The organism is Acidovorax sp., from assembly GCF_027492855.1.
In the GTDB taxonomy this organism is placed as follows: Bacteria; Pseudomonadota; Gammaproteobacteria; order Burkholderiales; family Burkholderiaceae_C; genus Acidovorax.
Genome location: NZ_JAPUDY010000022.1, coordinates 1 through 54,627, shown reverse-complemented (window position 1 = coordinate 54,627; position 54,627 = coordinate 1). Strand labels below are relative to the sequence as shown.

General features: G+C 63.4%; 58 protein-coding genes and 3 tRNA genes (1 of these 61 only partly in view). 23 read left to right on the top strand and 38 right to left on the bottom strand.

The features are described from left to right. A protein-coding gene (atpD, locus tag Q0105_RS04075; RefSeq protein WP_298209012.1) for a F0F1 ATP synthase subunit beta crosses the window boundary here: on the top strand, positions 1–1,349 show its 3' portion. 58 nt of this gene lie to the left of the window's left edge; the window shows 1,349 of its 1,407 coding nt (coding positions 59–1,407); the start codon falls outside the window, past its left edge; it ends in the stop codon at positions 1,347–1,349. Between the two features lie 81 nt (positions 1,350–1,430). Then, positions 1,431–1,847 (top strand): F0F1 ATP synthase subunit epsilon, encoded by a 417-nt coding sequence (locus Q0105_RS04070; protein WP_298209010.1) that lies wholly within the window; start codon positions 1,431–1,433, stop codon positions 1,845–1,847. Between the two features lie 275 nt (positions 1,848–2,122). On the opposite strand, the gene Q0105_RS04065 is transcribed toward Q0105_RS04070, so the two are convergent. After that, positions 2,123–2,419 carry a DUF4148 domain-containing protein gene (locus Q0105_RS04065; protein ID WP_298209008.1) on the bottom strand — a complete coding sequence of 99 codons (297 nt, stop codon included), beginning with the start codon at positions 2,417–2,419 and terminating at the stop codon, positions 2,123–2,125. 352 nt (positions 2,420–2,771) lie between these two features. Here Q0105_RS04065 and Q0105_RS04060 point away from each other — a divergent pair, with 352 nt between their 5' ends. Continuing rightward, entirely contained in the window at positions 2,772–3,377 is a 606-nt protein-coding gene (locus Q0105_RS04060) for a hypothetical protein (protein ID WP_298209005.1), read from the top strand. A 169-nt stretch (positions 3,378–3,546) separates the two neighbouring features. Further along, complete coding sequence (locus Q0105_RS04055; RefSeq protein ID WP_298209003.1) at positions 3,547–4,152, top strand: RNA polymerase sigma factor; 606 nt, start codon at positions 3,547–3,549, stop codon at positions 4,150–4,152. Between the two features lie 22 nt (positions 4,153–4,174). On the opposite strand, the gene sctC is transcribed toward Q0105_RS04055, so the two are convergent. From sctC to Q0105_RS03945, 22 genes are all read right to left on the bottom strand, one after another. Then, on the bottom strand, positions 4,175–6,076 hold the full coding sequence (gene sctC / locus Q0105_RS04050; protein WP_298209001.1) for a type III secretion system outer membrane ring subunit SctC: 1,902 nt from the start codon (positions 6,074–6,076) through the stop codon (positions 4,175–4,177). 27 nt (positions 6,077–6,103) lie between these two features. Then, on the bottom strand, positions 6,104–6,517 hold the full coding sequence (locus Q0105_RS04045) for a hypothetical protein (RefSeq protein WP_298208999.1): 414 nt from the start codon (positions 6,515–6,517) through the stop codon (positions 6,104–6,106). Between the two features lie 24 nt (positions 6,518–6,541). After that, positions 6,542–7,600, bottom strand: a complete 1,059-nt coding sequence (gene sctU / locus Q0105_RS04040; RefSeq protein ID WP_298208997.1) for a type III secretion system export apparatus subunit SctU — start codon at positions 7,598–7,600, stop codon at positions 6,542–6,544. Positions 7,601–7,608: 8 nt separating this feature from the next. Further along, on the bottom strand, positions 7,609–8,418 hold the full coding sequence (sctT, locus tag Q0105_RS04035; RefSeq protein WP_298208995.1) for a type III secretion system export apparatus subunit SctT: 810 nt from the start codon (positions 8,416–8,418) through the stop codon (positions 7,609–7,611). Between the two features lie 39 nt (positions 8,419–8,457). Next, the gene (gene sctS, locus Q0105_RS04030) at positions 8,458–8,727 is read right to left on the bottom strand and encodes a type III secretion system export apparatus subunit SctS (RefSeq protein ID WP_298208993.1); all 270 of its coding nucleotides are present in this window, start codon (positions 8,725–8,727) and stop codon (positions 8,458–8,460) included. Positions 8,728–8,772: 45 nt separating this feature from the next. Then, on the bottom strand, positions 8,773–9,420 hold the full coding sequence (gene sctR, locus Q0105_RS04025; protein ID WP_298208991.1) for a type III secretion system export apparatus subunit SctR: 648 nt from the start codon (positions 9,418–9,420) through the stop codon (positions 8,773–8,775). Positions 9,421–9,428: 8 nt separating this feature from the next. Continuing rightward, complete coding sequence (sctQ, locus tag Q0105_RS04020) at positions 9,429–10,493, bottom strand: type III secretion system cytoplasmic ring protein SctQ (RefSeq protein ID WP_298208989.1); 1,065 nt, start codon at positions 10,491–10,493, stop codon at positions 9,429–9,431. Between the two features lie 88 nt (positions 10,494–10,581). Next, entirely contained in the window at positions 10,582–11,199 is a 618-nt protein-coding gene (locus tag Q0105_RS04015; protein ID WP_298208987.1) for a hypothetical protein, read from the bottom strand. A 129-nt stretch (positions 11,200–11,328) separates the two neighbouring features. Beyond that, on the bottom strand, positions 11,329–11,838 hold the full coding sequence (locus Q0105_RS04010) for a YscO family type III secretion system apparatus protein (protein WP_298208985.1): 510 nt from the start codon (positions 11,836–11,838) through the stop codon (positions 11,329–11,331). Next, the gene (gene sctN, locus Q0105_RS04005; protein WP_298209117.1) at positions 11,835–13,172 is read right to left on the bottom strand and encodes a type III secretion system ATPase SctN; all 1,338 of its coding nucleotides are present in this window, start codon (positions 13,170–13,172) and stop codon (positions 11,835–11,837) included. The genes Q0105_RS04010 and sctN overlap by 4 nt, the downstream gene beginning before the upstream one ends. A gap of 44 nt (positions 13,173–13,216) precedes the next feature. Beyond that, entirely contained in the window at positions 13,217–13,858 is a 642-nt protein-coding gene (locus Q0105_RS04000) for an HrpE/YscL family type III secretion apparatus protein (RefSeq protein ID WP_298208983.1), read from the bottom strand. Then, positions 13,828–14,514, bottom strand: coding sequence for a hypothetical protein (locus Q0105_RS03995; protein WP_298208982.1), 687 nt, complete (start codon positions 14,512–14,514; stop codon positions 13,828–13,830). Before Q0105_RS03995 ends, Q0105_RS04000 begins: the two co-directional genes overlap by 31 nt. Before the next feature lie 48 nt (positions 14,515–14,562). Beyond that, positions 14,563–15,345 (bottom strand): type III secretion system inner membrane ring lipoprotein SctJ, encoded by a 783-nt coding sequence (sctJ, locus tag Q0105_RS03990; protein ID WP_298208981.1) that lies wholly within the window; start codon positions 15,343–15,345, stop codon positions 14,563–14,565. Between the two features lie 44 nt (positions 15,346–15,389). Then, a complete protein-coding gene (gene sctI / locus Q0105_RS03985) occupies positions 15,390–15,830 on the bottom strand; it encodes a type III secretion system inner rod subunit SctI (RefSeq protein ID WP_298208980.1) in 441 nt (146 codons plus the stop codon). 15 nt (positions 15,831–15,845) lie between these two features. After that, on the bottom strand, positions 15,846–16,232 hold the full coding sequence (locus Q0105_RS03980) for a hypothetical protein (RefSeq protein ID WP_298208978.1): 387 nt from the start codon (positions 16,230–16,232) through the stop codon (positions 15,846–15,848). A gap of 37 nt (positions 16,233–16,269) precedes the next feature. After that, a complete protein-coding gene (locus Q0105_RS03975) occupies positions 16,270–16,755 on the bottom strand; it encodes a tetratricopeptide repeat protein (protein WP_298208976.1) in 486 nt (161 codons plus the stop codon). 22 nt (positions 16,756–16,777) lie between these two features. Continuing rightward, positions 16,778–17,641, bottom strand: coding sequence for a hypothetical protein (locus Q0105_RS03970; protein WP_298208974.1), 864 nt, complete (start codon positions 17,639–17,641; stop codon positions 16,778–16,780). Positions 17,642–17,666: 25 nt separating this feature from the next. Beyond that, entirely contained in the window at positions 17,667–18,809 is a 1,143-nt protein-coding gene (sctE, locus tag Q0105_RS03965; protein ID WP_298208972.1) for a type III secretion system translocon subunit SctE, read from the bottom strand. An 11-nt stretch (positions 18,810–18,820) separates the two neighbouring features. After that, a complete protein-coding gene (locus Q0105_RS03960; protein WP_298208969.1) occupies positions 18,821–19,330 on the bottom strand; it encodes a SycD/LcrH family type III secretion system chaperone in 510 nt (169 codons plus the stop codon). 46 nt (positions 19,331–19,376) lie between these two features. Continuing rightward, positions 19,377–19,913, bottom strand: a complete 537-nt coding sequence (locus Q0105_RS03955; RefSeq protein WP_298208967.1) for a hypothetical protein — start codon at positions 19,911–19,913, stop codon at positions 19,377–19,379. A gap of 37 nt (positions 19,914–19,950) precedes the next feature. Continuing rightward, positions 19,951–20,562, bottom strand: a complete 612-nt coding sequence (locus Q0105_RS03950) for a hypothetical protein (RefSeq protein WP_298208965.1) — start codon at positions 20,560–20,562, stop codon at positions 19,951–19,953. Positions 20,563–20,678: 116 nt separating this feature from the next. Beyond that, positions 20,679–20,972, bottom strand: coding sequence for a hypothetical protein (locus Q0105_RS03945; RefSeq protein ID WP_298208963.1), 294 nt, complete (start codon positions 20,970–20,972; stop codon positions 20,679–20,681). Between the two features lie 186 nt (positions 20,973–21,158). On the opposite strand from Q0105_RS03945, the gene sctW reads away from it, so the two are divergent. From sctW to sctV, 5 genes are all read left to right on the top strand, one after another. Continuing rightward, positions 21,159–22,262: a type III secretion system gatekeeper subunit SctW gene (gene sctW, locus Q0105_RS03940; RefSeq protein ID WP_298208961.1), complete on the top strand. Its 1,104-nt coding sequence runs from the start codon at positions 21,159–21,161 to the stop codon at positions 22,260–22,262. A 2-nt stretch (positions 22,263–22,264) separates the two neighbouring features. Beyond that, complete coding sequence (locus Q0105_RS03935; RefSeq protein ID WP_298208958.1) at positions 22,265–22,648, top strand: hypothetical protein; 384 nt, start codon at positions 22,265–22,267, stop codon at positions 22,646–22,648. 155 nt (positions 22,649–22,803) lie between these two features. Next, entirely contained in the window at positions 22,804–23,229 is a 426-nt protein-coding gene (locus tag Q0105_RS03930; RefSeq protein ID WP_298208956.1) for a hypothetical protein, read from the top strand. A gap of 75 nt (positions 23,230–23,304) precedes the next feature. Then, positions 23,305–23,637, top strand: a complete 333-nt coding sequence (locus Q0105_RS03925) for a CDC27 family protein (RefSeq protein WP_298208954.1) — start codon at positions 23,305–23,307, stop codon at positions 23,635–23,637. A gap of 12 nt (positions 23,638–23,649) precedes the next feature. Next, on the top strand, positions 23,650–25,773 hold the full coding sequence (gene sctV / locus Q0105_RS03920) for a type III secretion system export apparatus subunit SctV (RefSeq protein ID WP_298208952.1): 2,124 nt from the start codon (positions 23,650–23,652) through the stop codon (positions 25,771–25,773). A gap of 104 nt (positions 25,774–25,877) precedes the next feature. On the opposite strand, the gene Q0105_RS03915 is transcribed toward sctV, so the two are convergent. Next, entirely contained in the window at positions 25,878–26,210 is a 333-nt protein-coding gene (locus Q0105_RS03915) for an STAS domain-containing protein (protein WP_298208950.1), read from the bottom strand. Positions 26,211–26,332: 122 nt separating this feature from the next. Between Q0105_RS03915 and sctD the strand changes: the two genes are divergently transcribed. The 3 genes from sctD (at position 26,333) to Q0105_RS03900 (ending at position 28,376) form a co-directional block, all read left to right on the top strand. Further along, entirely contained in the window at positions 26,333–27,820 is a 1,488-nt protein-coding gene (sctD, locus tag Q0105_RS03910) for a type III secretion system inner membrane ring subunit SctD (RefSeq protein ID WP_298208948.1), read from the top strand. Then, a complete protein-coding gene (locus Q0105_RS03905) occupies positions 27,817–28,071 on the top strand; it encodes an EscE/YscE/SsaE family type III secretion system needle protein co-chaperone (protein ID WP_298208946.1) in 255 nt (84 codons plus the stop codon). Before sctD ends, Q0105_RS03905 begins: the two co-directional genes overlap by 4 nt. Before the next feature lie 65 nt (positions 28,072–28,136). Then, entirely contained in the window at positions 28,137–28,376 is a 240-nt protein-coding gene (locus Q0105_RS03900; RefSeq protein ID WP_298208944.1) for an EscF/YscF/HrpA family type III secretion system needle major subunit, read from the top strand. A gap of 79 nt (positions 28,377–28,455) precedes the next feature. On the opposite strand, the gene Q0105_RS03895 is transcribed toward Q0105_RS03900, so the two are convergent. Then, positions 28,456–29,946: a hypothetical protein gene (locus Q0105_RS03895; RefSeq protein ID WP_298208942.1), complete on the bottom strand. Its 1,491-nt coding sequence runs from the start codon at positions 29,944–29,946 to the stop codon at positions 28,456–28,458. On the opposite strand from Q0105_RS03895, the gene Q0105_RS03890 reads away from it, so the two are divergent. Next, entirely contained in the window at positions 29,941–30,591 is a 651-nt protein-coding gene (locus Q0105_RS03890) for a hypothetical protein (RefSeq protein WP_298208940.1), read from the top strand. The genes Q0105_RS03895 and Q0105_RS03890 overlap by 6 nt on opposite strands. 8 nt (positions 30,592–30,599) lie before the next feature. On the opposite strand, the gene Q0105_RS03885 is transcribed toward Q0105_RS03890, so the two are convergent. The 3 genes from Q0105_RS03885 to Q0105_RS03875 all read right to left on the bottom strand — a co-directional run bounded on the left by Q0105_RS03885 (position 30,600) and on the right by Q0105_RS03875 (position 34,890). Next, on the bottom strand, positions 30,600–31,049 hold the full coding sequence (locus Q0105_RS03885) for a type III secretion system chaperone (RefSeq protein ID WP_298208938.1): 450 nt from the start codon (positions 31,047–31,049) through the stop codon (positions 30,600–30,602). Positions 31,050–31,142: 93 nt separating this feature from the next. Next, entirely contained in the window at positions 31,143–32,213 is a 1,071-nt protein-coding gene (locus tag Q0105_RS03880; RefSeq protein WP_298208936.1) for an ABC transporter substrate-binding protein, read from the bottom strand. A gap of 28 nt (positions 32,214–32,241) precedes the next feature. After that, entirely contained in the window at positions 32,242–34,890 is a 2,649-nt protein-coding gene (locus Q0105_RS03875) for an MFS transporter (protein ID WP_298208935.1), read from the bottom strand. Between the two features lie 133 nt (positions 34,891–35,023). On the opposite strand from Q0105_RS03875, the gene Q0105_RS03870 reads away from it, so the two are divergent. After that, on the top strand, positions 35,024–35,752 hold the full coding sequence (locus Q0105_RS03870) for a GNAT family N-acetyltransferase (RefSeq protein WP_298208933.1): 729 nt from the start codon (positions 35,024–35,026) through the stop codon (positions 35,750–35,752). On the opposite strand, the gene Q0105_RS03865 is transcribed toward Q0105_RS03870, so the two are convergent. Genes Q0105_RS03865 through Q0105_RS03855 form a run of 3 tightly spaced genes read right to left on the bottom strand, consistent with a single transcriptional unit; the run spans position 35,731 to position 40,608 of the window. Further along, positions 35,731–37,815, bottom strand: a complete 2,085-nt coding sequence (locus tag Q0105_RS03865; protein WP_298208931.1) for a PP2C family protein-serine/threonine phosphatase — start codon at positions 37,813–37,815, stop codon at positions 35,731–35,733. The two genes, Q0105_RS03870 and Q0105_RS03865, sit on opposite strands and share 22 nt — an antisense overlap. 10 nt (positions 37,816–37,825) lie before the next feature. Then, on the bottom strand, positions 37,826–39,805 hold the full coding sequence (locus tag Q0105_RS03860) for a hypothetical protein (protein ID WP_298208929.1): 1,980 nt from the start codon (positions 39,803–39,805) through the stop codon (positions 37,826–37,828). Further along, positions 39,802–40,608 carry a hypothetical protein gene (locus tag Q0105_RS03855; RefSeq protein WP_298208927.1) on the bottom strand — a complete coding sequence of 269 codons (807 nt, stop codon included), beginning with the start codon at positions 40,606–40,608 and terminating at the stop codon, positions 39,802–39,804. The genes Q0105_RS03860 and Q0105_RS03855 overlap by 4 nt, the downstream gene beginning before the upstream one ends. A gap of 86 nt (positions 40,609–40,694) precedes the next feature. Between Q0105_RS03855 and Q0105_RS03850 the strand changes: the two genes are divergently transcribed. Together Q0105_RS03850 and Q0105_RS03845 are read left to right on the top strand one after the other, a co-directional pair. Beyond that, the gene (locus tag Q0105_RS03850) at positions 40,695–41,120 is read left to right on the top strand and encodes an ATP-binding protein (protein ID WP_298208925.1); all 426 of its coding nucleotides are present in this window, start codon (positions 40,695–40,697) and stop codon (positions 41,118–41,120) included. 148 nt (positions 41,121–41,268) lie between these two features. Beyond that, a complete protein-coding gene (locus Q0105_RS03845; RefSeq protein ID WP_298208923.1) occupies positions 41,269–41,709 on the top strand; it encodes a type III secretion system chaperone in 441 nt (146 codons plus the stop codon). A gap of 37 nt (positions 41,710–41,746) precedes the next feature. Here Q0105_RS03845 and Q0105_RS03840 read toward each other — a convergent pair whose 3' ends face one another. From Q0105_RS03840 to Q0105_RS03830, 3 genes are read right to left on the bottom strand one after another with little or no spacing between them, the layout of a single operon-like run. Beyond that, positions 41,747–42,301 (bottom strand): TPM domain-containing protein, encoded by a 555-nt coding sequence (locus Q0105_RS03840; RefSeq protein ID WP_298208921.1) that lies wholly within the window; start codon positions 42,299–42,301, stop codon positions 41,747–41,749. Positions 42,302–42,303: 2 nt separating this feature from the next. Beyond that, positions 42,304–43,221, bottom strand: a complete 918-nt coding sequence (locus Q0105_RS03835) for a TPM domain-containing protein (protein WP_298208919.1) — start codon at positions 43,219–43,221, stop codon at positions 42,304–42,306. Positions 43,222–43,258: 37 nt separating this feature from the next. Continuing rightward, the gene (locus tag Q0105_RS03830; protein WP_298208917.1) at positions 43,259–43,870 is read right to left on the bottom strand and encodes a LemA family protein; all 612 of its coding nucleotides are present in this window, start codon (positions 43,868–43,870) and stop codon (positions 43,259–43,261) included. A gap of 171 nt (positions 43,871–44,041) precedes the next feature. On the opposite strand from Q0105_RS03830, the gene Q0105_RS03825 reads away from it, so the two are divergent. From Q0105_RS03825 to Q0105_RS03815, 3 genes are all read left to right on the top strand, one after another. Continuing rightward, positions 44,042–44,491 (top strand): nuclear transport factor 2 family protein, encoded by a 450-nt coding sequence (locus tag Q0105_RS03825; RefSeq protein WP_298208916.1) that lies wholly within the window; start codon positions 44,042–44,044, stop codon positions 44,489–44,491. A 67-nt stretch (positions 44,492–44,558) separates the two neighbouring features. After that, entirely contained in the window at positions 44,559–45,572 is a 1,014-nt protein-coding gene (locus Q0105_RS03820; protein ID WP_298208915.1) for an alpha/beta fold hydrolase, read from the top strand. Next, a complete protein-coding gene (locus tag Q0105_RS03815; RefSeq protein ID WP_298208914.1) occupies positions 45,565–46,119 on the top strand; it encodes a DUF2946 family protein in 555 nt (184 codons plus the stop codon). Before Q0105_RS03820 ends, Q0105_RS03815 begins: the two co-directional genes overlap by 8 nt. Positions 46,120–46,242: 123 nt before the next feature. Here the strand turns inward: Q0105_RS03815 and Q0105_RS03810 are convergent, their stop codons facing one another. From Q0105_RS03810 to Q0105_RS03795, 4 genes are all read right to left on the bottom strand, one after another. Further along, positions 46,243–47,118, bottom strand: a complete 876-nt coding sequence (locus Q0105_RS03810; RefSeq protein WP_298208913.1) for a c-type cytochrome — start codon at positions 47,116–47,118, stop codon at positions 46,243–46,245. 143 nt (positions 47,119–47,261) lie between these two features. Next, on the bottom strand, positions 47,262–48,683 hold the full coding sequence (locus Q0105_RS03805; RefSeq protein WP_298208912.1) for an efflux transporter outer membrane subunit: 1,422 nt from the start codon (positions 48,681–48,683) through the stop codon (positions 47,262–47,264). Further along, positions 48,676–51,831 (bottom strand): efflux RND transporter permease subunit, encoded by a 3,156-nt coding sequence (locus tag Q0105_RS03800; RefSeq protein WP_298208911.1) that lies wholly within the window; start codon positions 51,829–51,831, stop codon positions 48,676–48,678. Before Q0105_RS03800 ends, Q0105_RS03805 begins: the two co-directional genes overlap by 8 nt. Before the next feature lie 13 nt (positions 51,832–51,844). Then, the gene (locus Q0105_RS03795; RefSeq protein ID WP_298208910.1) at positions 51,845–53,110 is read right to left on the bottom strand and encodes an efflux RND transporter periplasmic adaptor subunit; all 1,266 of its coding nucleotides are present in this window, start codon (positions 53,108–53,110) and stop codon (positions 51,845–51,847) included. Positions 53,111–53,309: 199 nt separating this feature from the next. Here Q0105_RS03795 and Q0105_RS03790 point away from each other — a divergent pair, with 199 nt between their 5' ends. The 4 genes from Q0105_RS03790 to Q0105_RS03775 all read left to right on the top strand — a co-directional run bounded on the left by Q0105_RS03790 (position 53,310) and on the right by Q0105_RS03775 (position 54,500). Continuing rightward, the gene (locus Q0105_RS03790; RefSeq protein ID WP_298208909.1) at positions 53,310–53,963 is read left to right on the top strand and encodes a TetR family transcriptional regulator; all 654 of its coding nucleotides are present in this window, start codon (positions 53,310–53,312) and stop codon (positions 53,961–53,963) included. A gap of 123 nt (positions 53,964–54,086) precedes the next feature. After that, positions 54,087–54,162 (top strand) — tRNA-Arg (locus Q0105_RS03785). 102 nt (positions 54,163–54,264) lie between these two features. Beyond that, positions 54,265–54,350, top strand: a tRNA-Tyr gene (locus tag Q0105_RS03780). 76 nt (positions 54,351–54,426) lie between these two features. Further along, positions 54,427–54,500: transfer RNA gene (locus Q0105_RS03775), tRNA-Gly, on the top strand. Positions 54,501–54,627: the final 127 nt, after the last annotated feature.

The following is a 54,627-nucleotide window of genomic DNA, read 5'->3' as shown; positions in this document are numbered from 1 at the left end:
TCCCACGCGACCAGATGCCTAAGATTTACGACGCTCTGAAGCTCGAAGGTTCGGCCCTGACGCTGGAAGTGCAGCAGCAGCTGGGCGACGGCGTGGTGCGAACCATCGCCCTGGGCTCGTCCGACGGCCTGCGCCGCGGCCTCATGGTGACCAACACCGGCAACGCCATCACCGTGCCCGTGGGCAAGGCGACGCTTGGCCGCATCATGGACGTGTTGGGTGCGCCCATCGACGAACGTGGTCCCGTGAGCCAAGAACTGACGGCATCCATCCACCGCAAGGCCCCTGCGTACGACGAACTGTCGCCCTCGCAAGAGCTGCTGGAAACCGGCATCAAGGTGATCGACCTGGTCTGCCCGTTCGCCAAGGGCGGCAAGGTGGGTCTGTTCGGTGGCGCCGGTGTGGGCAAGACCGTGAACATGATGGAACTCATCAACAACATCGCCAAGGCCCACTCGGGTCTGTCGGTGTTCGCTGGTGTGGGCGAGCGTACCCGTGAAGGGAACGACTTCTACCATGAAATGGCCGATTCCGGCGTGGTGAACCTCGAGAAGCTCGAAGACTCGAAGGTCGCCATGGTGTACGGCCAGATGAATGAGCCCCCAGGCAACCGTCTGCGCGTGGCGCTGACCGGCCTGACCATTGCTGAATCCTTCCGTGACGAAGGCCGTGACGTGCTGTTCTTCGTGGACAACATCTACCGCTACACGCTGGCCGGTACCGAAGTGTCCGCTCTGCTGGGCCGTATGCCTTCCGCCGTGGGCTACCAGCCTACGCTGGCCGAGGAAATGGGCCGCCTGCAAGAGCGTATCACCTCGACCAAGGTGGGCTCGATCACCTCCATCCAGGCCGTTTACGTGCCAGCCGATGACTTGACCGATCCTTCGCCTGCCACAACGTTCGCCCACTTGGATTCCACCGTGGTGCTTTCGCGTGACATCGCCTCGCTGGGTATCTACCCCGCCGTGGATCCGCTGGATTCCACCAGCCGCCAGCTGGACCCGAACGTCGTGGGCGAAGACCACTACGCCACGGCCCGTGCGGTGCAAGGCACGCTGCAGCGCTACAAGGAACTGCGCGACATCATCGCCATTCTGGGCATGGACGAACTGGCTCCTGATGACAAGCTGGCCGTGGCCCGCGCGCGAAAGATCCAGCGTTTTCTGTCGCAGCCATTCCACGTGGCCGAAGTGTTCACGGGCTCGCCAGGCAAGTACGTTCCCCTGGCCGAAACCATCCGTGGTTTCAAGATGATCGTGAACGGCGAGTGTGATCACCTGCCAGAACAGGCGTTCTACATGGTCGGTACCATCGACGAAGCCTTCGAAAAGGCCAAGAAGGTGGCCTGATGGGCCGGTGGCTGAGCAGCCCGCGATGGCGGCTCGGCCCTCTGCAGTCAAGCAACCCATCCCCTTTTCCTAGGAGCAATGATGAACACCATCCACGTTGATGTGGTCAGTGCCGAAGAGTCCATCTTCTCCGGTGAAGCACGCTTTGTCGCGCTGCCTGGTGAGTCTGGCGAACTGGGCATCTTTCCCCGCCACACCCCGCTGATCACGCGCATCAAGCCGGGCTCGGTGCGCATCGAAATGGCCGACGGCAGCGAAGAGTTCGTGTTCGTGGCCGGTGGCATTCTGGAAGTGCAGCCCAACCGCGTGACCGTGCTGTCCGACACCGCTATTCGCGGCAAGGACCTGGACGACGAGAAGGCCAACGCTGCCAAGGCATCGGCCGAAGAAGCGCTCAAGAACGCCAAGAGCGAAATCGACCTGGCCCGGGCCCAGTCTGAACTGGCGGTCATGGCTGCCCAGATCGCGGCCCTGCGCAAGTTCCGTCAGAAGAAATAATCCTGAAGACTCGCTTTTCTGGATACAAAAAATCCGGCGCTGCCGGGTTTTTTTATGGCCCTGAGATTTCTGCGCAGACGATGTAGAGAGCGCTGAACACATGTTTGCGAGGGATGGTTATGGCCATCTCGGAAGCGCAGAGACTCTGAACGCGCTTGTTCTTCCCGCCAAAGCAAAAGGCCGGAGCCCCTCGCGAGGCTCCGGCCTTTTTCATTGCATTTGTGCTCCTCAGCCTACCTGCATGCGTGCGGTTCGCATGCGGGCGGCAGGAGTTACTACATGATGCTGCCGATTTCGCCCGAAGGAATCTGGCCCGTGCGCACGGCTTCAGCAGCCTGGGCACGCACGGCAGAGCGGTCAGCCGTGGATTGGTATGTCGTCACACGCGAACCGGCTGGCTCGATGGAGCGGGTCTGGGCGACGGTAGAAGCTTCGGCAGCCACTTCAGCGCGGGTGCGGTTGGTTTCAAACTGGGTAGCGAATTGCGAGCCATCGGCTTCGTCAGCGTAGGCACCGAAAGAAGCGAAAGCGGCAACAGCGGCGATGGAGAGGAAACGTGCGGTCGTGTTCATGATCAAAGTCCTTAAAGTTAAAAAAGCGTCTCAAAAAAACCAGGGGCAAACCAACTAAGAAAACTGCCTCAACCCTGGGTTCGGTGAGTCGCCTTGCGGGTTCGGCTCATCGATGGGTTGAACTGTACGCCGATGGAGTTCAGAGAAAAACTACTCAGTCGCAAATTGACTGTTCCAATATTCGAAACAATGAAGTCAGGAACGCTGAGGTAAATCAGAAGATCAATTGCCAGTCGCCCTCAGACTCTCCGGGGCTTCGCGCCCCGACGATAATCGTTTGCAATCGGGTGGAACCACATGGAGCCTTCGGTTACTAAACTACCGACCCGCCCTTCGCCGCCATTTATTTTTTGTGAACGTCACCAATAGACTCTCTCCAGCAGATCCCGTTGCACGGCCTTCTTTGGATGCGTTCCAACAAGCCGCGCAGCAGGGTGACTGGGTTCACGTCAGCCGTGACGGGACGCAATGGACGGTGCTAGCGACAGGTACAACGCCATCACAGCGCTCGGTGGCCTGGATTGAACCCGAGACGGACTCCACTTCTGCTTTTGTGGGAGCTCTGGAGCAAAGTTTCTCTCAGGGCATCCGGGCATCCGTGGTGCGAGAACTGGGGTTGGATGCCGCGCCTGGTAAACCGCTGTCTTCCCGCACGGTCATGCAAGCCATCGACATGGCACAAACCAGCAGGCAAACCCTGCAAGGGGTGGATTTTCTGACTCAACTGACTTTGAGTGCGGTCGGGCAATCTTCTGGTTTTAAAGACATGTGCCAGGCCAGTGGTATTCCGCCGAGCGCGGTAGATGCCAAGCAGCGCGAAACGATCGATGCCGCGATGCAGATGCGATTCGAAGCAGCTGCCCGAGAGGGGGCATCCCCCGTCTCCATGCAGACAGCGAAGGACTGGCTGCGCGAAGAGCTGGGGGTGCTAAAGCTCTTGGGCTCTCGCCGAGACTGAGGTGGTACGGCTTGAGGACGGGAATTCTTGCTGTACAGGCAGTAATTCCTCTGTAAGAATCCCAGCGGTGCGCTCCCCATTTGTAGCATCTCCTGCCCAATCTGGATCCGTTTCAGTCAGTTGCGTCGATTCCGAAGCGCAACCCTGTGCGCCGTTGTCGTCGGAGAGCTTGTCCGACCAGGACGATCTGGAGGATGTGAGCGTCAGCAGTACGGGGGCGGTCTCGCAAGTGCTGCAGGATCATGAGGTGCGTGAGCGAGACACCTTGTTTCGGACTCTGGTGCAGGCCCATGGAGTGCGGCTGCATCGATTCATCATCAAGAACATTGGCAACTCAACGGATGCCGAGGACTTGGCGCAGCAGGCCTTTTTGGAAGCGGTGCGCTCCTACGAAACGTTCAAAGGGCAGTCCGAGCTCTCGACCTGGCTCTATGGCATTGCCATGAATCTGGTCCGCAATCACCTCTCCCGCGCACCCCACCGGCGTTACGAGTTCACGGATGAGGCTGAGCTCTCCGAACTGGCTGGCGAAGAACTGTCGCCCGCACAGGCCGCCGAGGTGGCGCAGCACATGCGTTATCTGCAAGATGCCATGGCGGAGCTTCCCGAGAGCATGCGCGACATTCTGATGATGGTGGCTGTCGATGAAATGTCTTATGAAGAAGCCGCTGCTTTGCTGACGGTGCCCGTAGGAACGGTTCGAAGTCGTCTCTCTCGTGCGCGCAGCGCCCTTCGCGTGAGGCTCCAGGCCCGAGGCGTTGAGTTGGGGTTCTGACCGCCTCCTGGCCTGCCTGCAACTACTGGTATCCAGGGGGGAACGCAGGACTTAGCTGAACAGGTGAGGCTACGGCTGGGGGCGGTGGTGAAAGGTCCAGCGGCGGTGGTGGTGGTGGCGCTACCCGCAAGGTATCTGCCGCAGAAGCAAGATTGGACGGCAGCGAAACCAATCTCGGCTTGATCATGAAAACACGTTCCCGCGACTGTTGGTTGTTGATGCGGTTGGAGAAGAGGGCGCCCACCAGGGGGACGGAGCCCAGTCCTGGCACACGGTTGACCTCATTGGTCCTTTGCGTGCTCTTGTAGCCACCGATCACCAGGGTTTGTCCCTCACCCACGATCGCTTGCGTACTGACCACGCTGCGCCGCACGGTGGGGATGGTGTCTACCGTCGTTTCCTGGATCTGGCCGTCTTCGATGTCCACGTCCAGCTGAATCACGGGGCCTTCGGCGCGCTGCACAAAATGTGGCGTGACCCGCAACGTGGTGCCCGCAGTGATCGGTGTGATGGTGGCTACGCGCTCCCCGATGCTGCGGATGTAGAACGTCTCCGACAAATCGAGCAAGGCGCCGATGTTGTCGATGGTGAGGATGGAAGGGCGGGATTGGATGGATGCGTCGCCTGTGCCCTCCAGGGCACGTATGCGGCTGATCAGGAAGTTGCCTGAACTGACAACGAGGCTTGTGGGGTCTACGCTGGCGCCGCGTCGCAACGCGCCCAGCACCAGGTCATTGCCGTCATCGACCCGTGTCAGGTTGCCAAAGCCTCCGACCGTTCCACCCCTGCGGCCGCTCCAGGAAATCCCGAGCTCATCGAGCCTGCTGGAATTGATGTCGATGATCATTGCCTCGATCTCGATCAGAGGCGTTGGCACATCCAACTGATCGATCAGCGCCTTGTACAGAGGAATGCGCTCGGGCGTGTCCTGCACGATGATGGCGTTGAGGCGGGAGTCTGCCTGGATGGATGGAGCAAGTCGACGGGCCGATGTGACGCCCGTTGCGCTGCCCGCACCACGGCTTCCACCTGCCGTCGTGCCTCCGCCAGCCTGCGCAGTGGCCGCGCCCGACCCGGAGGCTGTGCCATTGGGGGATGCGGCGGGCCCGACGGGCATGCCGGAACTTGCGGGGTCGAACGAGATGCCGGCCGTATTGCTCGCCATCGCCATTCCGGTGAGACCGGATGATGACTGCTGCGCCGCCACCGATGAGAGCAGCGCGTTGTTGACGCCCGCAGTGCCGCCGCTGCCGTTGATGAGGTTACGCAAAACCTGCGCCAGGCCGGGGGTAGTGATCTGGCGGTCGCGGTAGAGAATGGTCCGATCGTCCACGGAGGCGTGCTTGAGGCGGAAGACCGCCACTTGCTGCCCTCCTGCCATGAGCGGCAAGGAGGCCATGGTTCTTTCGACCAATGACACATAGGCGGGAGGGCCGGAAATCAGTGCCACCCCTTGCTCAGGCAGTTCTCCCCATCCAAACCGGGTATCCAGCACGCCCAGGCTGCTCAGGGCCTGCCGGACGGCCGCGATGCTGCTGCCGCCAGAGGTGATGCTGCGCGTGCTCATCTCGGTGGTGCGGCTCACGAACAGGGTGCCCGCGTGCGTAAACCAGGTCAGCCCATAGACGCTGGCCATGCGGTCCATGAACTCCGTGGGGCTCTGGCTGTTGAAGCGTCCGTTGACCTTGCCATCCACCAAGGGCGAAAGCTCCAGGGACAGGCTGAAGCTGCTGGCGAAGTCACGCAGCACGTTGGCGATGGGAGCGTTGTCCGCGTAGTAGCTGTATGGCGCATTGGTCCACGGAGGTGTTCCCGCGCTCGCAGGCGCAGCGCCCCACAGAAGCGCGCATGCCAACGCGGCAGTGGAGCAGACCTTGAAACGGGTAGTCGGGCGAAGCCGTGGCGGGAGGAGGTTGGCGTGCATAGGGTTCAGGGCGTGCGCGTGGCGGTATCAGATGGTAGTGATGGCCTTGGACCAGAAAGCGAGAGAATTCACAAAGCTCCCGACGGCATCGTCGATGTCCTGGTGGGATGTGGCCGGGGCGGCCTGCTGCAGCCAGATCGCGCGCTCGCGATCATCGATGACGCAACTGGTGGATTGGTCTTTCATGGTCCCGCAGGCCAGGCGGGAGACCCCCAGCAACATATCGTCACGGGCGGGGCCTGGCTCGGGCAAGGCCCGCAGCCGCGCGCAGATCGCGACACCGCCCTGAGGCAGCGCTCGCAGACGGATGCGGTAGATGCCATCCACCGTCATGTCGATCGATGAAGACTTGGTGGCGTCCGCCGCCGCAAGGCCAAACTGGCTCGAGTAGGCGTGCAGCAGCCGGGCCGACGCGGGATCAGGGGGGGCAGACGACTTCATGAGGGGCTCTTTGCGGTCAAGAAATTAGTAGCGGGGCTGGGTTGGATCGCTGTCCATCTGCTGCAACAGGCGCAGCAACTCTGCCACGGGCTCGACAAGTTCGGACGGGATGTACTGGCCTGGTTCCGCATGTTCCGTCAGCGCCCGGGCCAGCGGAATGTTCTGCATCACGGGGACCCCTGCCTCGCGGGCGGCCTGCATCATGCGCTCGGCCAGGGCGCCCTCACCCTTGGCGAGCACGACGGGCAATGGTGTTTCTTCTGCGTCATAGCGCAAGGCCACGGCCAGGTGGGTGGGGTTGGTGACCACCACAGTCGCCTGGCGCGCGCTGTCCACGGCGCCTTGCTGAGCCATCTCATGGTGCAATTGTTTGCGCTGATGTTTGATGTGGGGGTCGCCCTCCATCTCCTTGTACTCTTGCTTGACCTCGTCCTTGGACATCATCAGCCCCTTGCGGTAGGTGTATCGCTGCCACGCGAAGTCGGCCAGCGCGATGGCACCATAGGCCAATCCGATATGGATGAGCATGGTTTTCAAAAGCGCGCCCATCACCTGGCCCAGGCCTGGTAATCCGGCCTGCGGAATGCTGGTCATGATGGGCAATGCATCGCGGATCAGCAGAGTGATCAGAATGGACAGGAAGGCGATCTTGAGAATCGACTTCAGAAACTCCATCAGATTCTTCTTGGAGAAGATATTTTTGAGGTTCGATAGTACGTCGAGCTTCTTGGCAGATGGCTTGAGTTTCTCGAACGCAAACAGCACGCCCACCTGCAAGGCATCGGCAAAGATGCCTGCTCCCAGCACGATGCCGATGAACGGCAATGTGAGCCATGCCGCTTCCTTGAGGAGCTCTTGCACCAGCGTGTTGGCCGCCTCGTTGAACCCCATTTTCAGCACGGTGCTGGGCAAGAGAATCATCTGGCCCATGATCTCCACCATGTGGCTGGCACTGCCCAGCAGGTAGCCAAAGATGGCGAGGATCAGAAACGTCTGGGTAAAGTCTTTGCTGTAGGCGACGTCACCCTTTTGCCGCGAATCGCGCAGGCGTTTCGATGTGGGTTGTTCCGTCTTTTCGCTCATGGTGCTGCTCAGCCTCCTGAAGGGGGCGCCCACTGCTCGCGCAGGAACGGCAGGATGTGTTTCATGGACTCGACCTGCTCAGCACCGTACTCGAAAAGCGATGCGGCATAGAGCATGAGCACGAGCATGGCCAAAGCGCTCTTGATGGGCATGGCCATAAAGAACACCTGCAGTTGTGGGGCAAACCGGCTCACCAGTGCCAGCCCAATTTCTGCCAGGAACATCGCCACCAGCACAGGTGCAGCAAGCAACACGGCCATGCGGACCAGCCGGTCGAGTTGATCCAGCATCAGGGGCACCGACTCGGGGCGCAGCGTGGGCGCCCACTGGGTCACGCTCCACAGGCCAAAGCTGTCGTACAACACGCCAAGCAGCAGGCTGAAACCGCCGGTAACCAGGAAGAAAACGATAAATGCCTGATTGAACAGGATGCCCAATGGCGAGGAGTCATTGCCTGTCAGCGGATTGAGCGTGGATGCAATGCTTGCGCCGCGCTGGTTGTCCACAAGAAACCCGACGGCCTCGAACACCCAGAACGGAATGGCGGCGATGTAGCCGATGACAAAACCGATGAATGCCTCTTTGAGGATCAGCAGCAGGATTTGCAGTGCATGCAGTTCCGCCACCGCCACTTGGGGCGACAGCGCAGGCACCATCACGATGCCCAATGCCACGGCCACGGCTATGCGCAGCAGGCCGGGCACCAGTTGCGTGTTGAAAAGTGGCAGGGCGATGAACATGGCCAGGATGCGCGGTTGTGTCAGGGCCAACGTTCCGATGAACGTCTTGGCTTCCTGGTAAGTAACCGGCAAGTCCATGGGGTTCCGTCCTATTCTGGGCAATCTGCTGGGTCGCCTTCAGCGGCCCAGCAGGGGAATGGAGTCGAAGATCTGAACGGTGAAATTGAACATCTCGCCGCCCACCCACCGTGCCGTCAAGAGAATCGTCACCGACACCGCGATCAGCTTGACGCCGAACGACAGCGTCTGCTCCTGGATCTGCGTGAGTGCCTGGAACAGAGAGAACAGTGTGCCCACGACCGAGCCCACGATGATGGGTGGCAGCGAAAGCCAGAGCACCAGGTACAGGGCCTGGGTGAAGAACGAGACGACGTCGACGGATTGCATGTGGGGCCTTTTGGGCTGAATGGGCGGGGCTGTGCGTGGATGGGGTCAGGCGTAGGTCAGCACCAGCCCCTGGATCAGGCGTGACCACCCATCGACCATCACGAACAGAAAAAGCTTGAGCGGCAGGGAGATCGTGACCGGCGAAACCATCATCATCCCCATGGCAAGCAGGATGTTGGACACGATCAGGTCAATGACCACAAAAGGCAGGTAGAGCAGGAACCCGATTTGGAAGGCCGACGTCAGCTCCGACACCACAAAGGCGGGCATCAGCACGATGAAATCGCGCTGAGTGATGCCTTCTGACAGCTTGGGCCCCCACATGCGCTGGGCCGTGCGCACGAAGAAATCGCGCTGCTCGGCGCGGCTGTTCTTGAGCATGAATTCGCGCAGGGGCTCTGCGCCTTCACGCACCGTACCAATGAGGCTTGGCACGCTCTTGAGCGTGTCGGGCCGATCGGTCAGCCGATCGAACATGTGCATGCCCACGGGCGCCATCACATAGGCCGACAGGATGAGCGCCATGCCGTACAGCGCCAGATTGGGGGGCATTTGCTGCACGCCCAGGGCATTGCGCAGCAATGACATCACGACAGCGATCTTGAGAAAAGAGGTGGTCACGACCACCAGCGTAGGCATCAGCGCCATGAGGGCTAGCAGTACCGCTAGCGTGATCGGGTCAAAGCTGCTCATCGGAAGATTCAGTGGCTGGCGGAAAAGAGGTAGCGCACCGATACGCCGATCTGGCCGTCGATTTCCACCAGGTCTCCTTCTCCCACCAAGGCACCATTGGCACGGATGCGGACCGCACCTGCCAGAGGATGGCCGAGGCCCACCGTTTGGCCAGGCTGCAGGGCTTGTAGCTGGGCCAGGGTCATTGACACCTCGCCAAGGTCAAAGGAAAGCCGCACCGGCACGGCGTCCAGTGTGGCGGCTTCGGCGGAGGATGTTTCAGGGGATACGGGCATGGTTTCGGTCCATGGATGGATGACGGTGAGGGACGGGGGCTGTCCCGAATCTGAGGGGGCAGGCCATTGCACGTGAACGCCGTGGCGGCCGTCGGGGCTCAGCCACAGGGCGCGGTCGGCGGCTGCAAAAAAATGATCGATGAGCACCACATCGCCAACGGCCAGTGCGGCGGCATCGTTGGCGGTTAGCCGCGTGACACCGATCTCTGCCCGCAAAGCCAGGGGCACGCTGTCGTCCAGAGGCCCTGGTTGCTGGGTGCGCTTGCCAACGAGGCCCGCCACGAGCAGCAGGCCCAGGCCATCGAGGTGGAGGGAGCCAGCAATCGCCTGAGGGCCGTCTTGCGCGCGCAGATACAGGTCGCACGTGTGTGGGGGCAGTGCCTGCAGGTCATTGGCCGATGCAAGGCCCCATGTCTGCAACTGCGGTGCGCCACGACCCAGGCTTTGCAGGCCTTGGAGCAGATCATCCACACAAGCCTCCAGCACCGCGTCGGCCAGGAGGGAGGGCGCTGTGGGCAGAGATGCTCCTTCCAGCAGGCCACTCAGCGCTTGCTCAATGGCGGTGCCGGGCAGGCGCAGCGCCATGGCAGCTCCTGCCCATTCCAACCGGACGATGTATCCAGGCTCGGGCCACTCTGCGGCCGAGGCCACCACAGGAAACAGGCGGGCCTGCCACGCAGCGGTGCCAATGCGCAGCGGGAGCCCGGCAGCGCGCTGGGCAATGGTGGTGCGCGCCTGGGCCTCATTGCGTGTGAGGCGCAAAGGCTGAAAGGCAGTGTTGGCGTGTGGGGAGGACATTCGGATTCAGAAAAAAAGCGACAGGATGGTGGATGGAGTGGATCAAGCGGGGTGCACAGCGCTGTCGATGCTCTGGCGGAATGCTGGGTTATATGCCTGCATGCGCCTCCACCAGGCAAAGGTCTTCCGGGTCGTCGGTTTGTACGCGCACGGACACGCCCTGGGCCAGGCGGCTGGCCAGGCCATCCGCCAGCCACTGCGCATTGCGCACCAGGCGCTCGCGCGAAGACTCCTGGGTGCAGGTGAACTGCGCAACCACGTGGCCGCCTTCTTCAAAGATTTCCACGGACACTCCCGGCAGGTTGTCATCTGCCAGCTGAATTTGCACGGCCCTGCGGCCGGTGCTGCCGTCGGCCACCAGTAAACGCTGGGCCATTTGCGACAAGGTTTCGTCGATGCCGCGTGGGGCATCGGACGGTGCTGGCGTCCCGCCGGGCAGCGCTTGTGCCATCTGGTTCGGTGCGGCGACAGCGGCAGGGCCACCAAACAGATCGAACGGCCGTGGTGCCGAGGGGGGCTGCGCCCCGCCGGTGGGTGGTGCCGCGCGCTGCTGCTCCAGCAAAGCCCGCAGTGCTTTTGCATCGTCATCCAGCGTGTCGGTCCCGCGCGGGTCGCCACCGGTTTGCGGGCCGGTGCCGGTGCGGGCATCGAATGCCGTGGAGGACGGCATGCCCAGGTCGAGGTGAATCGGTCGCTCCGTGTTCATGTCAATGCTCCAGGGGTGGTGCAATGGATGAATGAAATAGGCCGCTAGCGCCTATTGATAAAGCGCAATAAGCTATGTTTTTAATAGCAGTTGGATGCAGAAAGGCTCGACGAGATCGCAGGCCGTGTGTCATGTCGCAGCCTCCTCCGTGTCGTAGGTTTCCCAATCTTCGCGGTCGCGCACGATGCTCGCTGCCTCTTCCATCTCCAGGTCTTCCTTGCGTTCCAGCTCCCGCATATGCGCTTCGGCGTAGTTGCGGGCCAGATCCACGAACTTGGATTTCTGCCGCGTGGCCTCCTGGTGCGCGGCGCGGGCTGTTTCAAGTCGCTGGCTGGCTTGCTCTTGGGCTTGGGCTGCTGCGGCGACGGCGTCTTGCTGTTGGGCTTCACGCTGGCGCAGGTCGGCCACGGCCAGCTGCACGTCTTCGATCTCCCGCAAACGCACGATGCGCGCGCAGAGGTCGCGATACAGCTGCATCTCATGCGCAAGGCCCTCCTGCAGCAGTCGCTGCAGCAGCGCTTCGGCCGCTTCACGCGCTTCGCGCGCTTCACGCAGGGAATCGCGCTGCACGCGCACCGCAGCCTCGGCCTGGCCCTCGCGAAAGGACTTGATGGCTAGCAGGTCGCGAAAGATGCTCATCGACGCCCTCCTGCCACCAGGGCAGCCAGTTGTTCCAGCGTCTGCTGCATGCTGGAGTGCTCGTCGGTACGCTGCTTCAGGAAGTTGCGGATGGCTTCGATCTTGTCGATGGCTTCGTCCGTGGTGGGGTCGCCGCCGCGTTTGTATTCGCCGATCTTCACGAGCAGTTCAACCTCCTCGTATTTCGCCATCAGCTCTCGCAGGCGGCCGGCCAGCTTCTTGTGCTCCGGAGAAATCACGGCATTCATCACCCGCGATGCAGAGGCCAAAACATCAACCGCTGGATAGTGGTTGGCAGCGCCCAGCTTGCGGGACAGCACGATGTGGCCATCCAGGATGGAGCGGGTCTCATCGGCGATGGGCTCGGTCATGTCGTCACCCTCCACCAGCACGGTGTAGAGCGCGGTGATCGAGCCCTTGTCGTTCATGCCCACGCGCTCCATGAGCTTGGGCAGCGTGGCGAAGACGCTGGGGGGATAGCCGCGCCGCGTGGGGGGCTCGCCCGCTGCAAGGCCGATTTCGCGCTGCGCTCGGGCAAAACGCGTGACGGAATCCATGAGGAACAACACCTTCTTGCCCTGGTCGCGGAAGTACTCTGCGATGGCTGTCGCCACGTAGGCGGCCTTGGCGCGCTCCATCGACGACTTGTCGCTGGTTGCGCAGACGATCACGCTCTTGCGGCGGCCTTCCTCGCCCAGCTCATGCTCCAGAAACTCGCGCACCTCGCGGCCGCGTTCGCCGATAAGGGCCACCACCGTCACGTCCACTGCGGCGCCTTTGACGAGCATGCCCATCAGCGTGGACTTGCCGCCGCCCGCCGCCGCAAAAATACCCATGCGCTGGCCTTCGCCGCAGGTAAGCACCGAGTCGAGCGCACGCACCCCCAGCTCCAGGGGCTCGGTGATGATGCGGCGCTTGAGTGGATCGGGGGCCTCGGCAAACACGGGGTAGAACTTGGTCGCCTCCAGCGGGCCGCGCTCTGCTTCGTCGAGCGGGCGGCCCAAACCGTCCAGCACCCGCCCCAGCAGGCCGAAGCCGACGGGCACCATGTGCGCACGGCCGGTAGGGATCACCTCGGTGGCCGCTGAAATGCCGTACATGTCGCCGATGGGGGTGAGCAGCGCAGCATCGCGCGCGAAACCCACCACCTCCGCCTTCATCTCGAAGTCTTCACCGGGATTGCGCAGCACGCACACTTCACCCACCTTCACGGTGGGCACCACGGCCTTGATGATGGTGCCGATCACCTGGGTGACGCGCCCCTTGATCTGCAGAACCGGCGTGTCATCCAGCGCCAGCTGCATCATCTCGGCGATGTAGTCGAACTGGCGCACCGAGCGTGTGGCGCCCTGGGGATGGCCTGTGGCGCCCGGCGAGGTCATATGCGGCTGCCCAGCACTTTCTGGAAGGCGCCCTGCAGGGCGTTGATCTGGCCTTCGATGCTGGCTTCGACGAGGCCGATTTCGCTCTCCAGGATGCAAGCCTCCTTGCCCAGGCGCCCATCGGCAACGATGTCCAGATAGCCCACGCCGGGGTAGGCGGCGAGTAGGTCATTCACGCGGGCGCGAACGGTATCGACCTGCTGGGGGTGCAGGCGCAGCGTCATCTGCTTTTGGTTGCGCACTACCGACAACGCGTTTTTCACCACGATGATCACGCGGTCGGCATCGTCGTAGCCGTCGATGATCTTGCGGACGGCCGCCATCACCAGGGCAACCATGTCGGTCTCGACCTTGGAGAAGTAGTCCACCGTGCGGCTCACGGTTTCGATCATCCGCTCGGCCTGCTCCATCTGTGCTTCGGCCACGCCCTCCGCATAGCCGCGCTGCCGCTCTTCCTCAAAGGCGGCGTGCGCACCCGCCACGATGGCATCGGCCTGCGCGCGAGCGGCGGCGATCAAGCCTTCCGCATCGGTCCAGGCGGCAATGTCGGCAGCGCGTACCACGCGGCTGCCCGGCGCTATGCGGGCGTGCAGCGTGCGCTGGGGTGTCAGCGGGTCGCGGGGAAGGAGGAAAGCCATGCGGGGTCCAGTCGGGCCAGTAGTTGGCGGCAAAATTGCCGAGCGCCTTGCGGGTCGAGGGCACTGGCGGTGCGTACGGCGGATGCGTCGGTAGCGGCGGGTGGTAGTTTCCAGTCTGCCCGCAGCCGGATGGGGGCCGGTGCATCTTGCCAGGATTGGGCGAGGACACCTGCGCCCAGCAAATCGGCGGCCTTGTCCAGCCCGGCCTTCACCCAGTCACCAGAGTTTTCCAGCCCCGGATGTACCGCGGCTGCGCCGCTGCGGGCCCAGTCCAGGTCGGCATCGCCCAGGGTTTCGCGTGCGTGCAGCACGGCATCACGGGCGATGGTGCGGCGCAGGTGCTGGCCCAGCAGGGCCACGCCCGCATTGCGGACCAGTTGGCGCAGCAACGAAGGCGCGGCCAGTGCGTAAGGCAGGGCCACATGCGAAAGGTCAAGCACCGGCTGCGCATCTTCCCCCAGCCCGGCCAACAACTGCTCAGACCAGCGGCGATGGAGCGCCCGCTGCACGCCAGGGTGGCTGAACAGCGCAGTGTGCGCTTCGGCTGGCGCCATCAGGTGGGCGCGGTCAACATGCAGGCTGCGGCTGGGCAGCAGATTGAACTCCTGCAGCCGGGCTTGCAGCAACTCTGGGGAGCGCGCGGCCGAAGTGGACATGCGGTATCTCGGATCGACTTCAGGTTGGTGCGGGGCAGCGGGGTGGCATCAAGCCGCCCGCGCCGTCACACTGTCCGAGCTGCGGGCAGCCGCTTTGCTGGCAGGCAGCACATAGCGCCACAGCAGAAAGCCCAGGCTTCCCAGGGCCAGAACGGCCACGGAAAGCAGGCTCCAAAGCATTCCGGTGAGTGCGCCTGCGCTGCTGGCAGGCACATTGATGCCCCACACGGTTGTGGTGGCGGCAGCTTCGGCCCGGTGGTTGGCTGCTGGCGCTTGCGCTTCAACGAAGATCACGGAAACCCGGTCGGCGGTGAGCCCAGGGATGCTGTTGGTCACCAAGCGGCGGATCTGGGGCTGGATGATGTCCAGGTTGTAGCCTTCCTGGTGCTTGATGAACACGGCGGAGGTGGACAGCACACCGGTTTCACCGGCGGGGCCGCGCTCGGGTAGCACCACGTGCACACGGGCTGCCAGCACGCCGTCGATCTTGGACAAGGTGTTGGAAAGCTCCTGTGACAGCGCATAAATGTAGCGGGCGCGCTCCTCAAGGGGCGAAGAGATCAGGCCTTCTTTTTTGAACACCTGGCCCATGCCCGCAAAGCGCTCCCGAGGCAAGCCGTTTTCGCGCATCACTTCCAGCGCCCGGCCTACCTGGGTGGCGTCCACCCGTACGCCCACCATGCCTTCCTTGCCAGCTATCTTTTCGGCCGTGATATTGGCTTTCAGCAAGGCCGAAAGCACCTCGTTGGCCTCGTCTTCGGGAACCGCCCCCATCAGATCAACACGTGCGCCACACGCCGCCAGCGCCATGCAGGCGCAGACAAGGGACATGCGAAGACAGCGAGCCAGCCATGGGCCCGGTGGGAAATGCAGCTTCATTGGATGCGTACCAACTGATCAAAATTCTGGGTAGAGCGGCTTACCGCCTTGCCTACGAGGTCGTACTGCACCGATACCTGCACCAGTTGCAGCTGCAGCTTGAGCAGATCCTGCATGCCCATGGCTTGTGGGCCAGCGTCCAGGGAGGCCGCAACGGATTTCCAGGCAGACTGGAACTCACCCGAAACTCCCTGCATGCCCGCCAGGATGCGGTCTCCCACTGACGAGGGGCCCTGGATCGCAGCCGGAGTGCTGCCGTTCACCATGGATCGGGATTCCATGGATGCGGCTACGTTGTCCATGGCGGTGGGCGCGGGGGCTTGCATCAAGGCTGCAAATCGTGCGGTTGCCGACGCATCCGGTACAGCCGTGGCAACGGCGGGGGCCGAAAGCGCGGGCAGTGCGGTCGCGACCATTGGGCTTGCGATGATGTCCATGGTGATTCCTTGGGCTCAGGAGTAAACGGGCGTAGAAGGATTGGGGCGGTTGCTAACAGTGTCTGCTGGTTGGCCCAACAGTCGCCGGGCCAGCCGGACGCCTTCGCTCAGGTCGGTGCTGCCATTGTCACCGCGCGCAGCCATGGGGCGCAAGACGCGCATGGCCTCACCGGCACGGCCATCGAGTTGTAGTGCCAGGCCCAGAAACGCCTGCACCATGTCTGCCTCTTCGCCGGTTGGAAGCAGAGCGCTGCCAAGCCGCGTAGCGGCCTCGCCCGCTCGCCCTGCATTGAGCAGGGCGGTTGCCATACCAATGTGGCCGAATGCACGCTCCGGCCGCACGCGCAAAAGCGCGCTGAAGATACGTTCAGCGCGCTGGGTGTCGGCTCGGGCCGAAGCCATGAATCCGACCTCGGTCAGAAGGCGAACCTCTGATGCGTCAAGCAGAAACAACTCCTTTGGACGACAGCAGCTCCTGCAGAGCTTGCGCACGGTCGCTGACCTTGCTGGTGATGGCGTTTTCCTTGCAGTACTGCAGCAGCAGGGCCACGGTTTCCTGGGCTTCTTCAAACTCACGCTTGAGCAGCAGGCATTCCACGATCGCCATGTGGTGGTCCGGGTTTTCCGAGTCGATGGTTGCGAGAAACGAATACACGTTCAGTGCTTCGTCATAGCGCTCCATCATTCGGTAGGTCAGCGCCAGGCCCTGCAAGTAGGCCGTGTTGGTGGGCTTGTACAGCGTGAGCAAAGAGAAATACCGGTAGGCCGTTTCATAGCGGTTTTGCCCGACCAGTTGATAGGCCAGCGAGTAGATGGCGTCGGCGTCAGCGTTGGAAAGATGCGCGTTGGACGGCAAGGATTCGAGAGCCTCCTTGAGATCCAGGATCGACTGAACAGCGGCGGAGTGGGTTGTATTGTTCGACATGGCAGCAGGGCTCCTCTTCGGCTCAGATGTTGCGCGCGATGCCGCGGTTGGTTTCAATGGATGCTTGCTGGATGGACGACAGCTTGTCGCGGACGTCACGGATCACATCCATCATCTGCTGCATCATGTCGTTGGCGTGTTGTACTCCGGTTTCGCTCACCTTGGCCTGGGTTTCGAGATTCATCTTGTCCGCGTCAAGCAGATCGGCCTTGTGCGTGAAACTAGCGCCAATGATGCCCCCCAGGCCTGCAGTGATGCCACCTGCGGCCTGTGAGTAGTTCAGCCGGGCCTGGCCTGTCGCCGTGAGTTTGGCGGCGTCAGCCTTGGCTCCAGTAAGAGCGGCAGCCTTGGGGCTCATCGTATCGGCCTGGGCACCCATCTTGGAGCCCTTGACCGTGCTGGAAATGGATGCAGCCGACAAGCCCATTTGCATCATGCCGCCTGCAATCTGCATGGAACCCTGAGCGATAGCTGCTGTGAGGCGTTCGGCCGCCGCATCTTTCATTGTTTCGGCCGCATTTTGCAATGCCGAAACTTGCGTCTGCATGTCCGTCGTGCGCTGGGTGCGGGCGGTGTCGCGCATCTGCTGCGCCAACTGCTGGAACAGTGCCATGAAGGAAAAAATGTCTGCCGAAACCTGCGTGTCTGAAAAGCTGGAAAGATTGGCAGAAATCTGTTCAGACTTGGACTGACCCTGCTGAGGAAGCGGCAATGAATCGTTGGCTTTCCCGGTGCTTCCGGTTGCGCTGCCTTGTGCGCCCAGCAGTGTTTTGATGTCGATTTCAGAGTAAGCCTTGGCTGCGCCACCCGTGTTCAGCGTCTGTGCCTGGGCAGTGTCTCCCAGCCCGGCAACACCCTGAGGTCTGTTGATTCCGTCGATGCTCATGAAATTCTCCTTGGCGCCTGGCGCCTCAAATGGTTTGTGTTTTGCCGGAAAGGTTGGATGAAATCTGGGCCCTGCTTTCGCCTGCGGAGTTGATCATCTTGCTGACGATGTTCATCCCTTCCATCATTTCGTCGAGGACTTTCTTGATCTCTTCCCGGTCCTCTTCCATCTGCTTTTGCAGCTTTGCAATGATGGCGTCGATTTTTTTCTTGTCGGCCTGGATGAGTGTGGCATCGCGCTGGTCGTGGGCAATAGCGATGTCTACGCCGCCTTTGGCTACCTGAGTGGCACCACCGACGACCCCCGCGACCGCTTGGCCGACACGGGCGGCAGTGAGAATGGTCTTCTGCATCTGGCCTATCTGGCTCGAAGCCGACGCACCACCAGTCAGCATCACCGATACCGCCATGATGGCGATGGTGGCCGCCACCGCGTATACGGCAGAGAGGATGGCGGCTGTTTGATCGTCGGCTCCAACTGCCTTGGCGAGTTCGCCCACCCCCTTGCCGATCAGCGTGCCCGGATCCATCCACTCGGAGACGTGGTCGAAGCCCTCGCCTCCGTTGGCCTTGTCGACCTCGCTGGCGATGCTGACCACAGAGGATGCAAGGCTAAGCACTGCCAGGGCCAAAAGCGGTGCGGCGAGCCCCCCGGTGCTTACGGTGGCCACGGCGGCTGCCACAACAGCGAATGCGGCTGCGATGGCAGTGAAGATCTTCTGGAACCAATTCAGGATGCTGTTGGCCTTCTCTTTGGCAGACTGATCTTCGCACTTCTTGATCCAGTCATTGATCTTGTCCATCGACCGCTGGTTCTGGTCCTCCAGCTTTTTCTTGTTGGTGTTGAGCCCTTCCTTCGCCGTGGACAGCTGGGCTTCTTGTGTCTTGCTTTGCAGTACCAGCAGCATGGCCGCCATATCTTCCGCCGAGAAGTTGACGGTGACCCCGTCGAGCTGAGGCGCCCCGTTGGCATTGGTAATGGTGTTGCCACCACTGCTGGCGGGTGCGTTCAGCGTCTTGAGGGTGCCTGCCAGGGTTGCAATTTCCTGGAGTGTCTGCGCGGGGTCCAGCCGTGCCTGCTGCAGGCGGTCGGCTACGTCCGCGCTCAGGTTGCCGGGCTGAGAAAGGGGGAGGGCTGGGCCGCCTGAAACTCTGTTGAGGTCGTTCATGTGATCCCCTTTCAGTGCGAAGACGAAGACGAAGACGATTTGGCGTTGCTGCCCATCAGGTCCAGCATGGCCTGTGCACGCGACTTGAGCTCAGCGCGCTCGGGTGTTTCGCTCTGGCGCAACACGAACTGCAAGGCTTCCTTGGCTTCTGCGGTATAGCCGAGCGCGATCATGCATTCGGCCGTGTGATAGGTAGGAAGCGGGTCCCCCATGTCCATCAAGGAGGCCATGGAGTAGTACTTGATGGCTTCCTTGTAGCTCTTGAGCATCTGCAGGCTGGCAGCAAATGCATTCATGAAGCGCTTCTCCATGTGATTGTGGGTCACCAGAAAACCGAAGATCCGCATGGCATCCTGGTACCGGGTCTGGCTGTATACGCTATGGCCCAATGCGTAGAGGACTTCATAGTCCGTGTCGTCGTAGTCATAGACGGAACCCACGGTCCCGCCGTTCGCCAGCAATTCGGCAATCTGCGCTGGAAGATTCTCGGGAATAGAGGTTGGAGCGGATTTGGTGTTCATGGGTGACTTTCTCGAAGGTCGGCTGGAGCTCGCGGCGCGGGCACTTTCAGCGCATGTTGCCGATGATGGAGCTGCGGCTGTCTTGCATCTTCTTGATGAAATTGGTCATCACGTCGAAGGCTTCGTTGCGCTTGTTGGACAGGCTTTGCAGGCGCAGCATGTCCATCTGCTGGGAGTTGCTCATGCTGTCAATCTGCGACTTGACCTCCTGGATGAAGCCGTCGAGCTGGCCTTTGTTTGCATCGGGTGCGTTCGATCCGCCTCCCAGCGCTGCGGGGAGCGTGATGTTTGCACTCTCGGCCGCCGTCTTGATCTCGGCTGCGGTGGCGGTCAGGTTGACCTTATCTCCAGCTTTGGCATCTGCTGCCACGCCGGCCGCCGCCTTGTTGAGCGTGCCCAGCAGTTGGTTGAGATTGGAGATCTGATCGTTCTTGCTTTGGACCGATGCGACCTGGTCCTTGAGCTGTGCTTCCAGGAGGTTGGCACGGTTGGATTGAACGGCCATCATGGCGGTTTCCAGATCCATGCCTTGGATATTGATGGAGCTGAGGCCCCCTACATTGGTGTTGCCAATACTCGACATGATGGAGTCCTTTAGATGATGTGGTTGTGATTCCGTTTCAGCGCATGTTGCCGATGATGGAACTGCGGCTGTCTTGCATCTTCTTGATAAAGTTGGTCATCACGTCGAAGGCTTCGTTGCGCTTGTTGGACAGGCTTTGCAGGCGCAGCATGTCCATCTGCTGGGAGTTGCTCATGCTGTCAATCTGCGACTTGACCTCCTGGATGAAGCCGTCGAGCTGGCCTTTGGTGGGCTGGGGTGTGGGCTGGGGGGTGGACGGCGTGATGGAGCCGATTGAAACCTGTACACCAAGAACGCTGAACGGCTTGCCTTGGGCCTTCAGGCGTTCAAACTCATTTTTTTCTGCTTCGCTCGCTGTGAATGTGGAGTCGCCGAGCTGGACCACCCATTTCTTTGGGACACTCAGTTCCGCTGGCAAAGTGATGCCTGCGCTGCCTGCTGCGGCACTGATGTCCGCCGCCGTGTCTGAAGAGATGCCGACTTTGTCTCCCGCCTTGGCATCCGCTGGCATGGCCGCCGCAGCTTTGTTGAGCGAACCCAGCAACTGGTTGAGACTGGAGATCCGATCGTTCTTGGCTTGCACGGACGAGACTTGGTCCTTGAGCTGCGCTTCCAGGAGATTGGCGCGGTTCGATTGCACGGCCATCATGGCCGTTTCCAGATCCATGCCCTGAATATTGAGGCCTTGTATGCCGCCGATGCCGCCGGTGCTGGGAATGCTTGACATAGCTTTTTCCTATTGGGTTTTGTATTCGGTTAATTAACTTAAATCATGGTGCGGGGGCGCCGGGCGCCGGGGGCGTTGGGCGCTGAGAACGAGGCACGGGCCGCTTCTTCTTGCACTTCCTGCTCTACCGCCGCCATATCTTCCTGAAAAGCCTTCTGCGCCGCTTCGATGCCCTTGAGGTCAAGCTGGGCGTCCAGCACCGTGCGCACCTTTTCGGGGTCGAGGCCCTGGTTGCGGTAAAAGTCATCGGCTGCCGCCAACTGGCCTTGCACTTCGTCGATGAGTGCCTGGGCGCGGGCTACGATGTCTTGGGGGTTTTCTTGTCCAGCCATGTTGAAACTCCTGTTGAGGTGGGCGAAGGGTTGTGCGGGATGTGTTGCACGACACTGGGTAAGTAACGGCCCTGCAAGACCGGTTCCACGGTCATGCAGAAATTTTCCGATGACCTGGGTGGGAACCCGATACGGGTTTTCGTTACCCACCTGGGCGCATGCGCGTTGCCTATAAGAGAATTCCCTATGTCCAGAATCGAGTCATTCACTCCGCCTTCCTTCGACAACATGTCGTTGCGCGGTGGGTTGCAGGGTGGGGGGCAGGCGCCGACGGGGCAATACGCCGGTCAGCAGGTCCAGGTCGATGACGGGCTTTCCGTCTTGACGGATGCAGCGGAAGAAATCAGCCTGCACCACTCCGAGAAGGCTGAAACCAAACATGCCGCCGAGCGCAAGAAGGAGGCTGCCCGCCCGATGGACTTGATGAGCCCTGAAGCCATCATTGCCTATTTGGACGCCGCCAACGCCCATGAAGACCCCGAGCAGTTGGCGCAGCTTGCCAAGCGGATGCTCTCAGGGCAAGGCGATCCTGCGGCGCAAGCCAAACAGGCTTTCTCGGGGCCGACAGAGCAGTTCATGGCGCTGCAATACGCACTGCATCAGGGCGAGCGCGATGGAGCATCCGCAGAGGTGCTGGATGCATTGCGGGAGGCTTTGGATGATCTGGAAATGGAGCACGGGCCCCGCATGCGGGCGGACGTCAATACCATTGGGTCAGCCAAGGAGGGGGCTCAGGGGCGGGCTGATGTCGAGCACTTCCAGGCGGCGTATCGCGATGTGGTGCTGGGCAATCCCTCCCTGGCAGGCACCCTCAAGCTGGCCCTGGAGCGTTTTGGCAGCGGCGATTTTGCGGCAGGGCTGGCCCGGCTTATTCAGGCCCTGGGGCAGGATCTGGCGGCCGCCCGGCCTTCGGCAGACCCTGCGCGGCTGCAGAGCCTTGTGCAGGATTTGTACCACCTGGGGGTTGCCGCAACGGTTCTGGATGCCAGCCGGGAGTTGCATGCCCGGATCAGCGAGCAGCATGGCGCACTGACCGGAACGCCTGTGGTGCTGATGCAAGATCTTGTGGGTATCAGTGCTGAAAAATGGGTATCTGGTACGCGTTTTACGGCATTGGCCGATAAATTCGGTGCTAAGGGTGTTGAGGCCCAAATCCACTTCCTGACCGGGTTGAAGATGCTGACGCGGGAGATGCCGGTCAAGGTGTTTGTGGATGCGGACCAGCGACAGACGGTTTTTCAGGCGGTGCAGGATGCACTGGATGCCGCCATCGACAAGGAGGGTTATTGACCATGGCGCATTTGGAACAGGCACTGGCCGATTTCGGGCATGACATGGGCCTGCCCATGCTGGAGGCCGGGCCACGGGGCGAGGTGCAGCTGCGGCTCGAATCCGGGGCTCTGCTTGGGGTGTCGCAAGAGGGTGAATGTGTGGTTGTGCACTGGGCAGAGCCGGTGCGCTACGACATTGCTGCGCTGCTGCTGCGCGCCATGAAGCGGGCAGGAGACCTGCACGATGCCCTGCACCCGGTGCAGGTGGGCCTGCGCAGTGTTCCCGCTGGTGATTGGTTGGTGTTGGCTACGCGCTTTGCGCTCCAAGATGTCAGCGCTCGCCGCCTCCGCGAAGCTTCGGATTTTCTGCGCCAGTGGCTGGCAGAGTTGGGCGGAGTGCGCTGAGCCGCCTGGGCGGCGTTGTGGTGCCACCCGGTATTCGTCGCAGTGCAGAGACGGCGCGTAAACTTGGCCTGCAAATGGAACTTGCCGCGCCGCGCGGTTACTGAAACAGGCCAGGCTGCGCCCCGCACCCTGCAAATCTTCTGGGAGCATGCTGTATGACGGATATGAGAATCAGTGGCCTGGTCTTTGACCGTGGCATCGACAGCATCACTTACGCCGGGCAGGGTGCCCAGATGACCTTGCCGGAGCGTGGCGAGTCCGCGCCACCGGACGTGGGTGCCCGTGCGCAGTTGTCGGCGTTGCTTGACAAGCCTTCCATCGATGATCTGCTGGATACAGCCTTGCGCCCCCAGATCATCAACCGGGATTTGCTGGTGCCGTCGCGGTTCCGCGAGGGGCTGGACAGCGCTTTGCAGCACCTGCGGGACGCGGCCGCTCAGCAGCAGTCCGCCGACGATGGCTCCGACCCCGGAGCGGACGACAATCTTCGGATACTGAACCGCGCCACCCGCCTGCTGAGCGAAGAGGTTGGGCTGCGCGACCTGGTGCAGATGTACCGCAGCGTGCTTTACCAGGGTTGAGGGCGCATGGCACCTGAAGTGACGGAGGCGGGCACAGAGTCTTCCGCGGCAACCCCTGCGGCAAACATCGAACTGATGGATTTGCTCGCCTTTGTGTACCTGCAAAATGGTTTGCCCGACAAGGCCGCCGTGCTGCTGGCCGCTCGCAATGTGCTTGCGCCTGAAGACCCTCGGGCGCTGCTTGCTCTGGCATTGGCCCAGGTGCGGTCGGCCAAACCCCAGCGCGCCCTCAATACCCTGGAGCAGCTGGCGCTGTTGGGCGCCATGGACGCATCTTTTCATCTGGTGCGCGCGCAGGCCTTGCAGGCGCTGGATCGCCGTGAAGAGGCTGCGGGCGCGATGCGCGCCTTTGTTGCACTGCGCAATGCCGCCGAACCCCCTACCGAGACTGCGCCCAGCGCGCGCTGATTGCCTTTCACCATGTCTCAAACCGCAACGATTCCCCTGAGCGCCCGCCTGCAGCGCGCCGTGCAGATCATCACCAGCCGCAATGACCTGGTTCTTGCGTTCTTCCTGGTGGCGGTGATTTTCATGATGATCCTGCCCCTGCCAACCTGGCTGGTGGACGCGCTCATCGGCATCAACATGACGATTTCGGCCATCTTGCTCATGGTGGCCATGTACCTGCCGTCCCCGTTGGCGTTCTCTTCGTTCCCCTCGGTGCTGCTGGTGACCACGCTGTTCCGGCTGGGGATCTCGATCGCCACCACCCGCTTGATCCTGCTGCAAGGCGATGCGGGCCACATCATCTTCACCTTCGGCAACTTCGTGGTGGGCGGCAACCTGATCGTGGGCCTCGTGGTGTTCCTGATCCTGACCATCGTTCAGTTTGTGGTGATCACCAAGGGCGCGGAGCGCGTCGCTGAAGTGGCGGCTCGCTTTTCGCTCGATGCCATGCCGGGCAAGCAGATGTCCATTGACGGCGATATGCGCGCAGGCACCATCGATATGGATGAGGCCAAGCGGCGGCGCGGCATCGTTGAGAAAGAGAGCCAGTTGTACGGGGCCATGGACGGGGCGATGAAGTTCGTCAAGGGCGATGCCATTGCCGGCCTGATCATCGTGGCTGTGAACCTGCTGGGCGGCATTGTGATCGGCACCACGCAGCGGGGCATGACGGCTGCGGATGCAATGAAGACCTACTCGGTTCTCACCATCGGTGATGGACTGATCGCACAGATTCCGGCGCTTTTTATCGCCATCTGCGCGGGCATGATCGTGACGCGCGTGCAGACGGGCGATGGCGGTCCTTCCAATGTGGGCCAGGACATCGGCCAGCAGGTGCTGGCACAGCCACGCGCCCTGTTGATTGCTGCTGCGGTCGCGCTCGGCATGGGGCTCATCCCCGGCATGCCGCTGCCCGTGTTTTTGATCCTGGCGGTGGTGATCGGCACCATCGGTTTCACCATTTTGCGCAGCACGCGGCGCGTGGTGAACGAAAAGACCGGCGAGGTCACCGAGGTGCCCGCCATGCAGCCAGCGGGCGAGGCGCGGACCAAGCCCAAGGCGTCAGATGGCAGCGACGAGTTCGCTCCCACGGTTCCGCTGTTGATGGATGTGGCTGCGGGGCTGCAGAGCAGCTTTGATGCCGGGGTGCTCAACGATGAGCTGCTCAAAATCCGCCGGGCGTTGTATTTCGATCTGGGCGTGCCGTTCCCCGGTATCCAGCTGCGGTTCAATGACAGTCTGCCGCCCGAGAGCTACAACATTCTTCTGTCCGAAGTGCCCGTGTCCCAAGGTCGCTTGCGGCCCGGGTATCTGCTGGTGCGAGAGAGCCTGAGCAATCTGGATGCCCTGCAAATCCCCTACGAAGAAGACCGCAAGTTCCTTCCCCACATCCCGACGCTGTGGGTGGGTGACCGCCTGCGCGAGCCGTTGTCGCGCGCGGGGATTCCGTTCATGGACCCGAGCCAGGTGCTGACCTATCACCTGGCCTTTGTGCTCAAGAAGTATTCGGCAGACTTTGTGGGCATTCAAGAGACTCGCTTTCTCCTGAGCGCCATGGAAGGGCGCTTCCCCGATCTCGTCAAGGAATCGACCCGGGTGCTGCCCATTCAGAAAATTGCGGAAATCCTGCAGCGGCTGGTGTCCGAGGATATTTCTGTGCGCAACCTGCGCGCCATTCTGGAGTCGCTGATCGAATGGGGCCAGAAGGAGAAGGACTCGGTGCTGCTGACCGAGTACGTGCGTTCCACGTTGAAGCGCCACATCAGCTACAAGTATTCAAGCGGGCAGAACATCCTGCCAGCCTACCTGCTGGCGCCCAGTATTGAAGACACGGTGCGTGGGGCCGTGCGCCAGACCTCGGCGGGCAGTTATCTGTCGCTGGACCCTGCCGTGAGCAAACGGTTGGTGGAGAACATCAAGAAGGCGGTGGGCGACATCGGCGGTAACGCGCAGCGCCCGGTGCTGCTGACCTCGATGGACATTCGACGCTATCTGCGCAAGATGATCGAGCAAGACCTGTACGACTTGCCTGTGCTGTCCTACCAGGAGCTGACGCAGGAGATCAACATTCAGCCGCTCGCGCGGATCGATCTGTGAGCATGCGCATGTGGAAACAGATTGCTATAAAAAACATAGCTGTTACCGCTTATTCAACAAGCGGTAGACCCCTTTTTTCTTTGAAAAATTGGGGGCTGAATCGCTCAAACCTTGGTAAGACCTTCGTCCAGCGTGGCCGTGACGGCAAACAGGCTGAGGAAGCCGCTCATGTCGAACACCTCGCGCACCATGTCGCGCAGGCCCACCAGCACCAGCTTGCCCTTGGTGGTGCGCAGCTTCTTGCCCGCCACCAGCACCACACGCAGGCCGGCCGAGCTGATGTAGTCGAGGGCCGAGAGATCGAAAACCAGCCGTTGGATGCCGGCGTCCAATTGTTCGGTCACCACGCGCTCCAGCTCTGGCGAGCTGCTGCTGTCCAGACGGCCCCGAGGACGCAGGATGAGAATGTCGCCGCGGCGCTCCTGTTCGAGATTCATGGACGCGATCCTTCTGAAAGGGGGGTGGGAGAGAAGACGGGGCTTGGCGCATTGTATGGGCCTCTTTGCCATGAAGCCCGGATTCGGCGCCAGCAAGCGCGATACCGTGCAAGGGGGGCTCGATGAATGCAGCGGTAGAACTGCGCGTTCTCTCGGGGCGCCACGCGGGTGCCCGTGCGTTGCTCGCCGGTGGCGAACGCGTGGGGCCTGACGACGGCTGCGATCTCATCCTCACGGACCTGGGGCTGCCGCTGGACGTGGGAGCATGGGTCCAGATCGCTGCTGGGCATTGGTGGGTGCGCTCTACCCCTGAAGATGCCGCTTCCGCCGACACATCGCCCCCGTGGGTGGCCGAGCAGCCCTTGGGCAGTGCGGCCTATTTGGGGCAAGTGGCGGTAACGGTCAGCCTGGCGGATGCACCGTGGCAAGCGGTGCCACAAGGGTTGGCTCCCGTGGGGCCCACCTTGGAACCCGATGGTGATGCAGAGGCCACGGCGCCAACGGCAGGAGATGATGGCGGGCCTTCCTCCGGTGCGGACCAGGACCCGGTCATGCGGGCGGTGCCGCAGCAAGACGGCAACGCGCAGGCTGTGCCTGGAAGGGGCGGTGCTGCGGACGTGCTGCCGCGCGAGCCATCGGCGCCTGCCGTCAAGACAGGGCCGAGGCGCCGGTGGCATCCTGCCTGGATCATCGGCGCGGCGCTTGCTGCCCTGTTGCTCTCGGTGTTCTGGTCAGTGCTTCAAGGGCGCGCTGCAGCGCCCGCAGCCGTTGCGCCACTGGCGGCGGCGCCTGCGATCGATCTGGAACGCCAGCAGAGGCTGGTGCGCGAGGTCCAACTGGCCATTGCCCGCGTGGACCCCGCCTTGCGTTTGCGTATCGACGCCTTGCCCGCTGGCGGCGTGCGGGTGAGTGGATGGGTGGCCGACATCGCGCAATTGGATCGCTTGGCGGAGGGCCTGGCCGATGTCCGTCCCGTGCCCGCCCTGTCCGTGCGAACGGCCTCTGACTTGATGGACGACTTGATTGATGCGGGCGGCCCCGACGTCCAGGCCCTTCGGTACGAGTTGTTGGGCGAGGGGCGGGTGCGCGCGTACGGACTGGTCATGGCAAAGTCCGACCGTGACAAGGTACTGGCCCTGGTGCGCGCCCGCGTGCCGCCGGGGATCGACATCGTGGATGGCCTTCGCGTGGCATCGGACCAGGGTGGTGCGGTGCAAGAGTGGTTGCGCACGGCGGGCTTCGCTGGCGCCGAGGCACGCTGGGACGGCGAGCAAATGGTGGTTGGCCTGGATATCGGCAGCCAGGAACGCGCGCGGCTGGAGTCCGTGCTGGCCCGCCCCGCTACACCGCTTGCAGGAATCCCATTTGTGCTCCGCGCCCGCGAAGTGAGCCGTTCCGTGGCGCAGGCCCCGGCCCCTCCCGCCCATGCGAGCGCCGCGCCGTTGCCGTTTCGCATTCGCAGCGTGGTGGGCGGCGCCGTGCCGTACGTGGTGCTGGGCGATGGCTCCAAATTGCAGCCCGGCGGCCGACGGGCAGGCTGGCGGCTGGTGGCCGTGGAGCCCGACCGGCTGGTTTTTGACGGACCGCGCTCCTTGGTCGTGTTGCGATGAAGCTGCTGCTGCCCGATGCCCCTCTCTTGGCACCTGACGAGCCGCTCAGCGAATTGGAGGCCCGCCTGCGTGGCTCCAATGCGACGATCGCCCAGAAGGAGGCGCTGGACCGGATCGCCGCGCTCGAGCGGCGATTGCGTGCTGCGCTGGCCGAAGGCGTCCCGCCGGCAGACTATCCCGCACTGGCATCAGTGCTGGACGCTTGCCAGGCAGCGCGAGAAGTGTTGACAATGGTGGTGCCAAAGCCCTGACTGGGCCAAGACAACACCGATATTCTTTCTATCGTGTTTTCCTTTTCTTGATTCAGGAGCTTCTTATGCTGACCACTGGCGGTATCACTTTCAACTCCATCAACAACTCCATCTCGCAGGTCACGTCGCGCCGCGAGGCAGATTTGCAAAACACCATCAACAACCTGGGGGACAGCCCCAGCACGGGTGAACTGCTGGGCCTGCAGCAGCAGGTGCAGCAGTGGACGATGTTCACGCAAATCCAGAGCACCATCGTGAAGGAAGTGTCCGAAGCGATGAAGGGCGTGATTCAGAAGGCGGCCTGATCAAACGCCTGCCCCTCAGCCACCCGGCCTTTGGAGGGCTGATTGGTGAGGGGCGCGGGGCGTTGGCCGCGCCACGTATTCAGGCCCGAATCAAGGCCTCATAGCGCAGAGGTTGCGATACCGCGACGGCGTAGCCGGGCGCGGGGCCGATGCTCAATTGAAACGCAAAATCGGCGTGGCTGCGCGCTGGATCCGTGGGGGTGACCTGGACTCCAAGCGCGGGGTCGTTTGTCTGGAAGTTGTTGACCTGATCCCGTGTGTGCCGTACGCCAATCGTGACACCGCCCGCGGGGGACGACTGGATGTCGAACGTGGTGAAACCGTCCCCCAGTGGAATGCCAGGACGGCCATCTGGGCCATGGATTTTCAGATCACCGCGAACTATGGCATCCATCAGAGGGCCGAGCGATTGTTGGTTGGCGTATTGGCTGACCAGCATGTTCATGTGGGCATCTCCGCCGGTCAGGATGTTGAGTGCCTCTGCCGTGACCGCTGGGTCACTTTTTGGCGCAAACGTAGCGGCCCCCACCTGCACCGTCGAGCGGGACCAGTCTTTGTGCGCCTGTGTGCAGATGCTGGCTGCCTCTGAGGAGGGCGTCGTAATGTCCCGCGCACGTGAGAGCTGCGTGGCCTCCTGGTTGAACTGCTGGTTTGCCGCAGCCGAGAGCCGCCCTTCGAGGGGGCGCACGATATTGGCGGCGGGCTGAAGAGAAATATGGGTTTCCGCACCTCGCCGCTCAATGCCATGCATATCGGATTGCGCACCCAGCTTGGCCGTCGCATCGACCATGTCCTGGCGCACTTTAGCCACTTCACCCAGTATCTGTGCGTTGTTTTGCTGGCTTGCCATCGTTTCAATGCGGTCCAGCGCCTCGCGAAGAAAGGGCATGCCAAATTTATGAACCGATCGGCCCACGGCTTTTGAAGAGGCATCAATCACGCCGCTTTGGATGGCGTGATTCACCAGGTTGCCGAAAGGCTCGGCCACGTCGTCTTTCAGCGTACCTTTGTACACGTGCTCCTGGCGACGCATCTCCTCGCTCTCGCCCTGGAACCGGCTGCCGACGAAACTGGTGGCATGGCCGATGTTGCGGTCCAGTGCGCTGAAGAACCGCGCGATGCCCTGGACAACCCCCTGATGAGGCTCCTTGCGGAAGTAGGGTGGGCAACCGACGGACTCGAATTTCACGAACAGGTCCTGTGTGCCGTCGCGGGCTGCGAGCTTGTCAAACAGCATCGTGCCGCCCTGGCCGGGCAACATGTTCCGGTAGTCTTCGATGCCCCGCTGGGCTGGTTTGCTGGTGGGGATGAACCCTGCGATCTTGTGGGTCTCGGTATGGTCCACCCGCTCACTGAAGTGTGTAGACATGCGCGAATCCGCAGTAGGCGCCGCGCTCATGAAGCTGTAGATGCGATTGCCGGGGTCTTTCATCACAAAAGAGCCTGACGAAGACATGTCCGTGACCTTTTGCTCTCCGATGGTGGCGTGGTCCTGGCTCAGCTCGCGGTTGGCATTCTGCTGGGCAGCCGCGGCCATCATGTACCAGCCGAGGGCACGGGTGGTATGCACACTGCTGTCCACCTGCACGGGCTGGCCATTGACCTGCAGCGTGATGGGGGAGCCCCCTGCTGCCTGGTGGGCATGGGGCGTGCCCAGCGCCTGCGCAATGCGCTCACCTGTGGCCACGTGCTCCATGATCTGCTGGCGCGTCATGGGCGTTTTCTGGGCCTGGGCATGGGCCCACAGCCGGTCCTGCACGGTGGGGTTGTTCAGAACGCTGCCCTGCATGGGGGCTCGCAGTGGCGTGAGGTGAGGGTTGGCAATTTCAAATTTCCTGTCGAACTTTGGCTCCAGAATTTTCTCGTTGACGAGGCGGGGAATTTGCAGCAACGCACGAGTCACCCCCGCAACGGCCGCGACAGGAAGGGCAATCGGCGCCAGTACGATGCCAGCTATTACCTTGCCCGCCATCTTGAAGAAGCTCTTGGCCCGCTCGGCGTGCACGCTTGCGGCCTGTCGTTGCTGTCCGTCGCCCACCTGAATCTGGCGTCCTGCCAGCGCACCCATTCCGACCCGGGCTTGGCCAACGCCTTGCGCTGGGGCGCCGCCAGGGCCCTGCGGTATCTGGGCTGGGGCCACATGGCCCAGGTTCAGCGGGATATGTCCAATACCTTGACCGGGGATCGCACTCATGGCATCGCTCCTTGGCTGTGAGTGGTGGTTCAGGCGCGCAGGTCAAAGGAGGGAATGCCCCTCGCAAGCGAGCCATCGTCTTCGGGGGCTCCTTCAACGAAACCTTTCCAGAAGGATGCGGTGTCCACAAAACCATCCAGCAGCATGGCCAAGGCATCGCCGCTGAGCGCGGAGAGTGGCATGCGGCCGCTCAGGGTCACTGCGCCAGTTGCTTGCTGCACCCCCAGGGTGGCGCCGCCGGTGCCCACCCACAGGTTGTTGGCCTCCAGCAAAGTGCGGGCGATGCGTCCTAGGTGTTCCCCGCTGGGCGTGCCCAGCGCGGCAAAAAACAGCAGGTCTCCATCCACGGCGTCGCCGTCCAGTTGCAGTCCCACAGCCAGGCCATCGATCAGAACTTCTTCGGTACCGAGCAGTTCGTTGGCGTCGAGGCCCACGTGGTCAGCAAATTCGCGCAAGATGTTTTCATAGGATTTCGACATAGCGGCTTCTCTTTGAGGAGGGTGCAGGATGGCCCTGGGTCGGGGGCTCAGAGCATTTGGTAACCCGAACTCGTGGATCGTTCCATCCCGTCGCTATTTGGCGGCCGCCTGCGCCTCGACGTTGATGACTTCCGCCACATTGAGCAGCAGCATGGGTGGGTACAAGCCCAGTGCCTGGACAGTGCGCATGTTGATGAGCAGCGAGAAGCGCTGCAGTGTGGAGGCGGGAATGTCCTGCGGGGCTTTCTTCTCGACCAGGATCTGGCGGGCCATCGAGGCCGCGTATCGGCCGATGTTGGAGCCGTTGGAGAACAGGCCGAACATGCAGCCCGATTTCCGCACGATGCTTTCGGTGGCGCAGAAGGTGGGGAGTTTGTTGTCCAGGGCGGCGGCGGTCACGGCATCGCGGTGGGTGAATGCCAGAAAGGTGATGGGCCCGACATAGAGGATGTCGGCGCCACGTTCGGCCAGGTCTTTGACTTGCGGCGCAATCTGGCCAGGATCGGGGGCTCCGCTGGGCAGCAGCGGCAGAGCTGCCTCGACCACTTCGAAGTTCTGGGTCTTGGCCAACTCCTTGAGCCTGTCGCGGATGATGGCGGAGTTGGGCTCCACGGGGTTGTGCAGATAGCCCAGCTTGGCGAACGGCCGATAGGCGCGGATGGCATTGAGCTGCACGGGCAGCGGAGCCACATGGCTCACCCCGGTGACATTGCGGGCAGGCTTTTCCAGCGCTGGAATCAGCCCGGCACCCACCGGATCGGTGACTTCCGTGAAGACGATGGGAATGTCCCGGATCGGGTTGCCTGCGGGCTGATCGTAGCGCCCCGCCAGGGCCAGTGAAGTCGGCGTGCCCCACACATAGATCAGGTCTGGGTTGGCCGCCCGCACCCGGCTGCGCAGGTCGGGAATGTCGTCGGCCTTGCCTGAAAAGCGGATGTTCACGTAGCGTACCGGTACATCCTGGCGTTGCAGATAGCTGGTAAAACCCGCCTCGATGTTCTGCTCCTCCCGTGGAAGAACCATGGCCACGGTATAGCGGGCCGTGGCAGCTGCCGCAGCAGCGGCGGCACCAGATGGGACGGCGGCGGGCCCAGTTTGAGCATGCGCACCAAGGGCCATGGTGAGCAGCGCTGCGGCTTTGAATGCAGTGGAAACGATGGGCATGAATTTCTCCTGTGCGCTCAAGGACACCTTACGCCGCAGCCGCGCCTGTGCGCTGGACACGCAGGCCGACCAGCAGCGCCAGCGTGGCAACGGTCAGCAATACGCCAACGGCCACTACGGCGCCCGCGTAGCCAAAGGCTGTCACCGCGATGGCCGTCACAAACGGGGCAATGATGCTGCCACCCCGCTCGATCAGCCGGAAGGCCGCGAGCGCCTGTTCAGGGGTGGCCGTGGCTTTGCCGTCCGGTGGGTGCTCGAACACCTCGGTGGCCAGGGCAATCTGGGGGGAGGATTGCAGGGCCTGCCCAAAACCGAGCAATGCGCAGCAGGCAGCCATGCCCCACACGCCGCCCAGGGCAGGCAGTGATATACAGGCCAGCGCGCTCAGTACGCCACCGAGCACGATAAAGGGCTTGCGCTGGCCCAGCAGATCCGACCAATGGGCCACGAGCGTGGCCGTGGAGGCAAAGCACAGAAAATACAGCAGCAGGACGCGGCCAGCGACACCGGGCGGCTGTTGCAGTTCACTCATGTACAGCGGCACCACCACCGACAGAACCGTCACCGCTACCAGGCGACCCGGCAACGCCGAGCCCAGAATGACGCACACTGCGCGTGGTTCCCGCAGCACGGCCCAGTAGCCGCGCCATCCGCCAGCGGTGGCCAGGCCGCGTTGCACGGCCGGTGTTCCCATGGCGGCTTGGTCGAGCGAGAGGCGCATGGCGGTCACCAGCGCGGCGGCCATGCACAGCGCGCAGGCGGCGAAGCCTGCGACATCGCCCGCACGTGCGGCAATCATTCCGCCGAATGGCGGGCCGACGATGCCAGCTGCCACGATGGCGGCAGCCACTTCGGCCAACCCGCGGGCACGCTGCTGCGGTGGGGTGATCCGAACGATGGCCGTCTGCACCAAAATCAACGCCAGTCCGTAGGCTGCACCACCCGCAGCGCGCAGCGCGATCAGTGTCCAGGCATCTTTGGCCCAGGCTGTGGCCGCTAGCGCGAGCATGCCCACCAAGGCTGAGAGCATCAAACTCCAGCGTAGATCGAAGCGTTTGGCCAACGCCGGTCCCGCAGGTTGCGCCAGCGCCAGCGTGGCCATGAACGCCGCCACGGGGAGCCCGGCCACCATGGTGGGAGACAACGCCGCGTCAAACGGCCGCATCTCGCTGGCGAACACGGTAAAAAAGGGCCGCAGAAGCTCCTCGGACAAGGCCACCAGGAACACCGTCAGACGCAGCAGAGTCAGCTGCGAGGCCACCGCACCGGGCATGAGTGTGGGGCTTTCGTGCCCGCCACGGTGGTTGCCCGCAGCCTCCAGCAGTTGGGCGCGGCACTCCGCTGCGTCCCTGTCGTGTGCCTCTGCTGCGTCACGGACCACTGCATGCCGTTGCTGCCAGCGGCGCTGTACGCGCTGCCAGCTTCGGGCCTGGGCGTAGGCGGCCAGGGGGTACAGCAGGGATTTGCGCCACAGGCCGCGCGAGAGTTCACGCACCAGCACCGCGGCGATCACGAGCGCAAGCACCAGGTCCAGCAGCATGCCGCCCAGTTGGCGGTTTACGTAGTCGGCCGGATAGCCCACCACGACGTGGCCCTGCTCCTCGGCGACGCTCACGGAGCGCTGAGAAAACACGCTTTCGCTGTTTTGGCGCTGGTCTGCCGGCACATAGCCGCTCCAGGTGGTATGGCTTGCGGGCGCATCACCTTGCCGCAATGCCAGGTAGCTGAGCTCGGGGGCTTCTGACAACTGCTTTTTGAGCAATTCGTCCATGCCACTGAGGCTGCTCCAGGGCACGCCGACGGACAGTGCCCGGGCGATCTGCCCGGACAGCGTGCGCCCCACGGCATCGGCATTGGCCTGAATCTGCTGGGTGACAAATGGCCGCGCAGCCTCGCGGGCGATCCACACCATGGTGGACGGGGCCACCACGACGGCCAGCAGCAACGAGAGCCACAGGGCCTTGCCATACCCGCGCGGCCGGGGTGCATTGCGCTCGCGTTGCACGGACTCCATCACGAGGGTACCCCAGCGCATGAGCGCCCACCACGTGAGAAGCAGTGTGCCGACGATCAAGGGCAGGGCCTTGAGCATCATGTTGGCTGTAGCGTCGCGGGCCTGCTGCCTCACGGCGGTGGGGTCCAAGGCTGCCCAGATCGTGGCAGCGGGAGCACCCGTGGAGTCGAACATGGCCGCGCCAACGAAGACGCCGCGCCCGCTGGTGCGCACGCTGGGGGGCTGATTGGGTTTGCCACTGAGCAACGGCGCGTTCCAGCGGCCGTCGACGGCGTCGCGCAAGGTGCCATCGCCAGCCTGGGCAATGGGTTCGCCCCGATCGGTCTCCACGAAAACCGCACGCAAGGAGTTGTCCTCAGACTGCATACGCTGCAGCCGTTCCGCAAGCGATGTCTGGTCGGCAACGGCAATGCCGAACTGCATGCCTCTCTCCCCTTCGTCCGCCACATGTTGCAGCAGACGCACCACGCGGTCCTGGGCGAGTTGGGTGAGGAGTTGTTCGGTGCGCCATGCGATCAGCACAAGAGACAAACCGAACAGCGCCAGGGAGAAGATGGCAGCGAACACCAGGGATTCGCGGCGCAGTCGCGGTTTGAGCGCCGCCAGGTCGGCCGAGGCCGTGGCACTGTCTGTCGTATTGGGTGTGATGGTTTGGTCACTCATGGACGACACCTTTGGCCATGGGTGTGCGGGAGTCCATGCGTGCCCATGCACCCGCTTCGCTTTGCAATCTCCACGTTGTCGTGCAAACTTGTGCTCCGCTTTCGGAGTCCCAGGTTTGTCCTCGCCGATACCATTGACCCCTCCTTCTATCTCTCCGGATACCGCTTTCGCGCACTTCCCGGATCTGCGTACCCGCATCCTGTTGCCTGGCGACTACGCGGCGTGGAATGCCCTGCGTGATACGGTGATTGCAGCCCTGCCCAACCCCGACTTCTATGTGCGCGAGGAGGACGAGCAGCGGTTTTTTGATGTGCACACGCAGCCCTGCGGCGAAACCATTGGCGTGTTCGCGCACGATGCGCTGGTGGCGTATGCCATGGTGGGTTTCCCGGATGCGGACTCGGCAGAAAACCTTGGGGCGACCATCGGCCTGGAGCCAAGCTTTTATTCGAAGGTGACGCACTTGTCGAGCTGCATGGTGCTGCCCGCGTGGCGCGGGCGGGGATTGCAGCGCACGCTGTTGGCCGCCAGGCTGGCGCTGGCGCAGGCGCGAGGACGACCGCTGTGTATGGCCATGGTGTCCTTGCACAATCACACGAGCCGGCACAACCTGTTGCGCCAGGGCTTGCACATCGCATGGACCGGGGTGATCGACGGCCTGGAGCGCCATGTCGCGATGACCGACCTTGAGCGTGGCCTGCGTTTTGATATGGGAGACGAAAAGCTGTTGCGCAGTGACGATTTTTACGCGCTGCAGCAGGCTTGTGCTGCGGGATACACCGGCATTGGCGAAGTGCGCGATGCTTCGGGCGTACAACTGCGCTATGTCAGGCGCCTGGTTCATGACCGGGGCCCCTGGTAGGTAATGGCGACGACTGTGATGTCGTCTGCCTGGGCCGCGCCTGCTTCGAACGCGCGCACGGCCTGAACCACGCGTTCCGGCACACCTCCCGCGTGGCCTTTGTGCACGGGGTCTGCGCCCACGGCAACCATGGCTTCGAGCAGCGCAGCGTCTCCGAACAGCGTGCCTTCGGCGTTGTTCGCCTCCGTCACACCATCGGTATAGAGCAGCAGCGTTTCACCGGGCGACAGCACAACCTCGCCCTCGGTGTAATCCTGCCCTTCCATCACGGCAAGCGCCATGTTGGAGCCACGCCCAAAGAAGCTTGCCTGTCCGTCTTTCAGGCGAACCGGCGGGTTGTGCCCCGCATTCACGTAGGTCAGCCGACCGCTGCGCAGGTGCAGCACGCCGTAGAACACGGTGACGAACATCATCTGGTCGTTCTCGGCGCACAGTTGGTCGTTCAGCGCGGTGATGGTGGCGCCGGGGAGCCGAAGGAACAAGGCATTGCTCTTGAGCAGCGTGCGAGATATGGCCATGAAGAAGGCGGCGGGCACGCCTTTGCCCGATACATCGGCCACCACGATGGCCAGGTGCTCATCGTCGATCGGAAAGTAGTCATAAAAATCGCCGCCCACTTCCTTGGCCGGAATCATGGTGGCGGCGATGTCGATTTCGTCCGCGTCCGGCGCGGAGCGCGGCAGGATGGACAACTGCATCTGGCGCGCGATTTCCAGCTCTTGCTGCAGACTGGCCAGCGTGGCCTGCGTCTGCACGGCGGCCTGCAGCTCGCGCAGCAGCTTGAGCAGTCGGTTTTGTTGCGTGCTGACAAGGCCCGACATGCGGCCCAATATTCCCGCCAGTTCGGCCAACTGGTTGGTGTTGCTGCCTGGTTGTGCGGTGCTGCCTGTGCCTGTGCCTGTGGCTGTCGCAGGCGCCTCTGATCGTGTGCCCAGGGCCGTGAGGATTTCCTCGCGCGAGGCCGGGTCCAGGCTCTCGGCCAGCGAGCGCAACTGGTCGCGGATCAGGCGCTCTTGCTGATGCCGCGTCCGTATGCGCTCTTGCCGCAAGGTTTCCAGGTTCAGCAGCTCTGCGCGGATGGCGACCACGCCCCGTGCAATGGCGCCAGACTCATCCTCTGCCTCTTCCTCGCCATCGTCCAGCGATGCGTCGGTCGCTCCGTTGGCCAGTGCCTTGAGCACCCCCACAGAGCGGCTCAGAGGTTCCATCGCGTGTTGCATATAGGCGGCAAGGCCCATCACGACCAATACTGCAAAGAGCAAGGCGCCACCAGCAGCGGCCCAGTTGAAGAATTTGTCCGAGCGGTATTGCGCGGTCACGTCCTGCATCCACACGAGCGCGCCCACCACGCGCTTGTCTGGATTGAGCACCGGTTGGCTGACGAGTTGCAGTGCGCCCTGGCCCGCAGTGCCAGATGTTGGTAGCGGCATGATCAGTGCCTGCGAGGACCGCATGGGGATGACGGTGCCGGTGGCCGCAAGGCTGCCAGGCTGGGTGCCCAGCGTTTCCTTGCCGCGCATGTTCACGAGGAATACCTCCCCACCCAGGTAGGCCGCCAGCTCTGGCAGCCTTTGCGCCACATCCTGGCCAATGGCCAGTGCCCCCCCTTCAAAGCCACGCACCAGCACCCAGTCGTACTGCCGTGGCGCGACCTGGCTCAGCCCACGGATACCCGCCGGAGCATTCATGGCCGCTTTCACCCAGCCGGATTCGGCCAGCGGTTGTGGGTCAAAGCCGGGCTCGGTGGTGGACAGGAGGGCGCCACCGGGCCCCAGGATGTCAATGCGCAGGCCGGGAGCCTGGCGCACGGCGTGGGCCAGCAGCGTGTCGATGCGCTGCTGAGCCCCCGGGGCCTGAAGATTGCGGAACGGCGGTTCGTCCAGCAGCCGCCGTGCCAACGCATCCTGCCTGTCCAGGCTTTCGTTTTGCAGCTTGTCCCACGCAATCCGCTGGCTCTGCAGCAAGGCGTCGTTGTAACGCTGCTCCCAGCGCTGCTCTCCGAGCCAGCCCATCACGCCCAAGGCGGCCATCAGCAAGGCCATTGCCAGCAGGAGGATGAGCATGATGCGCCGCTTAAGCTGCATCGTCATCCTTACGGCCCGGCTCCCAGGGCTTTGGATGGGGCTCAAGGCCCCAGCTTGTCATGATCGCCAACGTGGCCACCAGCCCCAGGGCCGTGGATGAAAGTCCGGCTGCTGCAAGGCCCGCAGCCAGCAACGCGCCGATGGCGGCTCCACACAGGGTGACCGAGGCCGAAATATGCAGTGTGCGCTGCGTCGATGTCACGGCGGTTCCGAGCAGATAGGCGGTGAGAAGGGTGGCCACCCACAGGGCCGGGGCCTGCCACACCGTGGCTTCTGGCAGTGAGAGCGCCAGCGCTTGCAGGGCTGCGGCTACGGCGATGGCTGCGGCTTTGTGGCGCCACCTGCGCAAAGGGGCGAGCAGGCCGGACAGCACCCCCACGCCCAGTACACAAGTGATGGTGGCACTGCCCAGGCTGGGGGGCAGGGCCGTGGTGGCCATCCAGCCTTGAACCATCAGCAACCCCGACGCTGCAGCGATCCCGGAAGCGACCACCCATGCAAGCGCACCGGAGGCTTTGTGTGTGGCTGAAACGGATGGCCGATCGTGATGGCGTATGCCTATGCGATGCCGCCAGGGGCTGCGTGGCTCGTTCCAGCGCAGCAGCAGGAAGCCAATGCACAGCGCGGGCAAGGTCAGCGCCAGCACGCCATATCGCTCGCCCAGCGCGGAGAATGCGATGGCCCCCAGTGCTGGCCCCAGCCAGATGGTTGCACCCACCCAGGCGCTCATCGCCGCCCTGGGCCAGCGGGGCATGGCGTGTTTGAAGTCCTGGCGGCGGGGGGCTTTCTCCACCATCAGGCAGACTGTCAATGCAGCACCCGCCAGTGCACCGCACCACAGGGCCGCGGCCACCAGCATGTGCTGGAGTTCATAGCCATCCAGCGCACCCGATGCCAGGGCGAGCGCGAGCACCACCAACCCCGCGCTGGTAGAAAAAAGAACCGACAACACGGACCAGCGCTGTCTTTGGGTGACCCATGCCGCAAGAGCCGCGGCCATGAGGAAGCTGCCTGGAATGAGGGCCATTCGGTACGGCGGCCACTCGACGCGGGTGCTGGCGAGTGCAGTCATCAGCCCGAGGATGGCGGCGGCGGCCATGGTGATCATCAGGCTGATCCAGAACGATTGCGCTTCTGCGGCGACCACCCGCACTGGGCGCAATCCATGCTCGGCAAAGTGGTGGTCGCCCAGGGCGTTGGCCAGCAGCATGTCCAGGCGCTCGCGCCGCTGCGCCTGGGGCTCTGTTTGCCGCAGTGACGCGATGAGTCGGCGCACGCGGGTGAGTGTTTCGTGTACGCCCCGCACAGCATGGCCCAGTTGCTGTGCGCGCAGATCAAACCCGCGCCGGTGCGGTAGCACTATGGAATGGTCATAGTGCCCGCTGGCGATGGCCCGCGTGGCCAGCCGCACCGCGTGGTTGCGCAGCTTCACCCCCTGGGCCTCGGAGAAGCGGGCGGCCAGGAAAGCCAGCGCAGCCAACAGGAGCACAGTGGGCAGCAGCAAGATGGCTGCAGAGCGTGCAAAAGGACCTGCACCGGTTTCCCGCAGCGTGAGGCGCACGGTGCCTTGGAGGGCCTCGTGCGCCATGACGGGGGCGTCCGCCACGGTGCCATTGGCGCTTCGGGCGGGTTGCTCGCGCTCGGCAGACCACAGCACCTTGTCTGGCCCTTGCAGCAGCGCAATCGACTGGATATCGGCGTGGGCGCCCAGCCGCTGGTTGAACAATGCCTCAACCCCGACCAGGGCGTCCAGGGGAATACCGATGTCCAGCGCGTGACCGATGCGCTGGCTCAGCGAGTCGGCCATGAGCTGGGCACGCACGCGCTCACTCTCCTGGCGCATTCCGCGCAATTGTTCATGGGTGTTCCAGGCGAGCACTGCGGCGGCGAGCAGCAGCAGAACGAGGGCGATGCAGCCCAGCCGCAGCGATGCGCTGGGGCGGCGGCGACGTCGGCGTGGGCTGTTCATTCCCGGTGCTCGCTTTCGTCCAGCCGCGCGAGGCAGTCATCCAGGCGTTGGCGCGCAGCTGCGGATTGGCCCAAGGCCTGCGCCAGGCGGCCGGTGCGCTCGTAGGCGAGCCTGCGGTACTGCGGGCCCAGGGCCCAGCGCGCCGCGCCCCAGCCCACCAGCACGACCAGTACGAAGATGGCCAGCGTGGTGAGCAAAATCGGATGGAACAGCTTGCTGTGCAGCGAGCGCGCATCGATCCCCAGCAATGCGGGTGCCGAGGCGGCATAGCTGGTGCTGATATGGCCCACCACTTCCCCGAATGCGTTGTGCAGGGGCAAGCCCATCACGGCTTCGGTGCCGACCTGCGCCACCCACATGTGGTCGCCACGGGCGCCAGCCTCGGCGGCTTGGGCCACCCGCGCGTGCAGCGGCTCGCCGATGGCCCCCCGGTCGGTGCTGAACAGCGCAATGCCCGCGCGATCCACCACGTCGATGGCATGCAATTGCTGGTCGCTGGCCAGTGCCTTTTCCAGCCGTGACGGAACGGCGCGGTGGTCCGGAAGGTCCAGGCCCAGTGCGAGATCGCCTTCTATCGACTCTTGCAGGCCCGCCAGCGTGAGCGAGAGCCGGGCACGCTGCGTTCCTTGCTCCTCCTGGGTCCGGATGTTGAGCAGCAAAAATGCGATGAGCAGCACGCCTGCCAGCACGATCAGCAGCCACAGGCCAGCCAGCTCCCACAACGCCGCAAAACTTGGCGCCTGGCCCGAAGCGGCGGCTGTCGACGCAGGGTGAGCGTTGGATGGGTGAGGGGCTCGGCTCATGCCACAATGCTTCGGCGAGTGCGCGGGCCGGACAGAGAACGACGGCGCGTGCTGATGTCCATAGCCCCTACCGGCGCATGCTGTCTATGAACCATTCGGCTGAACTGCACTGCACCCTGTCTGGAACCGTCGCGGAACTTCCTGCATTCTTCGAGCGCATGGAAGACTGGGCAGCGGAGCACGGTGCGCCGTTGCCGCTGGCGTCTTCCTTCGGCCTCATGCTGGATGAGTTGTTGACCAACGTGGCCACCCATGGCTACCGAGGGCAGGGCGGGCCGGTGTCCGTGCAGCTCGTTTTTAGTGCACCGGCCACCTTGAGCGCCGTTCTGCGTGACGAAGGGCCCGCCTTTGACCCCACCACGCTGGTGGCTGCCGATGTCGATGCGTCGCTCGAAGACAGGCATATCGGTGGGCTGGGCGTGCATTTCGTCAAGAGGTTGGCGGATCGCTTCGTTTACCGCCGAGATGGTGTGTTCAACGAAGTCCTGGTTTCACGCACATTGGGTGTGTAGTGGCCTGGTGGGTGGGGCTTGTAGCAAAGTGTACTGGCGTATCATCCTTTGTGCCCAGCGCCGTGTGCACAGGGCTCGCCATCCAAGCGCCGGGATGTGAAACACGCTTCCCCTTCTCATTTTTTCCTCCAGCAGCATTTTTGGTTCCATGTCCGATAGCCACGCGCCCAGCTTGATCGCCGACTTGGGTGCGGCCATTGGTATCCCCACGTTGCGCGCGGATGCGCAAGGCTGCTGCCGGTTGCTTTTTGATGGTGACCGGGCCGTGGAGCTGCGCTGTGCGCCTGCCCAGGGGCGTTGGATACTGTCCTGTGCGTTGCGCGGGCAACGTGTGGAAAGTGCCGGGCTGCAGGTGTTGATGCAGGGCAACCACATGGGGGCCGGGTTTGGCGGGGGATGGTCGGGGGTGGATGCCCTGGGCCTGGCTGTGGTTCATCTTCCGCTGGTTTTGTCAGAGGCTTCGGCCAGTGCCATGCTCAATGCCATCGAGTTGCTGCTGAACCACGTAGAGCGCTGGGAGCAGCGACTGCAAGAGGCCGCGCCCGCTGCGCCTGACAGGCGCATGGCGGAATGGGCGCAGCGGATCTAAGCCAGAGCGCCGCGTGCTCAGGCGGTGGAAGGCGGGTTTATTCTCCGTCCTCGTCGCCGACGACGGGGCGGTCCGGTAGTTCGTTGCCCAGGCTGCTGCGCTCTGCATTCGTTTTGTCCGGCGGGAAATGTTGTGCCAGCAGTGCCGACACACCGGACAGCGCCTGCGTCAGCCCTTCCTCGTAGCCCCCTGAACGAAAGGCGCTGCCCATGGCCGAGACCATGCCCTGCCAGGTGCCGGGCGGCACGCGCTGCGCCAGTCCCCGGTCTGCAACGATCTCGATGGCATGTTCCGCAAGCAGCAGATAGATCAAAACGCCGTTGTTGTGCTCGGTGTCCCACACACGCAGCTTGCCGAACTGGGTCACTGCGCGGTCGCGGGCGCTGGCATCGCGGCGGATGTAGGACAGTGGCAGCCCCGCTTCCACACAAATACGAATCTGGCCCGTGTGTTGGCGCTCGCTTTCCGCCACGCGGTGCGCCAGGCGGTCGAGCAGCGCGGGGGGGAAGGCGCTTCGCAAACTGCCATCCGCCCATCGATGGCGTGCAAGGCGCAGCAGGCGGTGCCACAGGGAATAAGTACGTTTCGCCATCTTCACCAATCCCCCGACGCGCCGCCGCCACCAAAGTCGCCGCCACCGCCCGAACTGAATCCCCCGTCGTAGCTGCCGCCGCCTCCACCACCAGAGCTCCAACCGCCCAAGCCCCCGGATAGGCCACCACCCCGGCCCAGGCCCGTGGCGCCGCTGCTGCCGCCAAAGATCCAGGTGTAGAGCAGGGCGATCACGCCCGCCCCCACAGACAGCAGCAGGCTGGAGGTGAACACAAACGCCAGCGCGCCCACGCCGCCGCCCACCAGCAGGCCACCCAGGCCGCCGCCAAAAATGCTGCGGGCCAGGGGGCCGGCCACCATCACCCCAAAGAACAGGAAGATGGCCATGTCTGTCCAGCTGAATTCATCGGCGTTGCTCTGGCTTTGCCTTTCGGTGCTTTGAACCGGCGCGGGAAGCGCCTCGCCAGCGATACGGGCGCTCAGCTCACCCACGGCAGCTTTCAGGCCCCCGGCATAGTCGTCTTGCCGGAACCGGGGCTTCATGGCCCCGTCGATGATGCGGGCCGCCGCGATGTCGGGGATGGCCCCTTCGAGCGTCTTGGCCACTTCGATGCGCATCTTGCGATCGTTTTTGGCCACCAGCACCAGCACGCCGTCGCCCACGTCGCGGCGGCCGATCTTCCACTGGTTGCCGATGCGGTTGGCGTAGGCGGCAATGTCTTCAGGGGCGGTGGTGGCCACCATCAGCACTACCACCTGGGCGCCCCGGCTTTGCTCCAGGGCGGCCAGTTGCGCCTCCAGGGCCTGGGTGTCTGCCGCGCTGAGCGTGCCCGTCTGGTCGATGACGTGGCCGGTGAGGGCGGGCACGGGCTGCAGCGCGCCCTGCGCCCACGCGGACCAGGGTACAATTGCTATAAAAAATATAGCTGCTAGCGCTTGTCGAATAAGCGCTAAAGGCATTTTTTGCTCAAAATCCGTTGATGCTCTGTGTGGCCGCTCAGGGCTTGGGCTTGGAGGCTGAGAAGTCCACCGTGGGAGGTGTGGAAATCTGCGCCTCGTTGGCCACGGTGAAGCTGGGCTTGGGCGCGTAGCTGAAGGCCATGGCCGTCAGGTTGGTGGGAAAGCTGCGTGCCAGCACGTTGTAGTCCTGCACCGTCTGGATGTAGCGGTTGCGCGCCACGGTGATGCGGTTCTCGGTGCCTTCCAGCGTCACGCGCAGGTCACGAAAGCCCTGGTTGGCCTGCAGGGTGGGGTAGCGTTCGGATACCACCATGAGGCGCGACAGCGCCCCCGACAGCTCGCCTTGCGCCTGCTGGAACTTGTTGAACGCCTCGGGGTTGTTCAGGGTTTCGGGCGTGACCTGGATGGCCGTGGCCTTGGCGCGCGCTTCGATCACACGGGTCAGTGTTTCTTGTTCGAAATTGGCCTCGCCCTTGACGGTGGCGACGATGTTGGGCACCAGGTCGGCCCGGCGCTGGTACTGGTTGAGCACTTCGCTCCAGGCGGCCTTGGTCTGTTCGTCCAGGCGTTGGAAGTCGTTGTAGCCACAGCCAGTGAGCCCCAGCGTGGCGGCCAGCAGGGCGCCGAGGGCCAGAAGACGTTTTGTCATCATCAACATCATGGTGGGGTTTGCCAAAAAAAGGGAATGGGGCGACTGTGCCAGAAACCGGCGTGCGCCGGAAGCGGGCGGCCAACCGGTTCGAAGGCCCTGCACAATAGACAAGACAATAGCCGTTTGAACGCCGTCGCGGCCACGCCCGGCACACTCTTCTGAACCACCATGCCCCGCGCCCCATCCAAAGCAGTCACCCTCGGCGGTTCGTCGGACGAAACCGAAGCCACGTTTTACGAAGCCCTGCAGCGCGGCGACATCGAGCTGCTGATGTCGTGCTGGGCGGAAGAAGATGACATCGTCTGCGTGCACCCTGGCGGGCCGCGCCTTTTGGGGGCGGGTGCGATCCGGGCGGCGTTCGAGGCCATGTTTTCCAATGGCACCGTGCGTGCGCGGCCGGTGCAGGTGCACCGGGTCGTGGCCTTGTCGAGCGCCGTGCACAGCGTGGCCGAGCAGGTGGAGGTGATGCTGCCCGATGGTCTGCACCTGGCGGTGGTGTTGGCCACCAACGTGTACCACAAGACCCCTGAGGGATGGCGCATGGTGGCCCACCATGCCAGCCCCGGCACCGCGCCGGACGCGCAGGTGGCCGATGCGCAGCGGCCCGTGTTGCACTGATCACTTTGTAGCGCTGAATTTTGAATCTTTTTGTGCCCTAGCGCTTATTCATCAAGCGCAAGAAGCTATGAAATATGTAGCACCCCGTTGGCTCCCCGGTGGCCAGCTCCAGACCATCTGGCCCGCTTTGTACGCGCGCCGCGCGCTGGGCGCGCGGCCCGAATACCGCCGTGAGCGCTGGGACACGCCGGACGGGGACTTTGTGGACGTGGACTTTCTGCAAGACGGCGTGGCGGCTGCGCTGCCACGGCCGCTGCTGGTGGTGTTCCATGGCCTGGAGGGTTCCTCGCGCAGCCACTACAGCGAGGCCTTTGCCGACCTCGCACGGGAGCACGGCTGGGCCTGCGCCTTGCCGCACTTTCGGGGCTGCAGCGGAGAGATCAACCGTGCGCCCCGCGCCTACCATTCTGGCGACCATGCCGAAATCGGCTGGATGCTGCAGCGGCTGCGGGCCGCGCACACCGGGCCGCTGATGGCGGTGGGGGTGTCGCTGGGCGGCAATGCGCTGCTGCGCTGGGCCGCCGAAGTGGGCACTGACGCCGCGCGCAGCGCCAACGCAGTGGCGGCCGTCTGCTCGCCCATAGACCTGGCCGCTGGCGGGTTGGCGATTGGCCGGGGCTTCAACCGGCAGGTCTATACCCGCATGTTCATGCGCACCCTGGTGCCCAAGGCCCTGCAGAAGCTGGCGCAGCACCCCGGCCTGTTCGACCGCCAGGCGCTGCTGGCGGCGCGCGACCTGTATGCGTTTGACAACGTGTTCACGGCCCCGGTGCACGGCTTTCGCAACACCGAGGACTACTGGCTGCGCGCGTCCGCCAAGCCCTTGCTACACCGCATCCGCATCCCCGCACTGGTGGTCAACGCACGCAACGACCCGTTCGTACCAGCGGCCAGCCTGCCCGGCGTGCGCGAGGTGGGGCGGCATGTCACGCTCTGGCAGCCGCAGCAGGGCGGGCATGTGGGCTTCCCGCGCGGGCGCCCGCCGGGCCATGTGCGCGCCATGCCCGACGCCGTGGGGCGCTGGCTGGCCGAGCATGCCGGGGCCGGGCAACTGCAGGGAGGACAATCGGCCCATGGATGACATCGTCAAACAGGCGCTGACCAAGTGGCCCAACGTGCCCGACTGCTACGGCTGGCTGGGGCTGGATGCGCGCGGCCGCTGGTATTTGCGTGACGACGCCACGCAGGCGGCGGGGCCTTTTCCGGCGAGCAAAGGGGAGCTGCTGCAGCACGACAAACTCCTGGCGTTCATTGCCCGCAACTACGAGTGTGATGGCGAGGGGCAGTGGTTTTTTCAGAACGGCCCCCAGCGCGTGTATGTGGAGCTGGAGGCCACGCCCTGGGTGTGGCGCCTGCAGGCACAGGTGGGGGGTGACGGCTCTTGCTCCGTGATGAGCCACACCGGTCGCCAGGCTGTGGTGCAGGGCTGCCTGGTGGATGCACAGGGCCGCGTGTACCTTTGCTCGGACATAGGGCTGGGCTTGGTGCACACCCAGGATGTGGCCCTGGCCGCTGAGGCGGTGGAGGCCGGGCTCTGGACCCCCCAAGAGGTGCGCGCCGAGGAATTGCCCGAGCGCTTTGGCTACGCCATGAGCCCGTTCGCGCGCCGGGGTGCGGCCAGGCCATAACCTGGCCGCCTGCCTCATCCGCTGACGGCGGGCACAAAAAAGCCGGTCATGCAGACCGGCTTTTGGATTGAAACCCCTCCGTGTTGCGGCACACCCAAAACGGACGCCGCCGGGGGCTGCTGCTTACTTGGCGGAGGCGGCCATGAACTCGACCGCTGCGCGCAGGTCGGCGTCCGATGCCTGGGTGCCAGCGCGCGGAGGCATTGCGCCCTTGCCCTTGACTACGCTGGTGTACAGGGCGTCGATGCCTGCTGGCAGGCGGCTGGCCCATGCGGCCTTGTCGCCCAGCTTGGGGGCACCCGCAACGCCTGCGGCGTGGCACACCTGGCAAGCCTGTTTGTAAAGAGCTTCTCCGGCGCCTGCTGCTGCGGCAACGGCGGGCGCGGCAGCAGCGGGGGCTGCCGCCGCAGCAGGAGCTGCTGCAGGTGCGGCTTCGGCGGCCGGGGCGGCTGCTGCGGGGGCTGCCGTGGCATCTGCAGCCGGGGCTGCGGCTCCAGCAGCGGCCGGTGCAGCGGGTTCCGCAAATTTGGCGCCACCGGCATTGGCCATGTAAGCCGCAGCACGGGCGATTTCGGTGTCGTTGAAGTCACCGCCACCCTGGGGAGCCATGGCGCCCTTGCCCTTCAGCGCGGAATGGACCAGGGCTTCAAAACCGGTCTTGATGCGCGCAGACCAGGCAGCGGCGTCGCCCAGCTTGGGAGCCCCTGCGGCGCCCGTAGCGTGGCAGGCCGCGCATTGGGCCTTGTACACGTCTTCGCCGCCTTTGAGGGGGCGGTTGGCATCGCGAACTTCCACCATGCCCACCTTCTGGATGCGCTCGGCAATGGCTTTTTCGGGGTTGACCGCACCGGCGGCAGGTTTGTCAGCCGACGTCACGTAAAGGACCAAGCCAATGATGGCAAAAATCGGAATCACAAACGAGAAAAAACCGGCCAGCAACAGTTGCTTAGGGGTTTTGATGGGGCCGGTGTGCGCTTCTTCGTGGTGGTTGTCGCTCATGTCGTCCTCAGGGGAGTATCGGGGGCTTTGATGTAATCAACCTTAAATTATATCTGCGGGTGCGGTTGATCCTGCGCCTTGGGGACGAACGTGGCGTATCAGGCAACGCCCGGCGCCCCTTGGTACAGGGGCGCCGTGGCCCGTCAGGCGGGGCTCTTGCCTATGGACTCGGGCGCGCCGCCGCCCAGGGCCTTGTACAGCATCACCTGGTTTTGCAACTGCGCCAGCCGCACCTGCACCACGGCTTGCTGGGTGGCGAACAGCGAGCGCTGGGCGTCCAGCAGGTCCAGGTAGCTGGACACGCCATTGCGATAGCGCAGATCCGCCAGGCGCAGCCGCGCGGCTTCTGCCGTGGCCTGGCTTTGCTGGGCCTGGGCCTGCTCACCCAGGGTGGCCTGGCCCGCCAGGGCGTCCGACACCTCGCGGAACGCCGTCTGGATGGCTTTCTCGTACTGTGCCACCGCAATGCTGCGGCTGGTTTGGGAGATTTCGAGGTTGGCCTGGTTGCGGCCCGCGTCAAAGATCGGCAGCAGCAGAGACGGCGCGATGGTGAACCCCCAGGAGCCGCTCTTGAACAGCCCCGACAGTTCACCGCTGGCCGTGCCTGCCTGTGCCGTCAGCGAGATGCGTGGGAAGAACGCAGCCCGCGCCGCGCCGATGTTGGCGTTGGCGGCGATCAACTGCTGCTCGGCCTGCCGGATGTCCGGGCGGCGCGTGAGCAGGTCAGACGGCAGGCCTGCAGGCAGTTGCGCCATCGCGGGGGCGTCGGCGAGCTTGCCGCCAGACAGGCTTGCGCGGACATCGTCGGGCAGGGCCTGGCCCAGCAGCAGGACCAGGGCGTTTTCGTCGAGCGCACGCTGGCGCTGCTGCTGCGCCAGCGTGGCGCGGGCAGCCGCCGTCAGCGATTCGGCCTGGCGGAAGTCCAGCTCGGATGCCACGCCGGTATCCAGGCGCATCTTGGTCAGGCGCACCGACTCGTCGCGCGAGGCGAGCGTTTGGCGCGACAGGTCCAGCAGCTCTTCGTCGGCGAGCAGGGTCAGCCAGCCGTTGGCCACGGCAGCCACCAGGCTGACCTGGGCGGCGTTGCGGCCTTCCTCGGTGGCCAGGTACTGGGCCAGGGCTTGTTCCTTGAGGCTGGCGATGCGGCCAAAGAAGTCGATCTCCCAGGCCGAAACGGCCAGCCCGACGCTGAACGAATTGGTCAGGTCGCCGGTGCCCGCGGCTGGCGAGCGGCTGGCATTGGCGCCGAGGCCAACGCTGGGGTACTGGTCGGCCCGGCGCACCTGGAATGTTGCGCGCGCTTGCTCGATGTTGAGCACGGCCACCCGCAAATCGCGGTTGTTGGCCAGGGCCACATCGATCAGTTGGCGCAGCCGGGCGTCGGCAAAGTAGTCCTGCCAGGGCGCAGCAGCCGCCGCGCTCTGGGCCGCACCGGCGGTGGCCGGGGCCATCGCGTAGGTGGTGGGCACGGGGGCGGCGGGGCGCTCGTAGGTGGGGATGAACGAGCAGCCTGCCAGCAGCGCTGCCGCTGCGAGTGCCAAAGGTGTGCTGCGGCGATTAATCATGGATTCCAACTCCTGCTTCTTCTGCGTGACGGCGGTTCATTTCTTGCTGGCGTGCGCTGCCCTTGAACAGGCCGCGCACCACCACAAAGAACACGGGCACGAAGATCACGGCCAGTACGGTGCCGGTGATCACGCCGCCCAACACGCCGGTGCCGATGGCGCGCTGGCTGGCCGATCCGGCCCCCGACGCGATGGCCAGCGGCACCACTCCCAGCCCGAACGCCATGGAGGTCATGATGATGGGGCGGAACCGCAGGTGGGCAGCCGCCAACGCCGACTCGATCACGCCCTTGCCCTGGGCCTGCAGGTCCTTGGCAAACTCGATGATCAAGATGGCGTTCTTCGCCGTCAGGCCAATGATGGTGATCAGGCCCACCTGGAAGTACACGTCGTTGGCATAGCCGCGCAGCAGCGTGGCCAGCAGCACACCCAGCACGCCCAGGGGCACCACCAGGATCACAGCCAGCGGGATCGACCAGCTTTCATACAGCGCTGCCAGGCACAGGAACACGGCCAGGATGGCGAAGCTGTAGAGGATCAGCGACTGCGATCCAGCCAGTTTTTCCTCGCGTGACTGGCCCGTCCACTCGAAGCCGAAGCCTGCGGGCAACTGGCCTGCGAGTTTTTCCATTTCGGCCATGGCGGCACCGGTGCTATAGCCAGGAGCGGGAGCCCCCGAGATGCGCATGGCCGGATAGCCGTTGTAGCGCACGGTCTGTTGTGCGCCGTTCACCCAGCGGGTGGTAGCAAAGGTCGACAGCGGTATGGGTTTGCCCTGGCTGTTGGTGGCGTTGATTTTCAGCAGATCGTCCGGCTGCATGCGTGCAGGAGCATCGGCTTGCACCACCACACGCTGCAGACGGCCCTGATTCGGGAAGTCGTTTACATAGCTGGAGCCCAAGGCCGTGGACAGTGCCGAGTTGATGGCCTCAAACGGCACGCCCAGGGCATTCGCCTTGTCGCGGTCGATGTCGATCTGCAATTGCGGCGCGTCTTCCAGCCCCTCGGGGCGTACCTGGGTCAATACCTTGCTTTGCGATGCCATGCCCAGCAACTGGTTGCGGGCCCGCACCAGGGCTTCGTGCCCAGCGCCTCCACGGTCTTGCAGGCGGAACGTGAAGCCGCTGGCGTTGCCCAGTTCGGGAATCGGCGGCGGACTCAACGGGAAGATGAACGCATCGCGGATGCCCATCAGCCCGCCGAATGCGCGGTCGGCAAGATTCTGCGCCGACTGGCCGGGGCCGTGGCGCTCGCTCCAGTCCTTCAGGGTCACGAACGCAAGGGCTGCGTTCTGTCCCTGGCCGGAGAAGCTGAAGCCCAGCACACCCACCATGCTCTGCACTTCGGGCTGTTTCAGGATGAAGTCTTCCACTTGCTCCATCACGGCCAGCGTGCGCTCCTGGGTGGCGCCCGGAGGCAGTTGCACGTTGACGATGATGTTGCCCTGGTCTTCGCTGGGCAGGAACGAGGTGGGCAGGCGCATGTACACCACGGCCACCGCGCCAACGATGGCGGCGTAGATGACCAGGTACCGTGCTGCCCGCTTGAGTATTCGAGCCACCACGCTTTCATAGCCCTTGGCTGCGCGCGAGAACCCTCGGTTGAACCAACCGAAGAATCCGCCCTTTTCGTGGTGATGACCGGCTTCTACTGGCTTGAGCAGCGTGGCGCACAGCGCAGGGGTCAGCGACAAGGCCATGAAGGCAGAGAAACCGATGGACGCGACCATCACCGCCGAGAACTGGCGGTAGATATTGCCGGTGGATCCCGCAAAGAAGGCCAGTGGTACGAACACCGAGATCAGCACCACGGTCACGCCAATGATGGCGCCCGAGATTTGCTGCATGGCTTTGCGCGTGGCCTCCAGCGGGGGAAGGCCTTCCTCGCTCATGATGCGCTCGACGTTCTCCACCACCACGATGGCATCGTCCACCACGATACCGATCACCAGCACCATGCCGAACATGGTCAGCACGTTGATCGAGAAGCCCAGCGCCAGCAGCGTGGCGAACGTGCCCAAAAGGGCAATAGGCACCACGATGGTGGGAATGATGGTGTAGCGCCAGTTCTGCAGGAACAGGAACATCACCAGGAACACCAGCGCAACGGCTTCCAGCAGGGTGTGGGCAACCTGCGTGATGGAAATGTCCACGAAGCGCGAGCTGTCGTAGGGGATGCTCCATTCCACACCCGCAGGGAAGTAACGTGCAAGCTCATTCATCTTGCCGCGCACGGCCTTTGCGGCTTCAAGGGCATTGCCGCTGGGCGACAACTGCACGCCGATGCCCACGGCGGGCTTGCCGTTCAGGCGGGCGGCGGTGGCATAGCCCTGGCCACCCAGCTCCACGCGTGCCACATCCTTGATACGCACGGTGGAACCATCGGTGTTGGCGCGCAGAACGATGTTGCCGAACTGCTCTACGCTGGAGAGCTGGCCGTTGACCACAACCGTGGCCGCGATACCCTGCCCCGCAATGTTGGGTAGATCGCCGATCGTGCCGCTGGCCACCTGCGCGTTTTGGGCGCGGATAGCCGCGGTGATCTCTGCGGCCGAGAGGTTGAAGCTCATCATCTTGGCGGGGTCGATCCAGATGCGCATGGCGCGCTCTGTGCCAAACAGCTGCGCCTGGCCGATGCCATGCAGCCGCTGCAGCTCGGGCACGATATTGCGCGACGCGTAGTCGCCCAGGGCCACCGTGTCGATCGTCGGATCGGAGGACGAGAGCATGGTGAACAGCAGGAAGTTGGAACGCGACTTGTCCACGCGCACACCCTGTTGCGTCACTGCCGATGGCAGGCGCGGCGCTGCGCGAGAGAGCCGGTTTTGTACATCCACCTGGGCCAGGTCGGCGTTGGTGCCGGGCTCAAAACTCAGGGTGATGCTGCCCGAACCGTCGGCTTGGGCCACCGATTCCATGTAGATCAGGCCGGGCGAGCCGTTCATCTCGCGTTCGATCACCGACAACACGCTGTCTTCAAGCGTTTGCGCGGAGGCGCCGGGGTAGGCCGCATTGATGACGATGGCGGGGGGCGCCACCGGCGGGTATTGGGCGATCGGTAGCTGCGTGATCGCCACGCCGCCCATCACCATGATGAACAGGGCGATCACCCATGCAAAGATGGGGCGGTCAATGAAAAATTTTGCCATGCTGGGGTGCCCCTTATGGCTTGGCTGCCGAGGCAGGTGCTGAAGCAGGGGTTGCTGCTGGCGTTGTCGCTGATCCTGGTGCTTGCCATGGAACTGGCTTTACCGGGGTGCCAGGTGGCAGCATCTGCAGCTTCTGGAACCCGTCCACCATCACTTTCTCGCCAGCCTTCAGGCCATCGAGCACGACCCAGCGGTTGTTCTGCGCAGCGCTGATCTTGACGGAGCGGGGGGCCACCTTGCCGTCCTCGCCCACGACGCTGACCGTGTCGCCTTGCTGAGTGCGCGTGACCGCCTGTTGGGGCAGGGTAATGGCGTTGCTTGCCTGGGCTTGCTCAATGCGCACGCGCAGATACAGGCCGGGCAGCAATTCACCCTTGGGGTTCGGCACCTCCGCGCGCAGGGTGACCTGGCCGGTGGTGGAATCCACCGACAAATCGGTGAACAGCAGCTTGCCGGTCTGGGCGTATTCCGATCCATCGCTGAGCACGAGCTTGACGCTGGCGGCATCGGTGCCGCCGGCACGTTTGAACTGACCGCTTTCCATGGCCCGGCGCAACTGGAACACGTCGCCAGCCGACTGCGTGAAGTTCACATACACCGGATTGATCTGCTGCACGACGGCCAGCGCCGTGGCTTCGCCTTGCCCGACGAGCGCGCCTTCGGTCACCAGCGCCCGGCCGATGCGGCCGGAGATGGGCGACGTCACGTTGGCATAACCCAGGTTGATGTCGGCCGTGCGCACGGCCGCCTTGGCGCCTGCCACGTCAGCCTGTGCCTGTTTCTCGGCGGCTTCGGCGTTCACGAAGTCCTGTCTGCTGATGGCGTTGGCGCTCACCAGCGGGCGGTAGCGCTCCACCTGCGCGCTGGCCTGCGCGAGGTTGGCCTGCGCTTTGGCCAGGCTGGCGCGTGCGCTTTCAGCAGCCGCTGCGTAGGGGGCTGCGTCGATGCGAAAAAGCGGTTGCCCGGCTTTCACGTCACTGCCCTCCTTGAAGAGACGCTGTTGCAGGATGCCTGCGGCACGGGCACGAACCTGGGCCACGCGCGAGGCCTCGACGCGGCCGGGCAATTCCGTGATCAGCCCGACATCGCCAGGCGTTGCCGTGACCACGCCCACCTCGACAGGAGGCATCTTCGGCGCTGCAGCAGCAGCCTTGTCGTCGGCTTTGCCACACGCCACCAGGAGTACGGCAGTCGCGCTGGCTACCGCCAGCGTGAACGCTTTGCGATAGGGAGTGGCGTGAAGGAGGGGAGTGACGGATGCGTCACGCAGTTTGGGCATGAGAGTCCTTCTAATTAGTAGGCGTCGAGAAATGGGGTTGTAGGAGATCGGGGCCGTTCCAAAGACGTCCCGAGGCAAGAGCCCGACAAAATAAGTGTGCGATTATACATACAATCATGGATGTATAATTGCTAACGTCAGCGACCTCGTTGCTCCGTGTAAGGGGCTTGGTGCTGGAAGTGAGGAGATACATACGTTTATGGCCCGTCGAACCAAAGAAGATGCAAGCGCCACACGCAGCAGCCTGATCGATGCTGCGGAGAAGGTTTTTTGCGAGAAGGGCGTGTCGGGGGCGTCCTTGAGTGACATTGCCCAGGCGGCGGGTGCCACCAGGGGGGCGATCTATTGGCACTTCAGAGACAAGGTGGATCTTTTTGGCGCCATGATGGACCGGGTGACGCTGCCGCTGGAGCAGGGTATTGGGGAGTTGGAATGCAACACCTGTTCGGACCCGGTGGCGCGGCTGCGTGCGGTGCTGGCGCTGGTGTTGCATGGGGTGGCCAGCGATGAGCGGACCCGCAGGGTTTTTGAGATCGCGCTCTACAAGGTGGAGTACGTGGGCGAGCTCGTTGGCGTGCGTGATCGGCACATGGCTGCATCGGAGGGGTTTACGCGGCAGTTGGCGCGCGACTTCGAATTGGCGGCGCAAGTGCAGCAGATCACACTGCCGATGTCACCCATGGAGGCGGCCATGGGATTGCATGCTCTGTTCGATGGGTTGATGTGCAATTGGCTCCTGGGTGTCGAGGCCTTTGATCTGGTGAAGGTCGGACGCGTCGGAACGGATGCCTTCCTGCAGGGGTTGGGTTTGTCCTTGCCGTTGGAGGGGGGTGTCCGTGGTGCTGGCGAGTAGCTGGCTGGCTGGCTGGTGAGTGGATTGTTTGACTGTGGTGATGCTCGCGCTGTATTCGCTGCCGACTCTTGCGGCGGAGGGGTGGGCGCATGCGATAATTCAAGGCTGTACTAGTACGGTCCTGCGGCTGTAGCTCAGTGGATAGAGTATTGGCCTCCGAAGCCAAGGGTCGTGGGTTCGATCCCCGCCAGCCGCACCAGTGATGTCTTCCGTTGTGAGCGACTTTGTCTTGGGATGAATTTGCGAATTGATGGAATCTCTCCGGGCTGCAAAAAATTAGTGCTATAATTCGAAATTCTCCGGAGGGGTGCCCGAGTGGCTAAAGGGGGCAGACTGTAAATCTGTTGGCTTACGCCTACACTGGTTCGAATCCAGTCCCCTCCACCAGTGAATAAGTAGTGTTGAAAGTGATGTCTGGTCTTGCGTTGTTGCAAGGTTGGGCGCGCAGAGGCCGTTGGCCGATGCGGGAGTAGTTCAATGGTAGAACCCTAGCCTTCCAAGCTAATGACGCGGGTTCGATTCCCGTCTCCCGCTCCACTGTTTGTTTGTTTTGGTTGTTGAGTTGAAGATTTTGAGGTCGCGTAAGCGGCGTCAAGTTGCCCATGTGGCTCAGTGGTAGAGCACTCCCTTGGTAAGGGAGAGGTCGCGGGTCCGATTCCCGCCA

Coding starts and splice junctions, on each gene's coding strand:
- Q0105_RS04070 (WP_298209010.1), top strand. CDS start 1,431: ATGAACACCATCCACGTTGATGTGGTCAGTGCCGAAGAGTCCATCTTC.
- Q0105_RS04065 (WP_298209008.1), bottom strand. CDS start 2,419: ATGAACACGACCGCACGTTTCCTCTCCATCGCCGCTGTTGCCGCTTTC.
- sctC (WP_298209001.1), bottom strand. CDS start 6,076: ATGCACGCCAACCTCCTCCCGCCACGGCTTCGCCCGACTACCCGTTTC.
- Q0105_RS04045 (WP_298208999.1), bottom strand. CDS start 6,517: ATGAAGTCGTCTGCCCCCCCTGATCCCGCGTCGGCCCGGCTGCTGCAC.
- sctU (WP_298208997.1), bottom strand. CDS start 7,600: ATGAGCGAAAAGACGGAACAACCCACATCGAAACGCCTGCGCGATTCG.
- sctT (WP_298208995.1), bottom strand. CDS start 8,418: ATGGACTTGCCGGTTACTTACCAGGAAGCCAAGACGTTCATCGGAACG.
- sctS (WP_298208993.1), bottom strand. CDS start 8,727: ATGCAATCCGTCGACGTCGTCTCGTTCTTCACCCAGGCCCTGTACCTG.
- sctR (WP_298208991.1), bottom strand. CDS start 9,420: ATGAGCAGCTTTGACCCGATCACGCTAGCGGTACTGCTAGCCCTCATG.
- sctQ (WP_298208989.1), bottom strand. CDS start 10,493: ATGTCCTCCCCACACGCCAACACTGCCTTTCAGCCTTTGCGCCTCACA.
- Q0105_RS04015 (WP_298208987.1), bottom strand. CDS start 11,199: ATGAACACGGAGCGACCGATTCACCTCGACCTGGGCATGCCGTCCTCC.
- Q0105_RS04010 (WP_298208985.1), bottom strand. CDS start 11,838: ATGAGCATCTTTCGCGACCTGCTAGCCATCAAGTCCTTTCGCGAGGGC.
- Q0105_RS04000 (WP_298208983.1), bottom strand. CDS start 13,858: ATGGCTTTCCTCCTTCCCCGCGACCCGCTGACACCCCAGCGCACGCTG.
- Q0105_RS03995 (WP_298208982.1), bottom strand. CDS start 14,514: ATGTCCACTTCGGCCGCGCGCTCCCCAGAGTTGCTGCAAGCCCGGCTG.
- sctJ (WP_298208981.1), bottom strand. CDS start 15,345: ATGTCCCTTGTCTGCGCCTGCATGGCGCTGGCGGCGTGTGGCGCACGT.
- sctI (WP_298208980.1), bottom strand. CDS start 15,830: ATGGACATCATCGCAAGCCCAATGGTCGCGACCGCACTGCCCGCGCTT.
- Q0105_RS03980 (WP_298208978.1), bottom strand. CDS start 16,232: ATGGCTTCGGCCCGAGCCGACACCCAGCGCGCTGAACGTATCTTCAGC.
- Q0105_RS03975 (WP_298208976.1), bottom strand. CDS start 16,755: ATGTCGAACAATACAACCCACTCCGCCGCTGTTCAGTCGATCCTGGAT.
- Q0105_RS03970 (WP_298208974.1), bottom strand. CDS start 17,641: ATGAGCATCGACGGAATCAACAGACCTCAGGGTGTTGCCGGGCTGGGA.
- sctE (WP_298208972.1), bottom strand. CDS start 18,809: ATGAACGACCTCAACAGAGTTTCAGGCGGCCCAGCCCTCCCCCTTTCT.
- Q0105_RS03960 (WP_298208969.1), bottom strand. CDS start 19,330: ATGAACACCAAATCCGCTCCAACCTCTATTCCCGAGAATCTTCCAGCG.
- Q0105_RS03955 (WP_298208967.1), bottom strand. CDS start 19,913: ATGTCGAGTATTGGCAACACCAATGTAGGGGGCCTCAGCTCCATCAAT.
- Q0105_RS03950 (WP_298208965.1), bottom strand. CDS start 20,562: ATGATGGCCGTGCAATCGAACCGCGCCAATCTCCTGGAAGCGCAGCTC.
- Q0105_RS03945 (WP_298208963.1), bottom strand. CDS start 20,972: ATGGCTGGACAAGAAAACCCCCAAGACATCGTAGCCCGCGCCCAGGCA.
- sctW (WP_298208961.1), top strand. CDS start 21,159: ATGTCCAGAATCGAGTCATTCACTCCGCCTTCCTTCGACAACATGTCG.
- Q0105_RS03935 (WP_298208958.1), top strand. CDS start 22,265: ATGGCGCATTTGGAACAGGCACTGGCCGATTTCGGGCATGACATGGGC.
- Q0105_RS03930 (WP_298208956.1), top strand. CDS start 22,804: ATGACGGATATGAGAATCAGTGGCCTGGTCTTTGACCGTGGCATCGAC.
- Q0105_RS03925 (WP_298208954.1), top strand. CDS start 23,305: ATGGATTTGCTCGCCTTTGTGTACCTGCAAAATGGTTTGCCCGACAAG.
- sctV (WP_298208952.1), top strand. CDS start 23,650: ATGTCTCAAACCGCAACGATTCCCCTGAGCGCCCGCCTGCAGCGCGCC.
- Q0105_RS03915 (WP_298208950.1), bottom strand. CDS start 26,210: ATGAATCTCGAACAGGAGCGCCGCGGCGACATTCTCATCCTGCGTCCT.
- sctD (WP_298208948.1), top strand. CDS start 26,333: ATGAATGCAGCGGTAGAACTGCGCGTTCTCTCGGGGCGCCACGCGGGT.
- Q0105_RS03905 (WP_298208946.1), top strand. CDS start 27,817: ATGAAGCTGCTGCTGCCCGATGCCCCTCTCTTGGCACCTGACGAGCCG.
- Q0105_RS03900 (WP_298208944.1), top strand. CDS start 28,137: ATGCTGACCACTGGCGGTATCACTTTCAACTCCATCAACAACTCCATC.
- Q0105_RS03890 (WP_298208940.1), top strand. CDS start 29,941: ATGCACACTGCTGTCCACCTGCACGGGCTGGCCATTGACCTGCAGCGT.
- Q0105_RS03885 (WP_298208938.1), bottom strand. CDS start 31,049: ATGTCGAAATCCTATGAAAACATCTTGCGCGAATTTGCTGACCACGTG.
- Q0105_RS03880 (WP_298208936.1), bottom strand. CDS start 32,213: ATGCCCATCGTTTCCACTGCATTCAAAGCCGCAGCGCTGCTCACCATG.
- Q0105_RS03875 (WP_298208935.1), bottom strand. CDS start 34,890: ATGAGTGACCAAACCATCACACCCAATACGACAGACAGTGCCACGGCC.
- Q0105_RS03865 (WP_298208931.1), bottom strand. CDS start 37,815: ATGCTCATCCTCCTGCTGGCAATGGCCTTGCTGATGGCCGCCTTGGGC.
- Q0105_RS03860 (WP_298208929.1), bottom strand. CDS start 39,805: ATGAACAGCCCACGCCGACGTCGCCGCCGCCCCAGCGCATCGCTGCGG.
- Q0105_RS03855 (WP_298208927.1), bottom strand. CDS start 40,608: ATGAGCCGAGCCCCTCACCCATCCAACGCTCACCCTGCGTCGACAGCC.
- Q0105_RS03850 (WP_298208925.1), top strand. CDS start 40,695: ATGAACCATTCGGCTGAACTGCACTGCACCCTGTCTGGAACCGTCGCG.
- Q0105_RS03845 (WP_298208923.1), top strand. CDS start 41,269: ATGTCCGATAGCCACGCGCCCAGCTTGATCGCCGACTTGGGTGCGGCC.
- Q0105_RS03840 (WP_298208921.1), bottom strand. CDS start 42,301: ATGGCGAAACGTACTTATTCCCTGTGGCACCGCCTGCTGCGCCTTGCA.
- Q0105_RS03835 (WP_298208919.1), bottom strand. CDS start 43,221: ATGCCTTTAGCGCTTATTCGACAAGCGCTAGCAGCTATATTTTTTATA.
- Q0105_RS03830 (WP_298208917.1), bottom strand. CDS start 43,870: ATGACAAAACGTCTTCTGGCCCTCGGCGCCCTGCTGGCCGCCACGCTG.
- Q0105_RS03825 (WP_298208916.1), top strand. CDS start 44,042: ATGCCCCGCGCCCCATCCAAAGCAGTCACCCTCGGCGGTTCGTCGGAC.
- Q0105_RS03820 (WP_298208915.1), top strand. CDS start 44,559: ATGAAATATGTAGCACCCCGTTGGCTCCCCGGTGGCCAGCTCCAGACC.
- Q0105_RS03815 (WP_298208914.1), top strand. CDS start 45,565: ATGGATGACATCGTCAAACAGGCGCTGACCAAGTGGCCCAACGTGCCC.
- Q0105_RS03810 (WP_298208913.1), bottom strand. CDS start 47,118: ATGAGCGACAACCACCACGAAGAAGCGCACACCGGCCCCATCAAAACC.
- Q0105_RS03805 (WP_298208912.1), bottom strand. CDS start 48,683: ATGATTAATCGCCGCAGCACACCTTTGGCACTCGCAGCGGCAGCGCTG.
- Q0105_RS03800 (WP_298208911.1), bottom strand. CDS start 51,831: ATGGCAAAATTTTTCATTGACCGCCCCATCTTTGCATGGGTGATCGCC.
- Q0105_RS03795 (WP_298208910.1), bottom strand. CDS start 53,110: ATGCCCAAACTGCGTGACGCATCCGTCACTCCCCTCCTTCACGCCACT.
- Q0105_RS03790 (WP_298208909.1), top strand. CDS start 53,310: ATGGCCCGTCGAACCAAAGAAGATGCAAGCGCCACACGCAGCAGCCTG.